Genomic DNA, 56,676 nt, shown 5'->3' on the forward strand with positions numbered 1-56,676 from the left:
ACACACAAAAACTCAAACTTGACACCGACCCTGTGGGAGCGGGCTTGCCCGCGATTGCAATCTGACATTCAACATTGATGTCGACTGACCCACCGCTATCGCGGGCAAGCCCGCTCCCACAGGGTTATATGTTTGCCTAAGAACCTTTGCCTTTTTCGTTGGCCGGGTCGTAGACCTTGGTCAGGTCACCCCCGAGGCGGAAGGTCTTGAACGGCTGCATCTCGTGTTTTTTCTCGAGCACATCCGGCGAGCAGGTGTAGAGCGTGCAGAACGGTTCGAGCCAGGCGAATTTCGAGTCGATCTTGAGGTCGGTCATGTCCTGTTCCTTGCCGTTCTTTTTCTCGAAGATGTCCGGGTCTTCAACGCCGGCCAGCACTTGGTCACCCAAGCGTTTCAGCGCGCCGTTGTTTTCCTGGCGCAAATCCACACCATTGACCTGCGCAAAACTGGCGATCATCGCCAGCGGCGGCAGGGCGTAGTTGTGATAGGCGAGGGCGCGTTGCTGGCGCTTGAGTTCGTTGGGCAGGAAACCCTGGGCGTCGATTTGATTGGCGGCGACCTTGAATTCCTTCACCGACCAGTCGAACAGGTCGCGGCGGTTGGTGGCGATGGACGTTGCCATCACCGACCAGGCGGACCAGTACGAGTGGTTGTTGGTTTTTTCCAGCGGCAGGTTGTCCCAATCGCTGACCACCTGATCCGCCATTTTGCTGAACCAGGCTTCAATCAACTGCGACTCTTGCTGATGGTTGGCCAACGGATGCGAGTCGGAGAACTTCAGGCGCAGGTACGAAGACGCCATGCTGCCCAATGCCCATTTGCGCATGGACTTGCCGGTGTGGTTGAAGTCCTTGGACATCAGCGCGTCGGCCTTGGCCCACGCGGTCAACCAGTTCAGGGTGCATTCGAGCTGTTCCGGACGACCGTCACGCATGAACTGCATCACGCGCTTGCTGGTGCCGCGCTCAATCTTGGTGATGTCGGCGGTGGTGTCGCGGAAAGCTTTTTCCGAGGCTTCGTTCAGGGTCGAACGGGCCTTGTCGGAGCCTTCGTACTTGCTGCGAAATTGCAGCGAGCCGGTGTACGGCGTCGGCATCGCGTCACAGCCATCTTTGCTGTCGCCGGTTTTGACTTTTTCAATCGGCGCGAAGTAGCCCTGGGGCGGACGCAGGGGCGCGGCGGCCTGCGTGGCGCCGGCGAACATCGCCAGGGTCAGCAGGGAGGGCGCCAATAATCTTTTCAAAGTTCGGGTTTGCATAATTGCCTCATTGCCCGGCCTGAGCAGTCTTCAGCCCAGCGCCTGGGAACACGTTGCGTTTGCAGATTTTCGCTTCGACTTTCTGTGGCGCGGCACCTGCTTCAGGGCCCTGGACTTCGACGGCCAGCAGATTCTGCGAGGCCCAGTCTTCGTCCGTGCGCAACTCAAAGGCGAAACGCCCGTCGGTATCGGAGGTTTCCGGTTTATCGATCTTGATGTCCTCGTGGCGACCGTTCATGTACCAGAGGGTGGCTTGCAGAGTTTTCACCGACGGATCGGCGAAGCGGATGTCAACCTGATGGCTGCTGTTTTGCAGGTTCAGGTTCTTGCTGTTGACCATCAATTCGTTCTTGCCCGGTTTCAACGTGGCACTGCCGCTCATCTGTGCATCCTTGCCTTCGCAACCGTTGTCCAGCAGCGCCATCATCTGGCGGTAGATGGTTTCCTGGTCGAGGCGATAGAGCGGCGAGAATTCCCAGATCAAAATTTTCGGCGGCTTGGTCTGGAACTCTTCGCTGCCCAGGTACTGCAGCATCGAACCTTCCAGGCCACCGCCAGGGAACGCCACGTTGAGGATGTCGGCGCCGATGGCCTCCTGGAGGAAACCGGCGAAGTTGTAGTTCTTGCCACTGTGGCTGGTGCCGACCAGGGTGATCTCGGGATTGCCGGAGTCACTGAACAGATCGCCATCGCCTGCTTCGCCCTTCGGCTCGGTGGTGAATTGATCCATGTACTGGATCGCGTAGCTGGTGCCACAGAGTTGACCGGCCATATTGTGTAACGTTCCGGTCTTGCCCATGCGACCCGACTTGTGGCTCTCGAATTCGCGTTTCGGAATGCCGGCAAATTCAGGCAGTTGCTTGATTTTATCGCCGACGATTTTCGCCGTACGCTGGGCGCCATAAGGTGTCCAGTGTTGGTCGCCGCGGAAATAGAAGTCGTGGGCGGGCAGGGTGTCGGGCAGCGATTCGTTGGTCAGCGGCGACAGGTCCGGCACCACGTAACCCATGGCGGCGAAACGGCCGAGCATGGTCTTGTAGTTCTTCAGCGCCTTGTCGAAATCGAACTTGGCCTTGTCTTCCGGATTCAGCTTGTTGCGGTTCACCAGGCCACGCGTGGGTTGGTAAACGACAACGAGTTCCACGCCTTTGCTCTTGAACGCATCGTGCAGTTCTTTCATGCGTTTGTAGCCGGCCGGGGTGGTGTCGAATTCGGTGCGCAAGTCTTCCTGCGTACGGAACAGCCAATCGCCCTGAGCCTGCACCAGCGTGGTGAAGTTTTGCTGATAACGCGTGGTGTAGTTCTTCGCGTCGTGGGCTTCGGGGCACAGGTTGCAGCACGGCTCGGCGTTGAATGCCGGTGCTTTGACTTCATCGGCACGGACGCCAGCGCTGGCTGCGAGAATGCCGGCGGTCAGGGCCGACAAGCTGAGTAATTTGATCAAGTGTGGGTGCATAAAATTATCCTCAGTCCCGCATTTCGGTCTGGCGTTCGACAGGGTCGATCAGCACGGCTTTCTGCTGGCGCACCAGCAGGTCGAGAATTTCATCCTGACGCTCGCCGAGAATCCCGTTGAAGCTGATGCCGCTGGATTTGGTCGGGGCGAGCATGGACACGCGATACAACTCGACGCTCAGCGGCGAGTCGATGGACAGCGGGCCGCTGCCGTTGCCGGCCAGTTCGCCGCCAACGATGATCAGCGACACCTGGGCGTCGAACGGGTCGAGCTTGATGTCCCGGTCGGTGTCGCTCAGGTCCTTGATGTGCCCGTAAACGCCGGTCAGGCCGTTGGCCATGGCCAGGTTTTCGTACAGGCGAATGTTCACGCTGTTACGAATACGAATGCCGTGACGCTTGTTGCTGATCACCTTGTTGCCCCACAACAGGTTGTCGGCACTCTCGTAGAGGGTGATGCCGTCGGTGTGGTTCTTGTAGATCTCGTTGTAGGCGATCAGGTTGTTCACGCTGTTACGGTCGATTACCAGGCCCGAGAGCTTGTTGTCGTAGCTGCGGTTGTTGAAGATGAAGCTGTCGTTGACCTCACGGGAAATAATGATCCCGTGCTTCTTCTTGGTCCCGTAGACGGTGTTGTCCGCGATGATCAGACCGTGGGAACGGTCATGCGGGTCGATGCCGTAGACGATGTTGTCTTTGTAGGTGTTGCCCTTGACCACGAAGTCGCGGGTTTCGTAGCAGTAGAAGCCGTACCACATGTCCGAGAACTCGGAGCCGACGATCCAGCCGCTCGGTTCAGGGCGCTTGAGTACCTTGGCCATGTTCGGCGTGTACTGGGAAATACTCACGCCGTAGGACTTACTGTTGGCGTAGCCGAAGCTGGCGATCTTGCTGTTGGCGATGTAGGTCTGGGTACCGCCCCAGGACAACATGAACGGCCGGAATTCCTTGGGCGACTTGAAGACCGCCGGGCCGTTTGCCTTCTCGCTCCAGCCAGTGATTTTGGTATCACGCACAAACAGCTGACCGTCGTTGACCAGGAATGAACCGGCCTCTTGGGACAGGCGCAATTCCTGGGTCTGCTTGTCGATTTCGAGAATGCCTTTCTCGCCGACCACAATCGGCAACTTCGCCAGGAACACGCCCGGGGACGTTTCGCTGAAGTACTGCTTGGGCAGCTTCTTCGCCAGATCCTTGAGGTTCATATAGCCGTCGTCGATGAAAATCGCCTGCGGGATGCCGTGCTGACGCACCACCCATTCGGCCATTTTGTTATCGCCGCCGATGAAGTCCTTCAGGGCGTTTTCCTGCATCATCCGGCGCACGCTGATCTTGCCGGCCTTGGTGCGCACGACTTTCGCGGCGATGGCTTCGGCGGTGTAGCCGGAGGTGTCCGGCAGTTTCGGTTTTTCCAGTGCCAGCGGCGCGGTCGGGGCGCTGCTGACGGTGTAGGTCTTGGCTTGTTGCAGTTCTTTCGCTGTGGTGACCGGCTTGACCGGTTCCACATTGGCGAAGGCGGCCGAGCTGACCAGCAGCATCGCGCCGGCCAGCAAGGTCAATGAGCCTCTCTTCGGACTGTTCATGTCAGGAACTCCCTTAGCGGTTCGCATCAGAAGCGCCAGATCACGTCGATAAACGCGCGGTGCATGTACGAGTCGACTTCTTTGCCATACGCATCGCCAGGCTTGAACACACCGCCACGCAAGCGCACGAGGGCCGACGGTTCGTCGATCGACTGGCTCAACGCGGCAGGCAACAGGCCCTGCTTGAAGTACTTGGTGACCACGAGGTCCATTTCCTGGCCGAGGTCTTTGTTGCCATCTTCCAGCGGCAGGGACGTGCTGGAGAGAATCGCGCCGGTTGGGTCGGTGTCGTTCTCGACGGCGTTGATGCCGTTGCTGCCGACCGGCTTGTTGCCGTCGACGCGCCAGAACTTGTGGTAGATCACGCTGGCGTCGTATTCGTCGTTGAGCATCCACGAACCGAACAACGTAGCGGTCTGCATGTTGTTCATTTCGCCACGGAACGCTTCGCCGAAACGATGAACCCGCGAGCGCGTACCGGTGTAGTTCGAGCGGTTGCTTTCCAGGCCGTTCTGTTCGTAATCGGCGCTGGCGCGGGCATAGGCTGCACCGACTTGCCATTGCGGATCGAGGCGCAGACGCACGCCGATATCGGTGGCCCAGCCGTTGAGGTCTTCACCGCGCTTGGCTTCGGTCGGGCGGGAGCCGTCGGCGTTGAGCTGATTCACCGTGTCGGTGTCGCCGCTCATGCCGGTGACGCTGCCCCAGTAATTGACGGTGTTGGTGTTGCGGTAGTTGTAGGCGTCGCTGTCAGCGGTGAGGCCGAGCCAGCTGATGTCGCCGTTCTGTTTCTTGTCCAGCGAGTCGCCGGCCACGCCCGGTTCCGGGTAGTCGAGCTTGCCGTCATCGTGGGTGTGATGACCGCGAATGCCAACCCAATTGCCCGGCGTCCACTGGTACGCCGCATCGGCGTAGAGGTGCAGGCGATCCTTGTCTTTCGGTGCCAGTTCCTTCAGGTCGGTGCGGTACTCGCTGAAGCGTTCGGCGACACCGACGTTGGCGCGCAACAGGGTGGTGTCGAAGGTCCAGTTCAGGGCTTCGATGTTGGTGTCGCGCCATTGGCCGTCGTCGTTGCGCAGGCGTTGGCGACCGAGCTTCAACTGCTCGCCCGGATACGGCGTGAGGCCGCTGTAGCCGACCCAGAACTCGCGCATCGCCAGGTAGTTCTTCTTGGTCTTGCGATCACCGTTGTCGGTGGTCTGGGTGCCGTCGTTGTCGGACTGCTGCAAGGTGTCGGTTTCGATGATGTCGGTGGACGTCACGGCCTGACCCATGGCGTAGGCGCTCCACGCGCCGCTTTCGCCATAGACCCATGGGCGCAAGTCGAGACCGACGCCGCTGACGTCGCCGCCACTGGCGGTGCCGAGGTCACGGTCGTCTTCGGACTGGCCGGTGACTTTCACGTCGAGACCGTAGTTCTGGGTTTCGGTCAGGGCTGCCAGGGTTGGGCACGACCACAAGAGAGCGAATGACAGGCCAATACCGGCCTTCACGAATGGATTCAACTTCATAGGGATTCCTCGCCGTCTTCTTCTTGCAGGGCATGCAGTTCCAGCGTGTTCTGGCTCAAGGCACCACGAACGGCCTGTTCTTGTTTCAACAGGCGTTGGGCCTCGGCGAGCTGGGCAGGCGGCAGTTGGGCTTCGAGTGTTTGCGCAAGCTCGGTGGCCTGCGGGGTGTTCTGGGCCTTGGCCAATTGGCTGAAGACATAAGCGTTAAGCGGGTCGGGCTTGGTGCCCTTGCCTTGGGAAAACAATTGGGCGATGGCGAAGTCGGCGCTGTTCTGGCCGTTGCGTGCAGCGGTCAGCAAATGATCCAGTGCCTTCTGCGAATAGACCTTGCCCAGGTAACCACGGCGATAGATCTGGCCGAGGTAGTAATCGGCAGCGACTTCCTTGCCGACGGCTTTCTGGAAATGTTCTTCGGCGACTTTCGCGTCGGCCGGCACCCATTTGCCTTCGTAGTACAGCTTGCCGAGCAACAGTTCAGCGCGCGGCTGGTCGGCGGCGCGGCCGTTGTCCAGGTACTTCATCATCGTGTCGACGTCGCCGAGTTCCGGGAAGTCGTAGAGCAATTGCGCCAGGCTGACCCAGGAAGCGGGGTAGCCGGGGGCGATGTCTTCGAGCAGCGATTGAGCGGTTTTCTCGTCAGTCTTGCCCAAGGATGCATCACCGAGCACACGAGCGACGCTGTCCACGCGCTGGGCGGAAACGGTGCCGCGGGAATGCGCCGCTTGCATCTGCTTGATCAGCTCGGCCTGCTGTTCCGGTTTGCCTTGTTTCTGGTAAACCGTGGCGAGCTCGACGTAGCAGATGTCGGTGGTGTTCAACGCGGCTTTGCAGATGGTGACGACTTCGTCCAGGTGCTGGTCGTAAGTGCCCTGGGTGCGATAGAGCAGCACCTGGGCCAGACCCGCTTCCGGTTTGCCTTCGGCGCGCCATTGGCTGATCTGCTGTTGCGCGTTGACGTTGGGGAAGCTGTGCGGGTATTGCAGGTACAGCATCGCCAGCGGAATCAGCGTATTGCCTTCGCCATTGGCCGAGGCTTTTTTCAACAGGCCTTCGGCTTCGTGCTGTTCGGCTTCGGTGGAACCGGGTTTGGCCACCAGCAAGCGACCCAGGCGAGCCTGAGCGCGCGGCGAAACGTCTGCCGCGGCGCGGTAAGTCGCCTCGGCCTGCTTGATTTGCGCCGGGTCGCGGCTGTCGACCTGGATATCGGCCAGGCCTACTTGAGCCTCGCTGTAGCCGAGGTCGGCCAATTGCTTGTAGTTCTGCTGCGCCAGCGTGGTGTCGCCGCGCTTGAGGGCTTCATTGGCCAGACGCTGGTCGGGCAGGCCGGCGCAACCGGCCAGGCTCACGGCCAGGGCCAAAGCACACACCGTACCCATGTGGGAGCCAGCCTGCTGGCGATTCAAGCGGCTCGGTACATCAGACAAACCGCGGCGATCCCATCGCGAGCAGGCTCGCTCCCACAGGGACTGCGGCGTATTCGAGATTTTTGTGATGGTCACGGGCATGTCCTCTGCTTAAAGACCGGAAGCCATGGCTTTATCGATCAGCCAGTTCAGGTTCGGGCCACGGTCGCTGTTCACTTCAACCGGGCGGCCAGCGAATTTGCTGTCCAGCGGTTCGTCAGGCTGGATCAGCACGCGGATGTCGGACGACAGGTCGGCGCTTTTCAGGCTGGTGCTGCTGACGATCTTGCCGGTGCGGGTTTTGTCTTCGCCGGCGATCTGGAAGCTGACGTTGGTGCCTGGACGTACATCGCCGAACTGGCGATAGGAGAAGCGCGCTTCGACGTTGGCTTCGCTGTTGCGCGGCACCAGTTGGAAGATCACGTCGCCCTTGCTGGCGTACTGACCGTTGGCGACCAGTTGCTGGGCCACGGTGCAATCGCACGGCGACGTCAGGGTGCCGGTCATTTGCTTGCCGAACAGTTCTTCAACCTTGGCCGGTTGCAGTTGGTTGTCGTCCAGATGGCCCTTGAGTACGTCGAGCATGCTGGTGCTGAACGTGGCGAGCGGAGCGCCTTTGGCGGCAATGCCGTCATCTTTGATAAGGCTCTGCACGGTGCCGTCGCGCGGCATGGTGATGTTCATCCCCGGCACGCTGACCAGACCGGCCTGCGCATGGCTGACGAAGTACATGCCGTACACCGATTTGAAGATGAAACCGAACGCCGCCAGGCCGACGATGAAGATCGCCAGGCTGAAGGTCACGGCACGCAGACGACCGAACGCGGTCATGCCGTGGCCGCCATCCTTGACCTTGCGCGCCTTGGTGAAGTTGTCGCGCTGCAGGGTCGCCAGCACTTCACCCATGCTGACGATGTCGCCGGCCAGGTGCGAGGTGATCAGGTGGCGCAGGGTCGAGATGTCTTGCGGTTCCAGGTTCTGGAACTGGCAGCCGGCACGACCGGTCTGGCGGTCGAAGGAGCGCACTTGCAGCTCCACGTCCATGGCCAGGCCGAGGTTATCGATGACGAACTGCAGGCGAGCCTTGTACACGTCGCCGATTTTCAGTGGCAGCTGACCGGCGTTGAAGGCCAGGCCGCCAGCAGAGAGGTCGATCACTCGAGCTTCCATCGGGGTCCGGTCGGGACCGAAGAAGCGCAGCTTGGCCGGAATTTTCACTCGGGCGTGTTGGCGCTGGGCTTCTGACTCATGCACTACGTTGGCGTTGACGGCGGTATTCATAGGGGCGATTTCCTGGTTAATTCAAAAAGGGGGCGGTCAGACCATCATCAGCAGCACGGCGACAAAAATGCTGCCGGCGGAGAAGGTCATGGTCCGAGACGACCAAGTGTTGAACCAACGTTGAAAGCTGGCGAGATCACGGGTCAGTTTGGTGTCCTGGCGAGTCCAGGACTGTTGGTCGAGGCGGAAGAACACGTAGATCTTCACCAGCGCGCCGACGATCTGGTTGTAATAGAGAATCGCCGGGTAAGCCGGGCCGATCCGGTGACCGGAGCAGGACAGCAGCAGGGTCAGGATCAGACGGGTGATGCCGATCCACAGCAGGTACACCAGGATGAACGCGGTGCCGTACTTGAAGGACGCGATGATCGCGACCGTCAGGCCCAGCAGCGAGGTCCACATCGACACGCGCTGATCGAACAGCACCACCGAGGTGAACAGGCCGAGGCGTTTGACACCCAGGCCCAGGGCGCGGGCGTTCTGGCGCAGGTTGTTGCCGTACCAGCGGAACATCAGTTTGCGGCTGGCCTTGATGAAGCTTTTTTCCGGCGGGTGTTCCACGGTGTGGATCGCCGCGTCCGGCACGTAGAACGTGTCGTAGCCCAGGCGCATCAGGCTGAACCAGCTCGACTTGTCGTCACCGGTGAGGAACTTGAAACGGCCCAGGCGCCAGTGTTGCAGCGAGTCGCTTTCCACGTCGGCGATGAAGTCCGGGTCGGTCACGACCGTTGCGCGGAACACCGACATCCGGCCGGTCATGGTCAGTACGCGTTTGGACAGGGCCATCGAGCACATGTTGATGTGGCGCTGGGCGAAGCGCAGTTTGTGCCACTCGCTCATGATGTAGCCGCCGCGCACTTCGCAGAACTCGTTGGTGGTCAGGCCGCCGACGTTGCTGAACAGCTGGAACCACGGCACGGTCTTGAGCACGACGCCTTCGGCGAGCACGGTGTCGCCATCGATCACCGCAACCACCGCACGGTCGTCCGGCAGGTGGCGGGAGATGGCGCGGAAACCGTAGGCCAGACCATCACGCTTGCCGGTGCCGGGAATGCGCACGAAGTCGAGCTTGACCCGATCCGGTGGATTCATCTTCGCCCAAAGACTTTTCACCAGCTTCTCATCGGACATTTCCACGATGGAGCAGACCATGGTGGTCGGCAGGCCGCAGTCGATCGCTTCGCGAATGACCGAGGCGTAGACCTGGGCAGTGGTCAGCGCGTCGATACGAAAACTGGTGACCATCAAAAACACATGGGACGGGTCTGCCGCTTTACCCAGCTTGCGCACTTTGCGCCGCAGGTGCGGGTAGACCACGTACAGAAACAGCATGCCGCGCAGGAAGTGCGTGGCACCCATCGAATAGCGCCAGATCCCGATGAAGCCGATCAGGAAGATGAAATCCTTCGACTCGGAATCGAACGTAGTCGCAGGCAACGCCATGGCGATGCCCATCAGAATACTTAAGTAAAACAGCCAACCGGCGGCCTGAAGTAGGCCGTGCTTTAGCCTGTGCATAATCTGCATCCGTCTCGATCTCGGGCGAGCCTGTGGGGTGGCCCGATGGGGTTAAGGCAGGCGAAAAAGCCGGGAGGGTTTGCAGGCTTGGGGAACACCGCAAACCCTCCCGAAGCCGCTTGTTACCAGCAGATGCCTTCAGTCCGGCCACTCACGCTGGTGGCTTGCGACATGAAGCCGACCAGGTCGATCACTTGCTTGCCGTGTGGAGCGTTCTGCGCCAGGGCGCGGAATTTCTCGTCACGGTTGCCAAGGATGATCACGTCGGAGTTGTTGATCACTTCGTCGAAGTCGGAATTGAGCAAGGACGAGACGTGAGGAATCTTCGACTCGATGTAATCCTTGTTCGCACCGTGAACGCGGGCGTATTCGACGTTGGCGTCGTAGATGCTCAGGTCGTAGCCTTTGCCGATCAGCATTTCTGCCAGATCAACCAGCGGGCTTTCGCGCAGGTCATCGGTGCCGGCCTTGAAGCTCAGGCCCAGCAGGGCGACTTTGCGTTTGTCGTGGCTGGAAACGATGTCGAAGGCGTTCTGCACCTGGGATTCGTTGCTGCGCATCAGCGAGTTCAGCAGCGGCGATTCCACGTCGAGGGCGCCGGCGCGGTAGGTCAGGGCCCGCACGTCTTTTGGCAGGCACGAGCCGCCAAACGCAAAGCCTGGGCGCATGTAGTACTGGGACAGGTTCAATGTCTTGTCCTGGCAGACCACTTCCATCACTTCACGACCATCGACGCCGCACGCCTTGGCGATGTTGCCGATCTCGTTGGCGAAGGTCACCTTGGTGGCGTGCCACACGTTGCAGGTGTACTTGATCATCTCGGCAACGGCGATGTCCTTGCGGATGATCGGCGCGTCGAGTTCTTCGTACAGCGATTGCAGAACGTCGCCGGAGGCCTTGTCGAACTCGCCGATGACGGTCATCGGTGGCAGGTCGTAGTCGGCGATCGCGGTGCTTTCACGCAGGAACTCAGGGTTTACGGCGACGCCGAAATCAACACCGGCTTTCTTGCCGGAGCAGTCTTCGAGAATCGGGATGACAACGTTTGCGACGGTGCCCGGCAAAACGGTGCTGCGGACCACGATGGTGTGGCGGGTGGTCTTGTCACGCAGGACAAAACCGATCTCGCGGCACACGGCTTCGATGTAGTTCAGTTCCAGGTCGCCGTTCTTCTTGCTCGGCGTACCGACGCAGATCATCGACAGGTCGGTGGCGCGAATCGCTTCCGCGAAATCGGTCGTACCGCGCAGGCGGCCGGTTTCGATACCCTTGGCCAGCAGTTCGCCCAGACCCGGTTCAACGATCGGCGATTTGCCGGCGTTGATCATATCGATCTTGTCTTTGGCGACATCGACGCCAACGACGTCATGGCCCCGTGCAGACAGGCAACCGGCACATACTGCACCGACGTAACCCAAACCAAATATGCTGATGCGCATCGCATTTACCTCTCGTTACTCAAAACTGTATTCACAGGCCATTACATGGCCGGAGTTAAGGGGGTTCAGCGGTCATAATGCACTCGGAAGTTTGGGCGACAGGCGCCGCAATGCCGTGTGCAGGCATACTAAGTTCCGAGTGTCTAAATAAGTGCACTCAAGGTGTGCGTAACTAGGCCTTATTGTTATGACTTGCCCTGTTATGCAGCCGAGTCCTCTGGTCGAGGTCCTTCGTGCAAAGGTCTTGCGCGCTCAATGCCAGGCCTTAAGCCCGTCAATCAAGCGGTTGGGTGCTCAGGCGAGCACGTTTATAGGGGCGCAGCCTTGGCCATGTAGGGGATAGTAGTGATGCGTATCTCCTTTCCTTCAGATGTTGCCCAAATCAGGGATTAGTTAGCCAAAGTTATTGTGACAACTTCGCTACGTGAATCTCTTATCTGCGTAAGTTATCTCGTACATGTTCAGAGATAATCGGTACCGGTTGTAGGAGCTACGCATTTGGACATAGTTCCGGTCCGCCCATCGCGAATTCTGAAATTTCTTGAAATATTGAAAAAGATGGCACTGCTTTCATATTGATAGCAACGGCTGTTTCACCCTTGATACATAGGGTTATCGTCGGATTAGATAGTCTTGTGCCACTACGGATAAAATTTTTTAGTGCCACTACTGAAAAAAATGTCGAAAGTCGAGTGAAACTAAAGTTAGGGTTTTGACTGGCTGGAAATTGGCGCCAGATAACTGGCGAAACAGGCGGGGGATTGTTGGACGATCGGACGTTGGCGCACGACCGGCTTCAAGGTCATGCGCCGACCGGGTGCATTACTCTGGTGCGTGATCGCGCAGAAACACCAGATTGTCCGGTTTAGACTGCTCGGCGCTGTACCGATAACCCTGAACGTCAAACTGCTTGAGCGCCGCAGGGTCGTTGATGCGTTCTTCGATGACGAAACGGCTCATCATGCCCCGGGCTTTCTTCGCGTAGAAGCTGATGATCTTGTACTGACCGTTTTTCAGGTCCTTGAAATCGGTATTAATGATGCGGGCATTCAGGGCGCTGCGCTTGACCGCCGAGAAGTACTCGTTGGACGCCAGGTTCAGCAGCACATCATCGCCTTGATCGGCCAGGGCCTCGTTCAACCATTCGCTGATGCGCGTGCCCCAGAAGGCATAGAGGTCCTTGCCACGGGCGTTGGGCAATTTGGTGCCCATTTCCAGGCGATACGGCTGCATCAGGTCCAGTGGGCGCAACAGGCCATACAGGCCGGACAACATGCGCAGGTGCTGTTGGGCGTAATCGAAATCGGCTTCGCTGAAGGTTTGTGCGTTGAGACCGGTATAAACGTCACCCTTGAACGCCAGCAACGCCTGTTTCGCGTTTTCAGGCGTGAACGCGGGTGTCCAGCTACCGAAACGTGCGGCGTTGAGCCCGCCGATCTTGTCCGAGACGTGCATCAACTCGCTGATCTGCGCCGGCGACAGGTCGCGCAATTGCAGGATCAGCTCCTGGGAATGGTCGAGGTATTGCGGCTGGGTGAAGCGCTGGGTCGCCGGCGGTGTTTCGTAATCGAGGGTCTTGGCGGGGGAAATCACCATCAGCATGAAGTCGTCTCCTTTAATCGTGGGGCGATTCTAGGGGGTTGTCCTTGCTGACTCCAGCTATCAAGGCCATAGGTGATGATCGGCGGTATTACACAAAAACCTGTGGGAGCGGGCTTGCCCGCGAAGGCGGTGTGTCAGTTGCCGATGATGCCGACTGATACACCGCCTTCGCGAGTAAGCTCGCTCCGACAGGAGGTCGTGGCTCACGCCGGATCAGCTATAGTGCCGCGCGGGTTTTGTTATGGAGACATCCCATTGCGTATCGTTTTTCTTTTTTCGGCCTGGCTGTTGAGTTTCGGTGCCATGGCGGCGCCGGGCGATGTGGCGACGCTTGATCGCAGCACCTGGCCGGAACAGCTCAGCAACCCGACGTTGTTCGACGTCGCGTCGCGGGCAGAGATTCTGATGTTCGCTCGCGTACTGCTGGCCAGCGAATCGCTGGATGACGCCAGCCTGGCCCAGCGCCTGGGTCTGCGCACGATCAATGCGGATTCGGTCAACCGCCTGCGCCAGCGCCTGTGGCAACGCCTGCTGACCAACTACAACTTCGCTCAACAGAGCTGCGATCAGGATGCCTCCTTCTGTTTCCTGGTCGAAGACATGGATACCCTGCGCCAGCAAGCCGCCAAGTTTCAGGTCAGCGAGGACAGCTACTACATCAAGTGGTCCGAACCGAGCCGATTGTTCCACGCGCAGTACCTCGACGAGCAGTTACGCAAGGCCGCTCTTTTTCCGCAAACCAGCAGCGAAGTCGATCGTTTTGGCGACTACGAGCGCAACGGCGAACAGATGCATGACCGGCTGTTTCTGTTGACCTTCGACAGCGCCGCCAATGCTGCGCCGGACAACACGGAGTGGGTCGCCGAGTACCTGCGCAAGGCCAATATGACGGGCACGTTTTTCGTCCTGGGCAAGGATGTTCAAGCGCGTCTGACCGAACGTTCAGGGCCCCCCCTGCAATCCACTTACTCGGCGCAGTGCATCGGCGTGCAAGGCTGGGAGTTCCGCTCCCACAGTCATTGGCAGGACTGGCAGGACTCGGTACGGCGCAGCGCCGAACTGGTGAAAAGCAAATTGCCGGAGAACTACGTGCCGCTGTTTCGTCCGCCCGATGGCCAGCGCCGTTCGGACGCGCAAGGCTTCTTCAGGTCCCAGGGCCTGCAAGTGGCGCTGTGGGATATCGACGCCCAGGACGGCGCCGGCAAGCTCAAGGCCAGCCAGAGCGCACAGCGCGTGTTGACCCTGATGCTGTTGTGGCGGCACGGGGTGATCAACTTCAACATCAAGCAGGATGGCGTGAAAACGGCGTTGCCCTGGCTTGTGACGCAAACGACGTCCAGCGGGATCGGTTGGGAAGATTGTCAGGACGCGTTTCGCTGAAAACGGGAAAGCCCGTAAACATTGGGGGAAAGGCGATTTTGAACGAGAATTCAGTGCAGGCGGACTTCCGACTTTAACGGCACATTGCCTGCACGCCAAGGGCTATTCGTCACTCTGAAAAATAAACTTCAAAAAAACGTCAAAGTGCTTTTTTCTGTCACACGTTTTGGAGTATTACGAAGACAGACCGCCGAAACCTGCAACACAGGTGGCGTCTCCCAAGACCCCAGTTTGTGTGCAGTTCACTTGAATCATCACAGGTGAATTCGGCAGTCACTTCGAGGCGCAGCACCGCCAAGGTATTGCGTCGAATGGCTCCCACAAAGGTGACCGAGTATGGATGATCACGGACGTAGTTCTTCCTCCAACCAGCCAATCCTTTATGTACTCGATACCAACGTATTGATTCACGATCCAAACGCCCTGCTGAACTTCGAAGAACACCATGTAGCGATCCCGATGACCGTGCTTGAAGAGCTGGACAAGCTCAAGAGCGGGCACCACAGCGTCGCTGCGGAATGCCGTCAGGCGATTCGCCTGATCGACAAGACGCTGGGCGAGGCCAGCCCTGAAGACGTCGAACTGGGTGTGCCGATCCAGCGTGGCAAAAGCGGGCCAAAAGGTTTGCTGTCAATTCTGATGAGCAAACGTGCCGAACCGAACATCATTCTTCCCGAGCACCTGAACGACAACATCATCATCAACCAGTTGATCGACCTGCACGCGCGCTCGCCAGAGCTGCCCGTGGTGCTGGTCACCAAAGACATCAACATGCGCCTCAAGGCCCGTGCCTGCGGGATCGCGGCCGAGGATTACAGCACCGACCAACTGGTTGACGACGTTTCACTGTTGCCCAACGGCTACCACAACATGGACGGCTCCTTCTGGGACCGCGTGAAGGACGTCGAAACCCGCCAGGATCATGGTCGCACCTGGCACCAGGTGAAGATGATCGACAACCTTCCGGCCGTGCATATCAACGAGTTCATCATCGACGAACAGGGTTTTGTCGGCTGGATCAAGGAAATCGACGAAGACAAGCTGCTGATTCTCGACCTGCATCAGGAACCCCTGCTGCACCAGGAAGCCTGGGGCCTGAAACCGCGTGACATCTATCAGAGCCTGGCGCTGTACGCCTTGCTTGATCCGGACATTCACCTGGTCAACCTGTCGGGTGCGGCCGGTTCCGGGAAAACCATCCTGGCATTGGCGGCGGCGATCGAGCAGACCATGGTCAGCAAGCGCTACCGCCGGATCATCGCGACGCGCAGCGTGCAGGGCCTGGACCAGGAGATCGGCTTCCTGCCCGGCACCGAAGCGGAAAAAATGGAGCCTTGGCTGGGCGCCATCACCGACAACCTCGAAGCCTTGCACATGGATGACGAAAACACCCATGGCAGCGTCGATTACATCCTCAGCAAAGTGCCGTTGCAGTTCAAATCCCTCAACTACATCCGGGGCCGCAGCTTCCAGCAGAGCCTGATTTTGATCGACGAATGCCAGAACCTCACGCCGCACCAGATGAAAACCATCATCACCCGTGCGGGCGCCGGTTCCAAAGTGGTGTGCCTGGGTAACCTGGCGCAGATCGACACCCCTTACCTGTCCGCGACCAGTTCCGGGCTGACGTACCTGACTGAACGCTTCAAGGATTTCCCGAACGGCGTCCACATCACCCTGCAAGGGGTGCCACGTTCGATTCTGGCCGAATACGCCGAATCGCATCTGTAACCCCGCATCAAAGAACCGGGCGGCCTCAAAGCCGCCCGGTTTTTTATGCCTGACACAAAACCCTGTGGGCGCGTGGCTTGCCCGCGATGGTATCCGCGCGGTTTGTCTGTAACACCGCAGAGCCTGCATCGCGGGCAAGCCACGCTCCCACAGGGTTCGATGTGATCGGATAATCAATCGTGCGCAAGATTGACCCACAGGTTTACAATCGGGGCTCTTGATCAGGAGTAACCCTGTGCTGACTCATCTCGATTCCCAAGGTCGCGCCAACATGGTCGACGTCACTGAAAAAGACGTGACGTTCCGTGAAGCCACGGCCCAAGCGCTGGTGCGCATGCTGCCCGAAACCCTGCAAATGATTGTCAGCGGCGGTCACCCCAAGGGGGATGTGTTTGCCGTGGCGCGCATCGCCGGCATTCAGGCGGCGAAGAAAACCAGCGATCTGATCCCTCTGTGCCATCCGTTGCTGCTCACCGGCGTCAAGGTCGAACTGAGCGCCGAAGGCGACGACAGCGTGCGTATCGTCGCGCGCTGCAAGTTGTCCGGGCAGACCGGTGTCGAGATGGAAGCGCTGACCGCAGCCAGTGTCGCGGCGCTGACGATTTATGACATGTGCAAGGCCGTGGACCGTGGCATGACCATCGAGAGCGTACGGTTGCTGGAGAAACTCGGCGGCAAGAGCGGCCACTTCCAGGCGGATCAGCCATGAACGTCACCGTGAAGTTTTTCGCTCGTTATAGAGAAGCACTGGGCGTCGATTCGGTGAAGGTTGAAGGTGACTTCGCCACCGTCGATGATGTTCGCTCACTGCTGGCCAAACGTGATGGCGCCGATGTGTTGAGCGAGCAGAACCTCATGTGCGCCCGCAACGAAGACCTCTGCCAACTCGACGAGCCGGTCAGTGATGGCGATGAAGTGGCGTTCTTTCCGACCGTGACCGGGGGCTGAACCATGGCGATTCGCGTGCAGTCCACGGCGTTCGATCCGGGGGCGGAAGTCAACGCCATGCACGCCGCCAATGTTGGCGTCGGCGCGGTGGTGAGTTTTGTCGGTTACGTGCGCGACTTCAATGACGGGCTCGACGTGGCCGGGATGTTCCTGGAGCACTATCCGGGCATGACCGAAAAGGCCCTCGGCAAGATCGCCATCGAGGCCGAGGAGCGCTGGCCGTTGCTCAAGCTGGAAGTGCTCCATCGGATCGGCGCCCTGGAACCGGGTGAGCCGATCGTCTTCGTCGGCGCCGCCAGCGCACACCGCCAGGCCGCGTTCGATGCCTGCGCCTTTGTCATGGACTACCTGAAAACCCGCGCACCGTTCTGGAAGAAAGAGAACACCAGTGACGGCGCCCGTTGGGTTGAAGGGCGTGACAGCGATCATGCGGCGGCGGATCGCTGGAAGCAGTGATCAAACGTTTTTGTCGGCTGCTCTGGCCCCATCGCGAGCAGGCTCGCTCCCACAGTTGATCTCCATGAACACAAAATTTGTGTACGACGACGATCCCCTGTGGGAGCGAGCCTGCTCGCGATGGGGTCATTAGCAACACCCAATACCTTCATTGCTCACCACCCGACTATCGGCCAGCACATTTTCCTTCCTCTAATTGACGCCTTATACATAAAAGTCCAGTATGGAATTATAAGTACAAAAAAGGCGTCCCCTGTTTCTGCTCTTTCTTCTGTCTTGCCAAACCAACAACAACCCGCGAGAGAACGAACATGAAGAAATTCCCCCTCATCACCGGTCTGGCCATGAGCCTGTTGGCGTGCAGCACTGTGTTCGCCGCCGAGAAAACCCTGCGCATCGGTATTGAAGCGGCGTACCCGCCGTTTGCGTCGAAAACCGACAAAGGCGAAATCGTCGGTTTCGACTACGACATCGGCAATGCCCTGTGCGCGCAGATGCAGGTCAAGTGCGTCTGGGTCGAAGGTGAGTTCGATGGCCTGATTCCTTCCCTGAAAGTGAAGAAAATCGACATGGCGCTGTCGTCCATGACCATCAACGAAGACCGCAAGAAGTCGGTGGACTTCACCCACAAGTACTATTTCACCTCCTCGCGACTGGTCATGAAGGAAGGCGCGGTGGTGGATGACCAGTACGCCAGCCTCAAAGGCAAAACCATCGGCGTACAGCGTGCGACCACCACCGATCGTTACGCCACCGAGGTGTTTGAACCCAAGGGCATTAACGTCAAGCGTTACGGCAACAACGAAGAGATCTACATGGACCTGGCGGCGGGTCGCCTCGACGCTATTTTTGCCGACACCATCCCGCTCAGCGATTTCCTGTCGATGCCGCGCGGCAAGGGTTACGCCTTTGTCGGGCCAGAGCTCAAGGACCCGAAGTATGTGGGCGAGGGCGCCGGGATTGCGGTGCGCAAGGGCAATACCGAGTTGGTCAGCCAACTGAACACGGCCATCGACGGCATTCGCGCCAGTGGCGAGTATCAGAAGATTTCGGACAAGTATTTCAAGTCTGATATCTACGGCGACTGATCAACTGCATCGCGAGCAGGCTGGCTCCCACAGGTGAATGCATTCCAAAATGAGCCAGCCTGTGAATGCATTCCAAAGTCAGAGTCCCTGTGAATGCATTCCAGAGTGGGAGTCAGCCTGCTGGCGATGCGGTCGTGTGACCATGAAAATCTCTGGAAATAGCCCGGATTTAATCCCTTCTTAACCACCTTATCGTTTATTTCCCGACATCTATTCCATGCGCCCCGGGCTCTCCAAGGTCCGGGCCAGCGTGTAGACTTCCGGTCAATCGATATCTAGAAGGGAAACGCAATGAGCGAGGAAACGATGCGGTTGGGCCGTGAGCGGCGCTATCTGGTGTTGCTGGGCATCATCTGTCTGGCGCTGATCGGCGGCGCGCTGTACATGCAGATCGTGCTGGGCGAGGCGCCGTGCCCACTGTGCATCCTGCAGCGCTATGCCTTGCTGCTGATCGCGATTTTCGCGTTCATCGGCGCGGCAATGCGCACCCGCCGCAGCATCACGGTGTTTGAAACCCTGGTGGTGATCTGCGCCCTGGCGGGCGTCGGCGTAGCCGGGCATCACGTCTATACCCAGTTCTATCCCGCGGTCAGCTGTGGCATCGACGTGTTGCAACCGATTGTCGACGGTCTGCCGCTGGCGAAGATCTTCCCGCTGGGGTTCCAGGTCGACGGTTTCTGCTCCACGCCGTATCCGCCGATCCTCGGTCTGTCGCTGGCGCAATGGGCGCTGATCGCCTTTGTCCTGGTGGTGGTGCTGGTGCCGTTGCTCACCTCGCGCAACCGCAAGGCACTGCGCTGAGGTCATTCGCCGCATCGCTGCATAACACCTGAAAACGCCCCGGCCCTCGTTGAGAGAGCCGGGGCGTTTTGCGTTTCAGGGTGTGGGTAAAAAAAGACCTTGATGCACGACAAGAACGGGTGCGGCGCATGTGCGACATGTTGTCACAGCGCGAGTGTCGCAAGGCGTTTCAACGAGTCGGATTGGCATGCGTAGACGCAATGAAATGGGTCTTCTAATTTCGCTGCTGGCTTTAATGCTCTCAACCTGGAACAGGCAGTTTTAACAGGCCCTGGCAAATTGCCAGAAGCCTTGTCGCATGGGGGTTGAGGCAGGATAGAGGGAAGAGGCAGAGGCTTGGATACTGTCTGAACTGCGCGTGGTAGCCCTACTTATTTTGGTGTTTTTGTTGAGAATGAATTTCGATAAGATGCCGCACTTTTGCGAAAACCGTTAATGATTGTTGCTGGAATGGATAAAAATTATTTCGGGATGAGACATGGTTTATGAATCGTTACATATCTACAATCGCCCGCACTGAATTCCCGGCACTGCTCACCCTGCTTCAGGTGCTTGAGCAGCAATAGGACGTCGAGAGGCCAGATGGCTTCATGCGACGCCTCTGGTGTCGGTGCCTTCCAACTATCCGCACCAAATGGAATTGGTCTGTAACAAGGCCTTTGACCACGAATTCGAATAAGAACTCACCGCTTGCCCAGGATTTGTCGAGCAGCGTCTGACGCGCGACGGGCAGCCCTTATTCAATCCAAGAAAATGCCAACCCTTGGCAGGGTGAAGTGTTGGCGATCAAAACCCAACTGCATTGCGCAAGCTGCTTTAGAGGTCGTGAGATGAGTAAAAACAGGTACCCCAGACTACTAGGCTTATTGCCGCTGATCGGCACTTTGCTGCTGTCAGGCTGCAACATGACCTTGCTCGATCCCAAGGGCCAGGTTGGCCTGGATGAGCGAAACCTGATCATCACCGCAACGCTGCTGATGCTGTTGGTCGTGGTTCCGGTCATCGTCATGACGTTCCTGTTCGCCTGGAAATACCGCGCGTCCAACACCGACGCCGTGTACACGCCGAAGTGGTCGCACTCCACCAAGATCGAGATCGCGGTGTGGGCTGTTCCCGTGCTGATCATCATTGCCCTGGGGTACGTCACCTACAAGTCGACCCACGCACTGGACCCTTACAAGCCGCTGGTCTCCGACGTCAAGCCGATCACCATTGAAGTGGTCGCGCTGGACTGGAAGTGGATGTTCATCTATCCGGAGCAAGGCATCGCCACCGTCAACAAGATCGTGTTCCCGGCACACACGCCGATCAACTTCAAGGTGACTTCGGACTCCGTGATGAACTCGTTCTTCATCCCGGCGCTGGGCGGCCAGATCTACGCGATGGCCGGCATGCAGACCAAACTGCACCTGATCGCCAACCAGAACGCTGAAATGGACGGTATCTCCGCCAACTACAGCGGTGCTGGTTTCACCGGTATGAAATTCAAGGCTATCGCCACTTCCCAGGAAGATTTCGACGCCTGGGTAAGTGAAGTCAAGAAGTCACCTAAACAGCTTGATCAAGCTGAATACGCAGCCCTTGCCAAACCGAGCCAGAACAACCCAGTCGAGCTCTACTCCTCGGTCACGCCGAACCAGTTCCAGATCATCGTTGACAAGTACGAAGGTATGAAGCCGGGCAAGCCGCTGAAGCACGAGAAGAAAGAGAAAGAAGTGGCCCACGTGGAAGGGATGGACATGAGTTCGCATTCAGCTGCCGGGGCAGAGGAGTAAACGATGTTTGGTAAATTAAGTTGGGAAGCGGTCCCGTTCCACGAACCGATCGTGATGATTACCATCGCCATGATCGCGCTCGGTGGTCTGGCGCTGTTCGCTGCAATCACTTATTTCAAGAAGTGGACTTACTTGTGGACCGAGTGGTTGACCTCGGTCGACCACAAGAAAATCGGCGTGATGTACATCATCGTTGCCATGGTCATGCTGCTGCGCGGTTTTGCCGACGCCATCATGATGCGTACCCAGTTGGCCATGGCCACCGAGGGTTCGCCTGGCTACCTTCCGCCTGAACACTATGACCAGATCTTCACCGCTCACGGTGTGATCATGATCATCTTCATGGCGATGCCATTCTTCACCGGCCTGATGAACCTTGCAGTGCCGCTGCAGATCGGCGCGCGTGACGTTGCCTACCCGTTCCTGAACTCCCTGAGCTTCTGGCTGCTGGTCTCCGGCGTCGTGCTGATCAACCTGTCCCTGGGCGTCGGCGAATTCGCCAAGACCGGCTGGGTTGCCTATCCGCCGCTGTCGGGCCTGCAATACAGCCCGGGCGTGGGGATGGATTACTACATCTGGGCGCTGCAGCTATCCGGGTTGGGTACGACGCTGACGGGGGTCAACTTCCTCGCCACCGTGCTGAAAATGCGTACCCCTGGCATGAAACTGATGGACATGCCGATCTTCACCTGGACCTGCACCTGGGCCAACGTCCTGATCGTGGCTTCGTTCCCGATCCTGACCGCTACCCTGGCACTGCTGACGCTTGACCGTTACATGGATTTCCACATTTTCACCAATGAACTTGGTGGCAATCCGATGATGTACGTCAACCTCTTCTGGGCCTGGGGTCACCCCGAGGTTTACATCCTGATTCTGCCGGCGTTCGGGATCTTCTCCGAAGTCATCTCGACCTTCACCGGCAAGCGTCTGTTCGGTCACCACTCGATGGTCTACGCCTCGGGCGCGATCTCGATCCTGGGCTTCATGGTCTGGCTGCACCACTTCTTCACCATGGGTTCGGGTGCCAGCGTCAACGCCTTCTTCGGTCTGGCGACGATGCTGATTTCGATCCCGACGGGGGTGAAGCTGTTCAACTGGCTGTTCACCATCTATCAGGGCCGTCTGCGTTTCACCAGCCAGGTTCTGTGGACCCTGGGTTTCATGGTGACCTTCGCCATCGGCGGTATGACCGGCGTACTGCTGGCCATCCCGGGTGCTGACTTCGTGCTGCACAACAGCCTGTTCGTGATCGCGCACTTCCATAACGTGATCATCGGCGGCGCGGTATTCGGTTACATCGCCGGCTTCGGTTTCTACTTCCCTAAAGCGTTCGGCTTCAAGCTGCACGAAGGTTGGGGCAAGGCAGCGTTCTGGTTCTGGATTACCGGCTTCTTCGTCGCGTTCATGCCGCTCTACGTACTGGGCTTCATGGGCATGACCCGTCGTCTGAACGCCACCACCAACCCTGAGTGGGTGCCGTACCTGTACGTCGCCATGTTCGGTGCGGTGATGATCGCCGTCGGCATCGCTTGCCAGTTGATTCAGCTGTACGTCAGCGTGCGTGACCGCAACAAGCCAGAAAACATGTGCGAACACGGCGACCCGTGGAATGCCCACACGCTGGAGTGGTCGACCTCGTCGCCACCACCGTTCTACAACTTCGCTGTGCTGCCAAAAGCAGAAACCATCGATCCGTTCACCGAAGCCAAGGAAAACGGTACCGCGTACCAGGCTCCGGCCAAGTACGAACCGATCCACATGCCAAACAACACCGCGACCGGTGTGGTCATGGGTGCTCTGTTGACCGTGTTCGGTTTCGCGATGATCTGGCACATCTGGTGGTTGGCTGCATTCGGCCTGATCGGCACCGTGGTGTACTTCGTGATCCACGCTGCACGTGATGATCAAGGCTATATGGTGCCGGTCGACGTGATCGAGCGCATCGAAGCCGAGCAGCACAAGCGTCTGGTAGCGGCCGGGAAAGTTCCAGCCACCGCCACCCGTGTTGAAACCTCGTTGGAACAGGCTTAAACCATGTCGAACTTAGTGACCAATGCTGGACACACCCATGTCGATGGACATGGGCACGATGACCATCACCACGACTCGGGCGAGATGACCGTATTCGGTTTCTGGCTCTACCTGATGACCGACTGCATCCTGTTTGCATCGATCTTCGCGGCGTACGCGGTACTGGTTAACAACGTAGCGGGTGGCCCGTCGGGCCACGACATCTTCGAGCTGCCGTACGTACTGGGCGAAACCGCTCTGCTGCTGTTCAGCTCGATCACCTACGGCTTCGCCATGCTGGCGTTGTTCAAGGGCAAGAAGAACCAGGTTTTGGGCTGGCTGGCCATGACCTTCCTGTTCGGCGCCGGCTTCATCGGCATGGAAATCAACGAGTTCCACGTGTTGATTTCCGAGGGCTTCGGTCCTAGCCGCAGCGGCTTCCTGTCCGGGTTCTTCACCCTGGTCGGTACCCACGGTCTGCACGTGACCAGCGGTCTGATCTGGATGGCGATCATGATGTATCAGGTGCAGAAAAACGGCCTGACGGCGACCAACAAGACCCGTCTGAGCTGCCTGAGCCTGTTCTGGCACTTCCTGGACGTGGTGTGGATCTGCGTATTCACCGTTGTTTATCTGATGGGGACTATGTAAATGGCTAACGCTCATTCCCACGATAGCCACGACGCCGGCCACGGCAGCGTCAAGTCTTACGCTATCGGTTTCATCCTGTCGGTGATCCTGACCGTCATTCCTTTCGGCCTGGTGATGTACCCGTCGCTGCCGAAATCGCTCACCCTGTGGATCGTCCTGGCGTTTGCAGTGATCCAGGTGCTGGTGCACCTGGTGTACTTCCTGCACCTGGACCGTTCCGCCGCGCAGCGTAACAACGTGATTGCATTTGTGTTCGCCGCGATCGTGATTGTCCTGCTGGTTGGCCTGTCGCTGTGGATCATGTTCAGCATCCACACCAACATGATGGCGAAGTGAGGTAAGTCCGGATGTCCTTGAAGCACTTTATCCAAATCACCAAACCGGGGATCATTTTCGGTAACGTGCTTTCAGTGGCAGGCGGATTTTTCCTGGCCTCGAAAGGGCATGTCGATCTGGCCATTTTCCTGGCCGCCATGATCGGCACGTCCCTGGTGGTGGCTTCCGGTTGCGTGTTCAACAACTGCATCGACCGCGACATCGACATCAAGATGGAACGCACCAAGAACCGGGTGCTGGTCCAGGGCTTGATCTCCCTGAAACTGGCCCTGATCTTCGCGACCGTCCTGGGTGTTGCCGGCGTTGCGTTGTTGTACAAGGTGGCCAACCCGTTGGCCGCGCTGTTCGCAGTGATCGGTTTCGTCATCTACGTCGGTTTCTACAGCCTGTACCTCAAGCGCAAGTCGGTTCACGGCACGCTGGTGGGCAGTCTGTCGGGCGCGATGCCGCCGGTGATTGGCTACGTGGCTGTGACCAACAGCTTCGACATGGCTGCACTGACATTGCTGGTGATGTTCAGCTTGTGGCAGATGCCGCATTCCTACGCCATCGCGATCTTCCGCTTCAACGATTACCTGGCCGCCTCGATTCCGGTGCTGCCGGTGAAGCGCGGGATTCAAGTGGCGAAGAAGCACATTCTGATCTACATCCTGGCCTTCCTCGTGGCGACCTTGATGCTGACCTTCAGCGGCTACGCCGGCATGAGCTACCTCGCCGTCGCCGCAGCCATGGGCATGTACTGGTTGTACATGGCCTGGACCGGCTACAAGGCAGTGGATGACACGGTCTGGGCACGCAAGCTGTTTGTGTTCTCGATCTTCACCATTACCGCGTTGAGCGTGATGATGTCCCTGGACTTCAAAGTGCCGACCGAGCTGCTGCTGACGTACGCGCCTTAAGCGTCGGATGCTGTAAAGAAAAACCCCGCCTTCGTGAGAAGTGCGGGGTTTTTTATTGCGTGTGCTCGGGTGGACTGTGTCGCCCCATTCGCGAGCAAGCTTGTTCCTGCAATTAAACCTGCGTAGCCGCAATTTTTGTGTCCGCCGCCAAACCCTTGTGGGAGCGAGCCTGCTCGCGATGGCGGTACATCAGGCGACATCAATGCTCGATGTGTCGGCCTCTTCGCGAGCAGGCTCGCTCCCACAGGGACGGTGGTGGTCAGTTACTGGCTTGGTGTGTCCAGCAACCGCAAGAACCGCTCCCGCACCTGCACGTTATCGCTGTGCGCCACGTTGAAACGCAGGAAGTGACTGGCATCCGGCGCTTTGCTGAGCAGGGTGCCGGGCGCCAGCACCAGGTCAATATCCAGCCCCTTCCTCGCCAGCGTTTCGGCATGATGCCCTTCGGGCAATCGCGTCCAGAGAAACAACCCTTCATGGGGCAGCGATGAAACCGAGCAACCGGCTTCCACCAACCAACGGCTCACCCGACTGCTCGACTCGTAAAGCCGATCCACCGTGCGCCGGGTGTGTTTGGCGTAGCTGCCGTCACTGAGCATCGTGCAGATAATCTGCTCCGCCAGTTCCGACGTCATGCCACCGCAGGCCATTTTCAGGGTGACCATCCGTGCCGCCAGTTGCGGCGAAAGCACCGCATAGCTGACCCGACTGTTGGCCGTCAGGGTCTTGGAGAAGCCAGAAACGTAACTGACGTTGTCCAGCCCGCCCGCTGCCAGGCGCGGTGTCGTTCGTTGCTGCATATCGCAATACAAATCGTCTTCGACGATGTGAAAACCATATCGGTGGCTCAACTCCAGCAAGCGATAGACCTGCGCCGGGGAGAACGAGTGCCCGGTCGGGTTGTGCAGGGTGTTGTTGGTCATGTAGAGCACGGGCCGATGGACAATCAGCAATTGCTCGAAGGCGTCCAGGTCCATGCCCTCAGCGGCACGGGGAATGGTGATGACCCGGGCGCCATGCAAGGCCAGGTTGGTGTGCATGGTGAAGTAGCAGGGGTCGTCGAGCAGCACCGTGTCGCCGGGTTTGACCAGCAGGCGCATCAGCATGTCGATGGCCTGCACGGTGTTGGCGGTGGTGATGATCTGGTCCACCGGCACTTCGATGCCCAAGGTCGCCAGTTTGACCCGCAACGCTTCGCGCAGCGGCAAATAACCGGCGGCGACGCCGTACTCGCCCATGCGCAGGGAGGTGGCGCGCAGGGTGCCGCGCACGGCTTTCAACAATTCTTCTGCCGGCAGCCACGAGGACGGCAGGAAACCGGCACCTGGGCGTAGCGCGCCGTTGTCCTGCAGTACCGCGCGGCGGACCACGCTCAGTGTGTCTTGAGGTTGCAGGTCGGGGCCGGCATCGGTCTTGAGCGTGGTGCTGGAACGGTGCACGTAATGCCCCGAACCCTGGCGTGAAACCACCAGACCCTTGGCGCGCAAGCGGTCCAGCGCATCCACCACCGTGGACTTGCCCACGTTCATCAACTCGGAAAGTTCGCGAATCGGCGGCAGCCGCGAGCCGTGAGGCAGCCCGCCCTGGCTGATCACCACCGACAATTGATCGACAATCTGCTGGACCAGCGGCACTCCCGGCTGGAACTCGATGGCGGCGATCACTGCTCGCTGAACCTGCATTTTACTGGTCTCTCCGGCAGTAAAGTTCGTTTGATTCTATACGAACTTGCTCTGATGAAAACAAGCGACTCTCTCTACCATCACCTTACAGACTTTCCTGATTGTTCGCGCTGAACGCCTGAATAATCGCTGGTTCCAGAGGTGTTGCATGAGTGTTCAAACAACGGTCGCCGTCGCTAAACCGGTGATTAACATTCGCCTGTTCACGATTCGAATCATCACTGCCGTGTCGCTGTTCGCGGTGCTGGGCAAGGCCAACGTCTGGCTCGACACTGCCACCAACAGCATCCTCGCCCTCGGGTATCGCGCGTTATTGCTGTTACTGCCGCTGACGCTATTGGTGCTGGGCCGTCGCTCCCTGAGCGTCACACTGATGTGTGCCGCCCTTGGGCTGGTATTACTCGCGGTCACCAGCAATCAGGGCATGGTGATGTTCGCCGCCGCGTTGTTCGCCTACGGCATTGCCATTGCCGGTTATCTGATCAAGAGCGAAGCCGCCCAGACCAAAGAGGGCGCGGCCTACAACCGCGTCGCCATGAACATGGGCAGTCTGGTGGCGGGGCTGATCCTGCTCTCGCCGCTGCTGACCCCGACGATGTTTTTTCTCGGCGCCGCCAGTTTTGTCCTGCTGTGCCTGCCCATCGCCATGGGCGCGACCTTCACCACGCAATCGACGGTCGCCCAACCGACCACCCACGACGGCAGCGGCTGGCGCAACAAACTACCGTGGGTGATCGCCGGGATCATCATGGGCATCAAGCTGTTCGGCGTGTTCTCGATCCTGCCCCAGGCAATCCTGCTCAAAACCGGTGAACTGCCGGCCTGGTATGGCCTGATGCTGATCCTCAACAGCGCCGTGGTGGTCTTCGCCCAGGTGCCGGTGATGAAACTGATCGAACGTACCGGGCGCTTCAAGGTGGTGGCCGTCATCGGGATCATCATCGGTGGTTTCGCGGTGCTCTCGTCACCGGCGGCGTTCCACGTCGAAACCCTCGCCGGCGCGTTGATCTGGGTGGCGCTGCTGTCCATCGCCGAGTGCGCGTTCAGCTACCTCGATTACTTCTCCGTCAAACAAAACAACATGTTCGTCAAGGAAGTGTCCCTGGGCGTCGGTGCCGGGCTGACGGTGCTGATCATGCGGGTGATGCCGCCGTCCTATAGCGCTCTGGTACTGGCTGCCATCGGCGCGGGCGGCATCCTCGCCTGGTACTGGTTCAACCGCAGAGCCAACGCGTCACTGCACGACTGAGTCACCGCGTTTGCGTTTTTTACTCCACAGGTCGGAGGTTTCATGAGCACCACGTCATGCGTAGTAGTGGTCGGGTACAACGGCAACCGGGTTCACGATATCCAGAAGCTGCGCGACCTCTGCAAAAAACTCTACGACGCCCGGTTGATCCTGCTGGTCGAGAATATTCAGCCTGATGACGACCAGGTGGCCGATCACGTCTGCAGCACGTCCCTGGCGCCGGAAGACGTCACCGACTCCCTGGAACTGGTGGCGGGGTGCTTGAATGCCGATCACTGGAAGCTGATCGGCGTGCTGCCGTTTTCCGACCGTGGCGTACTGCTCGGCGCGGCGCTGGCGAGCCATTACGGTTTGCCCGGCATCACCCCGGCCGAGGCGCGTGCGGGGTTGGATAAACAAATCTTTCGCAAGCTGGAAGCGGCGGCCGAGCGTTCGCCGGAAGATTATCGTGCGGTGTTTTCCGTGCGCATCGACAGTCTCGCGGAGCTGCGTCAACGGGTCGTTGAGCTGGGCGGTAAAGCCTTCATCAAACCCGCCTGCGAAGGCGCGAGCAGAGGTTGTCGGGTCATCCATCATCCGTCCGAATGCGATGAGGCGTGGCAGGCACTCAAGCCGTATCGCGAGGGCGGCATCGTCCTTGAAGAGTTGATCCAGAACGCCCGGGAATACAGCTGGGATTTCGTCGCGGGCAGCACGTGGGTCACTGAGAAAACCACCACCGAAGGCGCCTATCGCGCGGAAATCCAGCAAGTGGTGCCGGCACCGCTGGCGGCAGACGTGCAGGCCCGGCTGGCGGCCGCCGGACGACACATGTCCGGGTTGGTCTCGCTGGATAACGGCGCGTACCACAACGAGGTGTTCCTGCGCGCCGACGGCCTGACGTCGGCGGTGGAAACCAACATGCGCCCCGGCGGCATGCATATCTGGGACCTGGCCAGGCTGGCGTTCGTCGATTTCGATCCGTGGGAGCGCTGGGTCAGATGGGCGGTAGAAGGCAAGACCGACCATCACGATCCCGTTGCACGGGGCTATTGCGGCATCCGTCTACTTCGGGCGTCGGCCGGCGGACTGCTGCGCTACGTGCCGGACATCGAGTCCCTGGCCCGGGACCTGAACATCGATCTGGTGGAAGGGGTTTACGCCAAACGCCTCAGTGATTCGGTCACCGCGCTGGTGAAGGACAACACCTCGTTTATCGGCCACATCGTCTTGTTCAGCGAAGACTACGGACGGCTCAGCGACAACCTGCTGCGCCTGGCGGACGCCATCGAGTCACGTGTCGAAGTCACCTGTCTGGCAGCGCCGGCGAGAGCCATGGGTTGAGTCTCGCGGATCTGCGCTTTGGTATTTTTGAGTTGAGAGGATTGTTTCAATGATCGAGCAAAAAATGACCTGTGATGAACGCTTTATAGCCCTGGCGAAAGAGCTCGACTATGACATCTACGGCGAGAACACCGCGGGCGGTCATTACGTGCCGCTGATTCGGCATCACGATGAGCTCTATCTCAGCGGTCTGGTGCCACGCATGACGGGCAAAATCCAGTACCCCGGCAGAGTGGGGCTGGAGCTCAGCCTGAGCGATGCGCAAGCGGCCGCCAGTATCAGTGCAATGCGCGGGCTGGCCCTGATCGTCGATGCCATCGGCTCGCTGGACAAAATAAAGTCGCTGATACGTATCACGGTCTACGTGAAGTCCACGGCGGACTTTGTTGACCTCAGCGAAGTTGCCAACGGTGCGTCGGATGTCTTCAGTCATGTACTGGGCGATGCGGGCAAACATACTCGAACCACGGTCGGCGTTTATCAGTTACCGAAAAATGCCGCCGTGGAAGTTGACATGATTGTGGCACTTCGGCCTTCGGTGTTGTGAGTGTTAGTGTGCCGACTTTACAGCGATCAATTGTTCGCCTAGTGTCTGGTCACTTAACTCGCTAATCAGTCGGTGTTTGCGGATGAATAACATTCAAGGTGGGTTTTTTTCATATAATGACTTTCGTCAGAGTTTAACCCGCCCGCCGGTGAATGCACGGGTGTGGAAGGGCGATGAACTGACCGATATGCGTCAGAGCCTTGCGGCCAGCGAGGTGGACATTGTGGCCCTGGCTCACCATGACAGCAGCGAAGGTTGCAAACTGACGCCAGGGATGGCGGTGTCGATGCAATGGTTGAAACCCGGCACGGAGCTGAACGGTCATGCTCATTCATGGTGGCACCTGTTCATCATTCAGTCCGGCAGCGGCACCTTGACCCTGGGCGATGCCGATGCAGTGAACATCAGCCCCGGCGACGTGTTGCTGGTGCCGGCCTGGACCCGGCACGGCTTCGTCAACACCAGCGCCACTGAGCCGCTGGCTATGTTGAACATGAGCAACATGCCCCAGATGGCGCTGCTCTCCAATGCTGCAGACGCCACGGTCTGACACGCTCAATCAGCCCCATCACTGTCCCAGGGAGTCCGCATTCGCCGACTCCCTTTTTCATTTCTGACACCTCCTGGCCATGGCTCTTTTGAGTTTCTGTATCCGTAGAAACAGATAATTTCTGTATCTGTTCAGCACCTGAGCAACTAACTACGATCGATTCCAATGCAACGGATTATTGTGGTTAGTGCAAGGGAGCGTTCTATGGATAGTACGAAGCTGAAACTCTATGTCGGCGCAGATTTTGTCAGCGCTTTTGCAATGTCGGCATTTGTGGCGTTGAAAGAGAAGCAACTTTCATTTGAACTTGTCACGGTGGACTTGAAGGCTCGCGATAACTACCTGGCGAATTATCGTGATGTATCGCTGACCTGCAAGATTCCCACTCTGGTTCATGATGGTTTTGCGCTGTCGGAATCTTCGGCCATTGCCGAATACCTGGAAGACATAGCGCCGGGGCATAAAAAGCTGTTCCCGCTCGACATCAAACAGCGCGCTCGCGCCCGTCAACTCCAGGCATGGCTGCGCAGTGATTTGTTGGTGATTCGCAAAGAGCGTCCGGCAGACCTCATCTACTTCGGCAAGAAAGACAACCCGTTGTCCGACGAGGCCTTGGCTGCGGTCGCAAGGCTGTTCTTCGTGGCGGATCGGTTGCTGGAGGAGGGCGCCGATCACCTGTTCGGTGACTGGAGCATTGCCGACACCGACCTGGCAATCATGCTCAACCGACTGCTCGCCAATGGCGATCGCGTGCCTCAGCGGCTCGCGGCCTATGTGCGTCGGCAGTGGGATCGCGACAGCGTTCGGGCATGGATGGACATAGAGCGCGCAGCGCCGGTCATCCAGTAACTCACGCCAGGCAATCACCAGGAGCGCTGCCATGCAGGGACCGTCGGAGCAGGAAAGATTCAAACCCTACAACTCACGCACCATTCGCGACACACCGTACTGGCAGAAACTGACGCCAGCGTTGCAGGAAGCCATGACGGTGGTGGCGCGGGTCATGCCGTTTCGCACCAATGAATACGTGCTGGGCACGCTGATCGACTGGGACAACATCCCGGACGATCCGATTTTTCGCATGACGTTTCCGCACAAGGACATGCTGCTGCCGGATGAGTATGCGTCGCTCAAGCAATTGATCGAACGGGACGACGCCGTCGCCATCAAGCGGCGGATCGAGGCGATCTGGTTGCGCATGAACCCGCATCCGGCCGGGCAGCTGACGCACAACGGCGCGACCCTCGACGGAAAAGTCCTGCCGGGCATTCAGCACAAGTACCGCGAGACTGTGCTGTTTTTCCCCGGCGCCGGTCAGACGTGTCACGCCTACTGTACGTTCTGCTTCCGCTGGGCGCAGTTCATCGGCGAGGAAGAACTCAAGTTCAACGCGCGAGAGTCCCAGGAGCTGGTGAATTACCTGCGGGTGCACACTGAAGTGACGGATGTGCTGATCACCGGTGGCGATCCGATGATCATGAACACCCGGTCGCTGGCCGGTTACATCGAGCCGCTGCTGGCGCTGCCGCACCTCAAAAGCATCCGCATCGGCACCAAGTCCGTGGCGTACTGGCCGCAGCGGTTTGTCAGCGACAAGGACGCGCCGGAACTGCTGGATCTGTTTAAACGCATTGTCGCGGCCGGGAAAAATCTGTCGGTCATGGGGCACTACAACCACCCGGTCGAGATTCGTCAGGACATTGCCCGGCAGGCCATCGAGCGCATTCGGTCCACCGGAGCGACGTTGCGCATGCAGGCGCCGGTGATCCGCCACATCAACGAAAACCCTGGGGATTGGGCCGAACTGTGGACCGAGGGGGTGCGGCTGGGCGCGGTGCCTTATTACATGTTTGTCGAGCGCGATACCGGCCCCAGCCACTACTTTGCAATGCCGTTGGCGCGGGCCTTCGAGATCTTCCAGGCGGCTTACCGCACGGTCTCCGGGCTGGCGCGCACCGTGCGCGGGCCGTCCATGAGCACCTTCTACGGCAAGGTGCTGATTAACGGCATCGAGACCGTGGCCGGGGAAAAAGTCTTCGTGTTGCAGTTTCTCCAGGCCCGGGACCCGCAATGGGTGTTGCGCACGTTCTATGCGCGCTTTGATCCGAACGCGACCTGGTTCGATGAGTTGCGGCCAGCGTTTGGCGAGCGCTCGTTCTTCTTTCAGCCAGAGCCTGTTGCGGCGCCCGAATTAATACCGGTCCTGCTCGAAACGGCGTAGGACGATTCATCAGGAGATAGGGATATGAGCGGTATTCCGTTTGATCAGCGAGAAGGTTTTATCTGGCTCGACGGCGAGTTTGTCGAGTGGTCCCAGGCGCGACTGCACGTGCTGAGTCACGGCCTGCATTACGCGAGCACGGTGTATGAAGGGGAACGTGTCTACAACGGCAAGATCTTCAAACTGCGCGAACACAGCGAGCGGCTGTATCGCTCGGCGCAATTGATGGATTTTGCGATTCCCTATGAGCTGGCCGAACTGGAAGCGGCCAGTCATGAACTGCTGCAACGCAACAACGTGGTCGACGGTTATCTGCGGCCGGTGGCGTGGCGTGGCAGTGAAATGATTTCCACCTCGGCCCGTTTCAACCGCATTCACGTGGCGATCGCCTGCTGGCAATGGCCGAGTTACTTCGACCCGGCAGGGCACATGGGCGGCATTCGCATGAAGACCGCCGAGTGGCGTCGGCCACCGCCCAGCAGCAGCCCGTTCGAGGCCAAGGCGTCCGGGCATTACCAGATCGCCACCCTGAGCAAGCACGATGCGGAAAACAACGGTTATCACGACGCGCTGATGCTCGACTGGCGCGGCCACGTTGCCGAAGCCACGAGTGCCAACGTGTTCTTCGTCAAGGACCGGACGCTGCACACGCCGCTGCCCGACTGCTTCCTCAATGGCATCACCCGCCAGACCGTTATCGAATTGGCCGGGGCGCTGGATTACCAGGTGGTCGAACGCACGATTCTGCCTACGGAGCTTGGCGACTTCGACGAGTGTTTTCTGACGGGTACCGCCGCCGAAATCACCCCGGTGCAAAGCATCGACCAGCAGCGCTACCGCCCAGGCAACGCCTGCCGCGAATTCATTGCCGCTTACACCTCAACCGTTAACGCCTGATCAACCGCCAGGAACCTCACCATGTCAGATCAAGGGATTGTTGCGTCTACACCTTACGTTTCGCTGGGCCACCGCCATGAAGAATTGTCGTCCCGTGGCTGGACGGTGCTGACCCCTGCCGAATTTGCCTACGATGTCGTCGGCACGCTGCGTGAGTTCGGTCAGATCATTCCGCAGTTCAACGGGCAGACGGCGTTCGCCATTACCCGCAAGCCGGGGTATGAAGCGTTGCCGTATTCCCAGAGCATGAACGGCATCGGCCCGCACACCGAAGCGCCGGTCTATGGGCCGCCGCCGCGCTATCTGGCGCTGCATTGTCATCATCAGGCCACGTGCGGTGGCGGGCATACCGGGCTGGTCGACGGGATTGAATTTCTGGGGTTTCTCGAGCGCACCGAACCCGAGTTGCGGGAATGGATCGACGACACCCCCGTGGAATTCGTAGCCACCGCCAAACCGGGTGAAGCGGCACAAACGCGAGTCAGGGAATACATCCTGACGCCTACAGAGGACGGGGACATTTTCCGCTTCAGCTACAACCAGTTTCACTACGGCGATGTGAACCCTTCCGAGGAGGATCTGCAGCAATCGAAGGTCACGAACAGCTCGTCGTCACTGGCGAGGTTCGCGATGCTGGGCGAGGAATACTTCATCCGGAACAACACGCCGGTGCTGATTCCCGACGGCTGCATGCTGATTTGGGACAACTGGCGAATGATTCACGCCCGCAGTCGATACACTGACCCGGCGCGAAACCTGACCCGCTACTGGCTGGCCTGATTCATCCGTCGCCCACTATTCCATCGGCGTACCCCTCGACGGGTACGCGTCTTACAGGTATCGCGTCATGCAAACAGCAATCGAGATCGCCAAAGTCGATCATCAACTGGTCGTGCGGCTTAATCAGGCCTGGACCAAAAGGGCCACCGTGTGCGCGCCGGACAAGGCCTCGGTCAGCGAAGCGTTCGACCCGACGCGCCCGGATTACCCGGAGTGCATGGTGCCGTTTTTCCATCACCCGAAATTCCAGGCCCTGAGCGATGAGCTCAAAAGCACCGTGGTGACCTGGGGCTGGATCGGCTACAACCTGCGCACGGTGACGGCCGAAGAGCATGTGGTGAACCCGGCGCTGAGCGTTATCGCCAATCAGTATCTGGGCAAGAACGACTGGCATTTTCGCGAGGCGATGCAGCAGACGTTGATCGACGAGCACTACCACACGCTCATGCACCTGCGGGCCATCGAACGGACCAAAGAGGAGCGAGCGCTCGATCAGGATCTGGACCTGCCGCCGTCGGTGACCTATCTGCGTCTTGCCGCGCTGCGTGAAGCATTGCCCGAACAGTGGCAGCGCGATCTGGCGGCGATTACGTTCGCGGTGGTGGCCGAGATCAGCGTCAATGCGTACCTGGATCTGCTGGCCGACGATCAAACCATTCAACCGCAAAACCGCCGCGTGGCAGAGCTGCATAACCGCGACGAATACGCCCACAGCAAGATTCTCGCGGAGGTGGCGAAGGTCATGTACGCGAACATGCAGCCGACTCAACGGGCATTTTTCGCACAAACGCTGTCGGTGGCGCTGAGTGCTTTTGTCGCTCAGGACTACTCGATGTGGGAGGCGATTCTGACGCAACTCGGCGTCGAGGATGCGGCACTGATCATTGCCGACACCCGGGAGAGCAACAAGAACGCCACGATCATGCGCGACTACAGCGGTTTGCATCGTCTGGCGCAGGATCTGGGGATTAGCGACGAGATCGATTTCGACTTCCGTCCGACCCTGAAAACCACTGCAGTGGCCTGATCCGGAGGTGAATATGTTCGTTCCTGTGTACGAAGTGTTCGCCATCCGTGTCGGCGCCAATGCCCAACGCACCGCACGCGAGAACTTTCTTTACGACGCTTGCTGTGGTGACCCCAATGCGTCGATGCCGCTGGATTACTACTTCTGGGTCATACGCAATGAGCAGCAGGTGATCGTGGTCGACACCTGTTTTCAACCGGCAACAGCGGATCGGCGCAACCGTCAGATGTATCGCCTGCCGGAAGATTCCCTACGGCAACTGGACATCGATCCGGCGCAGGTTGAAAACCTGATCCTCACCCATCTTCACTGGGATCACGCCGGCAACCTGGGGCTGTTTCCGAAAGCCACGGTGCATTTGCAGGAAGCGGAGCTGCGTTTCTGTACCGGCCCGAAAATGGCCCATCGCACGGTGAACAAAACCTACGAGGTCGAAGATGTGATGTCGGCGCTGCCACCGTTGTTCGAGGGGCGCTTGCGTTTGCATACCGGCACAGTCGAGGTGGTTCCCGGCGTGACCCTGCACCCGGTGGGTGGCCACACGCCGGGTAGCCAGGTCGTGCGGGTGAATACCGGGCGCGGGTGGATTGTCCTGGCGTCGGACGCGGCGCATTTGTGGGCGAACATTCGTCAGCGCAGTCCGTTTCCGATCATTGATGATCTGGCACAGACGCTGGAGGCGTTTATCGAAATCGACCGTTTGGCGGACAGCGAAGACCACGTCATTCCCGGCCATGATCCGTTGATCGCTGAGCGTTTCCCGCATTGGAACGATGATCCGCACATCATCTGCCTGCACGCCAATCCTGTGTAGGAGCGGCCGGGCGGCGTGCCGTTTGCTGGCGATAGCGGCGGATCAGTCGACATCGATGTCGCCTGACATTCCGCCATCGCCAGCAAGCTGGCTCCAGGTCATGTTTCAGCTTTGGTTTTTGAGTAGTCGGCCCAAAGTTGCCAACGCTTCATCGATTTTCGGTGAATACGGCGCCCCACAACCAATACGCACGAAGTGATTGAAACGCTGGGCATTGGAGAAGATATCCCCAGGCAAAATCTGGATGCCCGCCTTCAACGCTGCATGAAAAAACGCCATGGACGCCTGTTCAGGTGGCAGCTCCACCCACAACAACGTACCGCCCTGTGGATGGGTTATGCGGGTACCCGGTGGAAAGTAGCGAGTGATTGCCGCACTCATCTGCTGGCGCTGTTGCGTCAGCGTTTTCCTCAAGCGGCGCAGGTAACGTTCGTAGGACGGTGTCTTCATGAACGCACTGACCGCCAGTTGCGACAACGTTTCACAACCTCGGGACTGCGTGTGTTTGAGCATTTCCACGCGGTCGTGCCACTGCCCGGCGCTGATCCAGCCCAGCCGTACACCCGGTGCCAGGGTTTTGTTCAGCGATGCGCAGTAGATGACGTTGTCGGTGCGGTCCCAGTGTTTGAGCGTGGATAACGGCAGCTCGGTGTCCACCAGGTCGCCATAGGTGTCGTCTTCGATCAGCACGGTGCTGTGCTCGGCACACAATTGCACCAGCCGCGCCTTGTTGGCGTCGGGCATGATGCTGCCCAGTGGATTCTGCAGGTTGGGAATGACGATCAGCGCCCGAATCCGTTCGGGGCCTTGCAACAACTGTTCGAGCGCGAACAGGTTGATGCCCGAGTGCGCCGTTGCCGGGACTTCCAGCACGCGCAAGTTCAAGCTTTCAAGAATTTGCAGCAGGCCGTAAAAGGTCGGCGACTCCACGGCCACGGTGTCGCCGGGGTGGGTGACCGCACGCAAGGCGAGGTTGATCGCTTCGGTCGCGCCGTGGGTGATTACCATTTTCTCGGCGCTCAGATTGGCCTTCGTCGTCAGCGCTCGTCGGGCAAGGATGTTGCGCAGCTCGATGTTGCCGCTGGTCGAGCCTTGCATACCAAGCAAATGCTGGTCCTGACGCAGCGCTTTGATCATGTGATCCTGCAGGGTCTTCAACGGATAGAGTTGTGGCGCACAGTAGGCGCTGGCGAAATTGACCTTGATCGTCGCGCGTTGGCTGGCCTTGAGCACCGATGACACCTGCTCGTGAATGCCGAGGTAGACCCCGGTATCAAGGGGCGCAGGGGTTGTGGTCACAACCGGTTTGGGCAAGGTGTCCGGCTGGCGAATGTAGTTGCCGGAGCGCGGACGAGCTTCCAGGACGCCATAGTCCTCAAGCTCCCGGCACACCTGCACGGCAGTCGACAGGCTGACGGCGTGTTTTTCCATCATCAACCGAATGGAAGGGAAGCGTTCCCCGGTTTTCAAGGTGCCGCTGCGGATTGCGTCGAGGTAGTGGTTGGCTAACTGACGATACAAGGGGGTCGGGTGCATGATGACCTCAGCAATCGCACCACTGAGGTCTTGGCTGGAAAGTGAGTTGACGTTCCCCGCAGGCGGACCCGTGGTGCTCAAGGGTTAAGGGAAGTTTTTTTCTGGCGTCGATACACAGAGAGTAATCGCGCTTTTGCCGGAATCGCGGGCAATAAAAAGCCCCGCTCTAGGGCGGGGCTTTTAGGTCAGTAGCGCCCGTGGCGCTTCTGATGAGGCGAGTTATTGCGCGGCGATGCTGTAACCCTCGAACGCGGTCTGCTGCTGAAGCGCGGTGATGATGTTTTTGCGGTTAACGGCGTGTTCGGTTCCGCTACTGTCCAGGAACGATTCGCTTTCCAGTTCCGCTTCATCGCCTTCGCCGACAAAGGTAAAGCCGAGGAACTCCAGCGCTTCACGGTCAACGTTCAGTCGCGAACGCGGAGTGCGCAGCGGCAGCGTGACGCTGATGCCGTCCTTGCTGATGGTGAACACTTCGACATCTTTCTTGGCGCGGGCCGTTTTGCTCTTGCCGCTGCTTGGGTTGCTGATGGCCTGATGCGTCTGGTTCAGCACTTTCAGCGCCAGACCGTAGACAATCTCTTGAAACGCCGGATCGTCCTTGAAGCTGGAAAGGATGCGGCTGATCGAAAATTTGCTGCTCAGGTCTTCGAGGGCCGCGATGTCGGCTGCCTCGGCATCCTTGAGTTGCTTCAGTTCGCCCATCAGTTCATAGGCTTTGTCGTCGTCGAAGCTGTCGTGGGCCTGGCGAATCGCGGCGCGCAGCTCGCGGATCTGGTCGCTTTCGCGAGTGGACTGGAAAGCGTCCAGCACCATCTCGGCGATCGTCTTGGCCTGGGGCACGTGCTGTGAAAGATTGATGGAGTTTTCGTATTCCGCTTTGGACGACAAGGTGACTACGGATTCAGCGGTATTGGAATCGGACATTGAAATTTCACTACTTCTTTTAACTTGGGTTGAGGCGAGAAAGCACTGGGCCTTTTCAGGCCGCCTAATCTATTGGACCGAGGCGGCGTTGTCACGGATTCCTGGCGGGAGCGGTCTTCAGGGATCGGAACATCTGATAAAACCTGATCGAACGTCCGCAGAACAAACCGCTCGCAAAGCCTGATGCACAGGCTTTGAGCAACACCATCGGCAGCGTGGCCGAGTGTTGCGGATCAACCTCGGCCTGATAGCCAAAGTAATAGCTGACAGCGAAAAACAGCAGGTAGAGCACCAGGGTTTTTTGGGTGCCTGGCACGATCAGCCCGGTTTGCGCTTGATCCAGCTCGACACCCTTGCGGGAAAAAATCAGCAGAGCGACGAAACTGCCCGTGATCACTGCCGCCAGCCAGCAACTGATTGAGAGGGAGAGGTCGGGCGTCAGATTCAGCGAATACAGCGACCAGCCCAACAAAATCGGCGGTGTGATCAGCAGTGAAGCTTTGCTTTCGTGGCTCGGGGAAAGCGCTTTGATGCCGTAGTAACAGAGCAGCAAAAATACTGCGTAAACCCATAGTGGGGTGTTTTCCAGGATGTTGAGCATCGAACAGCGTCCTTGCCGAAAAGTGAAGTCGGGGTCATAGCGGTTGCGGTAACTATTACCCCGGCGAATTCAGATTCATCGATCGCACCGCCCATTGCTCTGCGGTTTGCTGATCAGCCGGCAGCGTGAAGCGGAACGTCGCACCGCGCCCGGGCACGTCGACCAGCTGGATATCGCGACCGTGCAGTTGCAGGATCCGATGCACGATTCGCAGCCCGAGCCCGCCATCGCGCCGCGCGCCGCCGATGTTGAACGGGCGCAGGAACAACCCTTCGCGCAGTTCGGGTGCGATGCCGGGGCCGGTGTCGCTGACGGTGACTTCGATAAACGGTCCTTGTGGGCGCAGGCTCAGTTCGATGTTTCCACCTTGAGGGGTATGACGCAGGGCGTTGTCGAACAGGTTGGTGAGGACCCGTTCGATCAATCCCAGGTCTGCGCAAGCGGCCGCCACGTTGGGCCCGAAGCTGGCCTTCAGTTCAACCTGGCGCGCCTCGGCGGTCAGTTCGAATTTCTGGAAGATGTCCTGCACCAGGTCGGTCAGGGAAAAGCGTTCCAGCACAGGCTGTACAAACCCATGTTCCAGGCGCACCAGCTCCAGCAGCGATTGCGCCAGGCCACCAACCTTGCGGCTTTGATCCAGGGCGATGCCGAGGTAGCGGCGGCGGTCGGCGGGGGACAACGTAGCGTCCTTGAGCGACAGGGTTTCCAGATAACCGTGCAGCGAGGCTAACGGTGTGCGCAAGTCGTGGGAAATGTTCGCCACCAGTTCGCGGCGTTCCTGATCCTGCCGGGTCAGCGAACGCCATTGTTCGCTGAGGCGCGCCTGCATCTGTCGGAAGGTGGCGTCGAGAATGGCAATTTCATCATGACTGGCGGTCTTTTCCATCGGTGCTGATTCCGGTGGTGTGGCCGGGACGCCATCAATGTCGAACTGGCTGACGGTTTCGGTCAGTCGGCGCAAAGGTCGGGTAATCAGGGCAAATGCGGTGAGGCCGGCAATCAGGCACAGCAGTGCGACCAACCCGATCGATAGCAACGCGGTATTGAGCGCTGCACTGGTGGCGCCGCGTTCAGCCAGGCGATCGTGGTCCTCACCGAGCAGCACCACATAGAGATAACCGGCGGGTTTTCCGTCAACGTTAAGCGGCGCGGCGCTGAACACCTTGCGCGCATCGACGCTGCGCGGGTCGTCGCCGAGAATCGGCAGGGCATCGCCATTGAGCAGACGCTGGATCGGCGCGAGGTCGATCCGCTGCCGATGAATCCGGCCCTCGGGCGCGGCGCTGCCGACAATCTTGCCCTCGGTGTCGAGCAGATACACTTCGACACTCGGATTGACCTGCATCAGCTTGCTGAACAGGTCACGCACGGCATTGGGCATCAGGCCCTGGGTGTCCATCAGCACGGTGTCACGGGCAATGTGCTGGGCCAGATCCCGCGACAACCCTTGCACCACTTCCTGTTCGTGCATCTTGTTGGAACGCACCTGCATCCAGGCCGAGGTGCCGCAGCACACCAGCAACAGCACGGCAAAAACCAGCGACAGCCGTTGCGTCAGGGTCAGCCTCATGGCTGTTCCTCCCGGGCCGCGAATTTGTAGCCACGGCCCCACACCGTGAGGATACGCACCGGCTGTGCCGGATCGCTCTCGATCTTGGCCCGCAAACGGTTGATGTGGGTATTGACCGTGTGCTCGTAGCCTTCATGGCTGTAACCCCACACCGCATTGAGCAGGTCCATGCGCGAGAACACCTTGCCGGGCTGACGGGCGAAGAAATACAACAGGTCGAACTCCCGTGGCGTGAGGTCGAGTCGGCGACCGTCAAGGGAGACATCGCGGGTGATCGGATCAATGGCGAGCCCGTCCGTGATCAGGCTGCCGGCGTCCATTTTCAGGTTGCGGGCCATGGCGTCGACCCGCCGCAACAGCGCTTTGACCCGGGCGACCAGTTCGAGCATGGAAAAGGGTTTGGCCAGGTAATCGTCGGCGCCGAGTTCCAGGCCCAGTATCCGGTGTACTTCACTGGAGCGTGCGCTGGTGATGATGATCGGTGTGTAGCGGGCCATGGCGCGGGCGCGGCGGCAGATCTCCAGGCCATCGACGCCCGGCAGCATCAGGTCGAGGATCAGTGCATCCCAGCTTCCTTGCTGCAGCATGCGCATGCCTTCATCGCCATCGGCGCAGTGCACCACCTCGAACTGCTCATCACGTAGATGCAGGCAGATAAGGTCGGCGATATGCAGGTCGTCCTCGACCACGAGGACGCGTTTGGTCGGTTCCATCAAGCTCAATCCTTCGGCGCAATGAGCGCATTGTGCGGGTTTTCCGGGGCCAGAGTTATCACGAATTGTTTAACTTCCCGTGAGGATTTGGCGATCAACCCAAGCCTAGGCTGTGTTCCATGAAAGGCACTTTGGATTTTGGAGACGACCATGTTTTCACGGCGACAATTTCTTGTAGCGAGCGGCGGGCTGGGGGTTGCAGCCCTGGCGATCGGTGTATTGCCAAAATTTGCTGCCAGCTCTGCACTGGTCAGTGAAGCCAGCGCGGCGGAGGTTTTCGAGGTGACGCACACTGACAGTGAATGGCGTGCCCTGCTCAGTGACGAGCAGTACGAAATCCTGCGCGAAGAGGGCACTGAACGGGCTTACAGCAGTGCGCTGAACAATGAGCATCGTGATGGGACATTTGCCTGTGCCGGTTGCGATCTGCCGCTGTTCTCCTCTGCCACCAAGTTTGACAGCCGCACCGGTTGGCCGAGTTTCTGGGCACCGCTGGACAAGGCGGTGGCGACCCGTCAGGACCGATCTTTCGGCGTGCTGCGCGAAGAGGTTCACTGCCGACGGTGTGGCGGTCATCTCGGCCACGTCTTCGACGATGGGCCCAAACCTACGGGTCTGCGCTACTGCATGAACGGTCTGTCGATGACCTTCAAACCGCAGGCGGCTTGATTACTTTTTCTCTCATTTCCTGCAGGTCGATGCCATGTGGCTTCTGGTTCTCGCTTACCTCGGTGGTGTGCTGACGATCGTCAGCCCGTGCATTCTGCCGGTGTTGCCGTTTGTCTTCGCTCGCACCGGGCAGCCGTTCATGAAGAGCGGCTTGCCGCTGCTGGCGGGCATGGCGCTGACCTTCGCCCTGGTCGCCTCATTGGCGGCGGTGGGCGGTGGTTGGGTGGTGCAACTCAATCAGTACGGTCGCTGGCTCGCGCTGATGTTTGTCGCCCTGTTCGGGCTCACGCTGTTGCTGCCGCAGTTGGCCGAACGCCTGACGCGCCCGTTGGTGGCGGCTGGCAGTCGGTTGTCGGAAGCGGCGGGCGCCGATGCCCGGCCGCGCCCTGGCGCTTCGTTTCTGATCGGTGTTGCCACCGGCCTGCTCTGGGCGCCGTGTGCCGGGCCAATTCTGGGTCTGTTATTAACCGGCGCCGCACTGCAAGGGGCAAGCATCGCAACCACCTTGTTGCTGCTGGCCTACGCTGCCGGTGCCGCCACTTCCCTTGCAGTGGCGTTGCTGCTGGGCGGCAAGGTTTTCGCCGCAATGAAGCGTTCCATTGGTGCTGGCGAGTGGGTCCGTCGAGGTTTGGGCGGGGCCATGCTGGCCGGCGTAGCGGCGATTGCTTTGGGGCTTGATACCGGGATTCTGGCGCGGTTTTCCACGGCATCTACCGGTGGTATCGAGCAGGCACTGGTGAGTCGTTTGGCCGGTAAGACTCCGAACGGCAGCGGGGCAATGATGGCGAAGGTTCCGGCAGCTGACGGTGCGATGAGCGTGGCTGACAAAGCAGCGGACACACTGCCAGTCGAAGGCAACCTTCCGCCGCTGGACGGCGCCGTGCAATGGCTTAACTCGCCACCACTCGATGCCCAGGCGTTGAAGGGCAAGGTAGTGCTGGTGGATTTCTGGACTTATTCCTGCATCAACTGCTTGCGCACCCTGCCGTATCTAAAGGCCTGGGCTGAAAAATACCGTGATCAGGGGTTGGTGGTGATCGGCGTCCATGCGCCCGAATTTGCTTTCGAGCGGAACGTTGGCAACGTCTCCAAAGCCATGAAAGACCTGGGTATCAACTACCCGGTGGCCATCGATAATGAATTCAGGATCTGGCGGGCTTTCAACAACGAGTATTGGCCGGCCCACTATTTTGCCGACGCTCAAGGGCGCATTCGTTATCACCACTTTGGCGAAGGCGCGTACGCCGAATCGGAACGGGTCATTCAGCAACTGCTGCGTGAGGCGGGCGCGGCGAAGGTGGCGGACGGGCTGATCAATGCCAGCGCCGAAGGTGTACAGCTCGCGCCGGACATGAACGAAGTGCAGTCACCGGAAACCTACGTCGGCTACCAGCGTGCCGAGCATTTTGTCGCCGAAACCCGTCTGACGCCCGACAAGGTGACGACCTACAACCCTGTGTCGCAACTGGCGCTCAACGACTGGAGCCTGGAGGGGCAGTGGAATGTCGGTCCGGAGCGGGCCACCTCAAGCGCGCCCGCCGGTCGCATTGTCTACCGCTTCCACGCGCGTGATTTGCATCTGGTACTGGGCCCCGGCGCAGACGGCAAACCGGTGCGCTTCAAAGTGCTTATTGATGGAAAAGCCCCTGGCGAAGCCCACGGTACGGACGTGGCCCCCGATGGCAGTGGCAACGTTACCGAACAACGTTTGTATCAATTGGTTCGTCAGTCCGGCGCTGTCACGGATCGGACCTTCAGCATCGAATTTCTCGATCCGGGTGTCTCGGCGTATGCCTTTACGTTCGGTTGACCGCCACTTCACTGATTCAGGAGTCAGTCTCATGAAAGCCCTGCTCACCTTGCGCCGCACACTGTTGGGGTTGGCCGCCGCTGGCGTCATCGGCCAATGCTCGGCGTTCTCTTTCGGTTCCGCCGAAGACGCGGTCATCATTCCCGCACCGACCCTCGACGAAATCACCCAGGCCCGCAGCGAAACCGCCGTGTTCGCCGGCGGTTGCTTCTGGGGCGTCCAAGGTGTGTTCCAGCATGTCAAAGGCGTGAAGAAAGCGGTGTCCGGTTATGCGGGCGGGGCGGCCAACACCGCTCAATACGAGCGGGTCAGCGACGGCAATACGGGGCACGCGGAATCGGTTGAAGTGACCTTCGACCCCACTCAGGTCAGCTATGGCACCTTGCTGCAGATCTACTTCTCGGTGGCTCACAACCCGACCGAGCTCAATCGTCAGGGACCCGACCGCGGCACTCAGTATCGTTCGGCGATTTTTCCGGAAAACAGCGAGCAGCAACGTGTCGCTCAGGCCTACATTGCCCAACTCGACGCCGCGAAATCGTTCGACAAACCGATCGTCACCACACTGGAAACCTACAACGGTTTCTACCCGGCGGAAGAAGAACATCAGGACTTCCTGACCGAGCATCCGACTTACCCGTACATCGTAATCAACGATCTGCCGAAAGTGGCGCAGTTGAAAAAGTTGTATCCGGAGCGGTATCAGGAGAAACCGGTGTTGGTGAAGGCGGGGATGTGAGGGGCGAGAAAAACGCTCAGCCCGAAATCACATTCTTGCCCGCCACTTTCGACCGATACAACGCTTGATCAGCCCTGGCCAGCAGTCCGGTCTGTTGTTCTTCGTCGAAGCGCTGAGCCACTCCGAAACTGAGGGTCAATTGAAAGTCTCCCACGGGCGGCAAGTCTGCGAGGCTATGGCGAATCGTTTCGACAAGGGTTCTGGCGTCGGCCAGCGGGGTGTTTGGCAGGACCATGATGAACTCATCACCGCCCCAGCGCGCCAGCAAATCGCCCTCCCGGACGCAGCGCTTCACACTCTCGACCACCTGCACCAACGCGGCATCCCCCAGGGCATGACCGTAGTGATCGTTGATGTTCTTGAAGTCGTCGATGTCCATGGCAATCAGCGACAGCGGTTGTCGGAAACGCTGGGCACGATCGCATTCAAGGGGAAGGGCTTTGCTCAGGCGATGGCGATTGGCGATCGACGTCAGTGCGTCGGTTTCCGCCAGTTTGCGGTTTTCTTCGAGTTGAATCTGCAGTTGTTGGTTGACCCGGGATAACTCTCGAGTGCGTTCTTCGACGATGGCTTCGAGGGACTGATTCCTTCGTTCAAGCGCTTCGAACAGACGCTTTTTGTCTTCGATGCTGCGGTGCGCACCGACCATGCGCGCCACCGAACCGTCGGCGTTGCGGGCGAGTACATAACCGCGGTCTTCGATCCAGGTATAGCTGCCATCCTGCTTGCGGCAGCGATACTCGGCCTGATAGCCGGGAGCCCGTTGACTCAGGTAGTCGTCAAACACGGCCATGACCCGTGGGTAATCCTCGGGATGTATCACCGATTCCCAAGTGAATACGGTGTTGTCGAGGGAGTGAGGCGGATAGCCGAGCATTTCGTACCAGCCGGGGTTGCGGTAAACGAACCCGGTATTGGCGTTCCAGTCCCAGATGCCATCACTGACCAGTTCCAGAATGGTGTGCAGCATGTCTTCGTTTAAATCCGACAGATTCAACTTCAACGCTTCAATATCCGAGGCCCCATCCATCACCGCTCTCCCTGACTAAAGTGACCCGCCAGTCGAGGAGATTAGTCGAAGGCGCGTTCAGACGGCTAGTGCTTGCCCCACATCCGGATGGCGAAGTCGACGAAACTGCGTAATTTCGGCAAACGGTAGCGATCCTGGGCGTACATCAAGGTCATCGGCCGGCTCGGCGGTAAATAATCCTGCATCAATGCCACCAGTTTTCCGTCCTCGAGGTCTTGCTCCACCAATGCATCGGGCAATAGCACGATGCCCATTCCGGTGCGTGCCGCCTGATGCAAACCTGCGGAGCTGTTGATCAGCATCGGCCCACTGACTGCCACCGCGACCTCGCCTTCAGGCCCGGCCAAGCGCCATTCCTTTTCCACCGAGTGCCAGTCGTCTCCAGCCGGGTAGGCAAAGGACAGGCAGTCGTGGTGTCGCAGATCGTCAGGTTTTTCCGGGTTGCCCCGACGTATCAGGTATTCCGGTGATGCGCACATCGTCAGGGTGTACGCAACAAGTGGGCGGGCAATCAGGTTGGTCTGCTCCATGTTGCCCAAGCGAAACGCCACGTCGAAACCGTTTTCGAGCAGGTCCGGGCGCCGGTTGGTGAGGACTACATCCAGTTTGACTCGCGGACACAGCAGGGCGAATTCGCTCAGTGCCGGTGCCAGTTTTTCGGTGCCGAATGTCAGGGGCGCGGTGATGCGCAACGTGCCACTCGGTTCGTCGAGGGCTTGCTCGGCCAGGCGTTCGGAGTCGGCCACCAATCCCAGTACTTCGAGGCAGCGTTGATAGTACGCGGCACCAAATTCGGTCAGCCGCTGGCGCCGCGTCGTACGGTTGAGCAAGCGCACACCCAAGCGTTGCTCCAGTGCCCGCAGGTGATTGCCCACCATGGTGGTGGACATTTCGCACTGAAAAGCGGCCGCGGTCATGCTGCCGGTTTCCACCACTCTTACGTAAACGGTCATTGCCTGGAACAAATCCATTATCAAGCCCGGCTTTAAAATGATTGAAGTGTTGCAGCGTTTATCCAGCTCAGATGGCTAACCATACTGCAAAAACACCGACTATTGATGGAGCTTGATGTCATGACCGCCGCCTGCCTGATGAGCACTTACCAACCTCTGGCGCTGAGTTTCAGCAAAGGCCTGGGCACGCGACTGTGGGATCAGGCCGGTCGTGAATACCTGGACGCGGTAGCGGGCGTGGCGGTGACCAATGTCGGTCACTCCCACCCCAAAATCGTCTCCGCCATCAGCGAACAGGCCGGCCTGCTGCTGCACACCTCCAACCTGTACAGCATCGATTGGCAGCAGCGGCTGGCGCAGAAACTGACGCGGTTGGCGGGTATGGAGCGGGCCTTTTTCAACAACTCCGGTGCCGAAGCCAACGAAACCGCGTTGAAACTGGCACGCCTGCATGGCTGGCACAAAGGCATCGAACGGCCCTTGGTGGTCGTCATGGAAAACGCCTTCCATGGCCGGACGCTCGGCACGCTGTCCGCCAGCGATGGCCCGGCTGTACGCCTGGGTTTCAACGAACTGCCGGGGGATTTCGTCAAAGTGCCATTCGGCGACATCAAGGCGTTGGACACGGTACAGCAGGCCCACGGCGCAAGAATCGTGGCCATCCTGATGGAGCCGATTCAGGGGGAAAGCGGTGTGCAATTGGCTCCGCCGGGTTACCTCAAAGCCGTGCGTGACCTGTGTAACCGGCGCGGGTGGCTGATGATGCTCGACGAAATCCAGACCGGCATCGGCCGCACCGGCCAGTGGTTTGCGTTCCAGCACGAAGGCATTGTTCCGGATGTCATGACCCTGGCCAAAGGCCTCGGCAATGGTGTCCCTATCGGCGCTTGCCTGGCCCGGGGCAAAGCCGCCGACCTCTTCACCCCCGGCAGCCACGGCAGCACCTTCGGCGGCAATCCACTGGCCTGCCGTGTGGGTTGCACCGTGCTCGACATCATCGAAGAACAGAGCTTGCGGGAAAACGCCAAAGTGCAGGGCGAACGCTTGCTCGACAGATTGCGCATAGAGCTGGCCGATGACCCGAACATACTGGCCATCCGTGGCCAGGGCCTGATGATCGGCATCGAACTCAAGCAACCGATTCGCGACCTGACCCTGATCGCCGCCCGGGATCACGGCTTGCTGATCAACGTCACACGGGGCAAGACCATTCGCCTGCTGCCGCCGCTGACGATTGATGAGCGCGAGGTGGAGATGATTGTCAGAGGGGTTTGTCGGGCTCTGGGTGCGTCCAGAGTTTTTACTCAGTAATGATATCGACACATCACAACGCGTATCTCATCGTCCTCAACTGCGTATACCAGCCGATGCTCGCCGGTTATTCGACGAGACCAGAAACCGCTCAAGTTGTGTTTGAGCGGTTCTGGCTTTCCGAGTCCGTCGAACGGCTCACGCTGAATAGATTTGATGAGGAGATTGATTCGTTTGAGCCCGGCCTTATCGTTTTGCTGGAACCACAAATAGTCTTCCCAACCTTCAGGAGTGAACTCAATATTCATTCTTCGATGAGTTGCCTGGTTTTGGTTTTCCCTGCACGCAGGTTGCCGATGGATTTGATCAGTCGTTCAGCATTGGCAGGGGAGCGGAGCAGGTAAGCAGTTTCTTCGAGGGCGTTGTATTCCGCCAGAGACATCATCACCACGGGTTCGCCTTTCTGGCGAGTGACCAACAATGGAGCGCGGTCATCATTGACCCGATCCATCGTTTCCGCGAGGTGCGCTCGTGCGGTGGTGTAGTTGATGGTTTGCATGTTGTAGTCCTCGCTCAATGCAAAGAACGTACAGAAATGAGTACAGGATGACAAGGCGATACCTACGAATGGTCGTTACGCGGACGATGCATCTTCGATGACCCAGCGCTCTTCATCTGCCGCGATCCGCGCCATGCCCAATGCCTCGGCGCGGGGACGGGCGATGCTGTGTTCGTCGGATAGCCAGTGAAGCGTGTCCAGATCAACCCAGGGTATTTGCAGTCGCCCGGCCAATCGCTCGGCCAGCCAGCTCTTGCCGGAACCGGAATTGCCGATGATCAGGGTTCGGGTGAGATCCATAAATCACCACGATCTACTGTAGGAGCCAGCGTGCTCGCGATGCCGACTACTCGGTCTCTCGCCTTCAATCCTCAACCTCAGGCGCCACCATCCGCGTCTTCGGCGACCCATCCGAGTTGTGCTGATATATCGCCTGCGGCTGTCCTTTCTCATTAAAGAACACCTGCCCGATCCCCGCCGAATTCCACAACCGTTCACCCGCCTCGGCATGCTCCGGAACGTGCGGCACGATGCGCATCCGTCGGCGCTTGGTCAGCCAGTTCAGCGGCGAGCGCGGGGAATAGAGCCAGCGATTGAGCCGGTCGAACCATTCAAGCAGCGCCGGTGGAAATTCGTTCTTGATGCCGCTGCTGGTGATCTGCCAGATCCTCGGGCCGGCCTTGCGGTGTCGGATCAGCACTTCATAGACGAAGGAATAATGCACATCGCCTGACAGCACCACGTAGTTACCCGGCGTACGCGAGTGTCGGAAAATGTTCAGGATCACCTGCGCTGCGCCGCGATGGGCCATCCAGTTTTCGGCGTCCACCAACAGGGGATAACCGAACCAGCTGAACACCCGTTGCACGGTTTCGATCAGCTTCACGCCGAACACCGGTGCCGGCGAAACGATGATCGCCGACGGATGATCCAGCAATTCCTGTTGCAGTTCACTCAGGGCTTCCCAATCCAGAAGACCCGAGGGCTGCTTGAGCGTCATCTCGCTGCGCCAGCGCCGGGTGCGGGTGTCGAGCACCACCATCGCCGGAGTGGTCGGCAACACGTAATGCCAGTGCTGAAACTTCAACAGCTCATCGATCAAGGCATCCTGCACCGGGCTGTCGAGATAGCCATCGTCCCCGGTCGCGCTGAAACCGTCCGTCTTCTCCAGCAACGTGCCGAATGCATCCGGGTTGTTGCCCCAGCCTTGGCACAACATGTAAGCGATCAGCGCATTGCCGATGATGCGCTTGGAGAACGGATGGCCGTAGGCCGTTTCCTCCCATTGCGCGGAAAGATTCCAGTCATCGGTAATATCGTGGTCGTCGAAAATCATCAGGCACGGCAGATGCGCGAAGGCGCGGGCGACGCCGCCAAGACCGGCCTTGAAGCCATCGATGCGCGTCTGTTCAAGCACATAACGCTCGCGTCGTTCGGGAATCAGTTTCGGCGGTTTTGGCGCGATCAGCGTCCAGGGTGTCGGGGACCACACCAGCAGGTACATGGCCATGACTTCCGCGAACGTCACCAGATGATTGTCGGCGCTGCTGCTGGTGAAAATCGGCTTACGCGCACCGCCGAAAAATCGCTCGCGCAGAGTTTCGTTACTCTGCAGCGCCGGTAACAAATCCGCACGATGGTAATAACTGGCCGCATGCTCATAGAGCTTGGCGCTGTCGCTGACCACCGCACCTTCGAGGTGTTCGCCGAACAACCCCAGCCGTGCGATCAAGGCATGAATGGCCCGCAACATCGGCCCGGCGACATCGTCGGCGTACACCTGATCGCCACTCATCATCAACAGCGCCGGGCGCTCAGTCGCTTCATGTTCCGAGGCCAGCAAGCGATCGACACAGAGCAAACCATCGGCCGCTGGGTGATGGGGTTTGCGACAGGAACCGTGCAGCAGTTGATCGATCCGCGAGCGCAAAACGAAATTCGGCGATCCTGCCTCACCGTACAACAAATGCGGTGCCCACTCGGCGATGCCCGTCATCGCATCATCAATCAGCAGGTCGTACTCGATCAGCGTGTCGCAGGGCAGGGCGGTGTCCAGCGGCACATCGATCAAATGGATGAAAGCATGAGTACCGACCGGGATGATCGTGCATTGCCCGGCATCAAGGCGAATGTCCCCAACACCTTGCAGACGCAACGTCAGCGACAACGCCCGGCTTCCTACCAGCCACAGCACCAGCCGCGCAGGCTCCAGCCGCCGCAGCAGGGGGCCGACCAGGACCGGTGGCAGTGAGGTGCAATCGTCAGGCAAAGGCAGTGATTCGGACATCCGGGTTCAAGACTCTTGGCGCACAGGTCGGCGATGATAACGCAGGTCGCTGCCGATGCCTGCGGTGCAATGCGTGGCGAGGGTGATGGAAGAGGTGATCAACCGCTGAATTCGCCAGGCAGGCTACAGTGAACGTGTCACGCCGCTTGCGGTGTGCACAGGTATGGATTCGAGGAGCATCAACATGAACAGACTTATCCTGCCGGTACTGACGCTTATGATCGCCGCGCAATCCCCGGCGTACGCGATCAACGACAAGTACCACAAGCAACTTGAGCAGTCCGGTTGCACCCAAATGAGCGAACTTCAGGGCTGCGATATCCACAAGAGCAAAGCGGAAAACGCCAAGGCCGGATTTACCAACCCAGCGGCGGACAACACAAGCACCCAGACGCCTTATGCCGGGCAATGGGTCGCGAAGAGCGATGCCGGCGCGACCGTTGCCACGATTCGTATCGATGCCAAGGAACAGGTCTGGGTGAACGGTAAGCGGGTCAACGCGAAACGCACCGATGGCGCGCTGCAATTCAAGCAGGGAAAGATCACCTTCACGATTCAAGGTGATCGACGGCTGACGGGGGAGGATTACTGGATGGACAGTGATGCCGGGACCCGAGGGCCGATCGAGATTGAGTAGCCCGCCTGTGAATACAAATACCGACTCCTCTACACAAACCCTGTGGGAGCGAGCCTGCTCGCGATGAGGGCAGTACATTCAGCATGAGTGCTGACTGAACTGACGCTATCGCCGGCAACCCGGTCTCGCTCCCACAGGTTTTTCAGCCAAACTTAAGTTCGTGCGAACCTAAGCCTCCCAACCCGCCCCACTGACCGCCTCTTGCGCCAACGGATGCAAATCCGCCCCGTGATGTTCCGTCTGCCAGGCCAGCAATTCCTTGCGCATGCCTGGCGTCCAGTACATCTGCAGGTGATTACGCACACCGAGCACGGCCACTTTCTGATCCGGTTCGGTGGCGAAGTATTGGGCGATCTGGTTGACCATCTTGATCAGATTTTCAGTGCTCATTGGCGCACCTCCGCTTTAGCGCCACGGGCCTGACGGCGCTCCTTGAGCAAGCGGTCCTGTTCGTCGCTGAAGGCCTGATAGCGTTTTTGCCACTCGGACGGGTGGTAGACGCGGCTGACCTCCACGGCGGTGACCTTGTACTCCGGACAGTTGGTGGCCCAGTCGGAGTTGTCGGTGGTGATCACGTTGGCTCCCGATTCAGGGAAGTGGAAGGTGGTGTACACCACGCCCGGGGCGACCCGCTCGGTGACCCGCGCCCGCAGCACGGTCTGGCCGGCGCGGCTGCCGATGCCGACCCAGTCGCCTTCGTTGATGCCACGGCTCTCGGCGTCGGTCGGGTGGATTTCCAGACGGTCTTCGTCGTGCCAGGCAACGTTCTCGGTACGCCGGGTTTGCGCCCCGACGTTGTACTGACTGAGGATGCGCCCGGTGGTCAGCAGCAGCGGATAGCGGTTGTTGACCTTCTCCTCGGTGGGCACGTAGCCGGTGAGCATGAAGCGTCCCTTGCCACGCACGAATTGCTCGATGTGCATGGTCGGCGTGCCGTCCGGTGCCGCAGCGTTGCATGGCCATTGCAGGCTGCCGTGGCGGTCCAGTTCGGCGTAGCTGACGTTGGTGAAGGTCGGCGTCAGGCTGGCGATTTCATCCATGATTTCCGATGGGTGTTTGTAGTTCATCGGGTAGCCCAAGGCGTTGGCCAGGGCCACGGTGCCTTCCCAGTCGGCCTTGCCGCCCAGAGGGTCCATGACTTTGCGTACCCGCGAAATGCGTCGCTCGGCGTTGGTGAAAGTGCCGTCCTTCTCCAGGAACGAAGCGCCCGGCAGGAACACGTGGGCGAACCTGGCGGTTTCGTTGAGGAAGATGTCCTGCACCACCACACATTCCATGGCCGACAGGGCCGCAGTGACATGCTGGGTATTCGGATCGCTCTGGGCGATGTCCTCGCCTTGGCAATACAAGCCCTTGAAACTGCCGGCCAGCGCCGACTCGAACATATTCGGAATGCGCAGGCCCGGATCGGGTTGCAAGGTGACGTTCCACGCCTGCTCAAATTGGGTCCGCACCACCTCGTTGGAAATGTGCCGGTAACCGGGCAACTCGTGGGGGAAGGAGCCCATGTCGCAGGAGCCCTGCACGTTGTTCTGTCCCCGCAACGGGTTCACGCCCACGCCTTCGCGGCCGATGTTGCCGGTGGCCATGGCCAGGTTGGCGATGCCCATGACCGCGGTGCTGCCCTGGCTGTGCTCGGTGATACCGAGGCCGTAATAGATCGCTGCGTTGCCGCCGTTGGCGTACAGACGGGCCGCCGCACGGATATCGGCAGCGGGCACGCCGCAGATCGGGCTAAGCACTTCCGGCGCGTTTTCGGCGCGGCTGACGAACTCGCTCCAGCGGGCGAAATCGCTGCCCTCGCAACGGGCGTCGATAAAGGCCTGGTCTTGCAGGCCTTCGGTGATGATCACATGGGCCAAGGCGTTGAGCATGGCGACGTTGGTGCCCGGCCGCAGGGCCAGGTGCAGCTCGGCACGGGCATGCACCGAGTCCACCAGATCAATACGGCGAGGGTCGATGACGATCAGCCGCGCACCTTCACGCAGGCGGCGTTTGAGTTGGGAAGCAAACACCGGGTGGGCGTCACTCGGGTTGGCGCCCATCACCAGAATCACGTCGGCCTGCATCACCGAGTCGAAACTCTGGGTGCCGGCGGACTCGCCCAAGGTTTGTTTCAAGCCATAGCCGGTCGGCGAATGGCAGACCCGCGCACAGGTGTCGACGTTGTTGTTGCCAAACGCGGCGCGCACCAGTTTCTGCACCAGATAGGTTTCTTCGTTGGTGCAGCGGCTGGAGGTGATGCCGCCAATGGAGTCGCGGCCATATTTCTGCTGTAACCGACGGAATTCGCTGGCGGCATAAGTCACCGCTTCATCCCAGCTGACTTCCTGCCAAGGGTCGTTGATGTGGCTGCGAATCATCGGTTTGGTGATGCGATCCGGGTGGGTGGCGTAGCCCCACGCGAAGCGTCCTTTGACGCACGAGTGGCCATGGTTGGCCTGACCGTTTTTGTCCGGAACCATGCGCACCAGCGTGTCGCCTTTCATCTCGGCGCGGAACGAGCAGCCCACGCCGCAATAGGCGCAGGTGGTGATCACGCTGCGTTCCGGCTGACCCAGTTCGACCACGCTTTTTTCCATCAGCGTCGCGGTCGGGCAGGCCTGCACACAGGCGCCGCAGGACACGCATTCCGAATCGAGGAAGTTATCCCCACCGGCGGCAGCCACGCGGGACTCAAAGCCACGTCCGGTAATGGTCAGGGCAAAGGTGCCTTGGGTTTCTTCGCAGGCGCGCACGCAGCGGTTGCAGACGATGCACTTGCTCGGGTCGTAATCGAAGTAGGGGTTGGACGTGTCTTTCTTGTCGTCCAGATGGTTCTCGCCTTCATAGCCGTAACGCACCTCGCGCAGGCCGACCTGACCGGCCACGGTTTGTAGCTCGCAATTGCCGTTGGCCGAGCAGGTCAGGCAGTCCAGCGGGTGATCGGAGATGTACAGCTCCATGACGTTGCGCCGCAGCGTCGCGAGCTTCGGCGTCTGCGTGTGCACGGTCATGCCTTCAGTGACTGGCGTGGTGCAGGACGCCGGGTAGCCGCGCATGCCGTCGATCTCCACCAGGCACATGCGGCAGGAGCCGAACGCTTCCAGGCTGTCGGTGGCGCACAGTTTCGGAATCGTGGTGCCCAGCAGCGCGGCGGCGCGCATCACCGAAGTGCCTTCGGGCACGCTGATGCTGCGGCCGTCGATGTTCAGGGTGACTTGCACGTCGCTGTCGCGGTGCGGGGTGCCCAGGTCGATATCGGTTTTCGGGTCGAAAAGAGTAATCATTGATCGGCCTCCGAGGGCTGCAGACCGAAGTCGGCGGGGAAGTACTTGAGGGCGCTGGCCACCGGGAATGGGGCCATGCCGCCCAAGGCGCACAACGAACCGTATTGCATCGTGTCGCACAGGTCCTTGAGGATGATCGCCTGTTCATCGCGACCACTTTGGTCGGGTGCGGCCAGCAGACGGTCGATCACCTCGACGCCGCGCGTCGAGCCGATGCGGCACGGCGTGCATTTGCCGCAGGATTCCTCGGCGCAGAACTGCAGGGCGAAGCGCGCCATGTGGGCCATGTCCAGCGTGTCGTCCGCCACCACCACGCCACCGTGACCGAGCATCGCGCCGATGCCGGCGAATGCTTCGTAGTCCAGCGGCGTGTCGAATTGCGACGGTGGCACCCAGGCGCCCAGCGGGCCACCGACCTGAGCGGCTTTCAGCGGCCGGCCACTGGCGGTGCCGCCGCCGTAGACTTCCACCAGTTCGCGCAGGGTCAGGCCAAAGGCGCGTTCCACCAGGCCGCCGTGACGAATATTGCCCGCCAACTGGAAGGGCATGGTGCCCAGGGAACGGCCCATGCCGTAATCGCGATAGAACTGCGCACCTTTGGCCAGAATCAGCGGCACCGAGGCCAGCGTCAGCACGTTGTGCACCAACGTCGGCAGGCCAAACAGCCCCTTCAACGCAGGGATCGGTGGCTTGGCGCGGACGATCCCGCGCTTGCCTTCAAGAGAATCCAGCAGCGCGGTTTCCTCACCGCAGATGTACGCGCCGGCACCGACCCGCACTTCCATGTCGAAGGCTTGGCCGCTGCCGCCGACATTGGCGCCGAGGTAACCGGCGGATCGGGCAAGGTTCAGCGCCTGACGCAAAGTGGCCACGGCATCCGGGTATTCCGAGCGCACATAGATGTAGCCATAAGTGGCACCGACGGTAATGCCGGCAATCGCCATGCCTTCGATCAGCAGGAAGGGGTCGCCTTCCATCAGCATGCGGTCGGCGAAGGTGCCGGAGTCGCCTTCGTCGGCGTTGCACACAATGTATTTCTGCTCAGCCTGGGTGGCGCGCACCGTGCGCCATTTGATCCCGGCGGGGAAGGCTGCGCCGCCACGGCCACGCAGGCCCGAATCGAACACTTCCGTCGCGGTTTGCTCACCGCCAACGCTCACCGCCCTCGTTAAACCCTCGAAACCGCCATGGGCGCGGTAATCGTCCAGCGACAGCGGCCGGGTGATGCCGGCGCGGGCGAACAGCAGGCGTTGTTGAGATTTGAGATAAGGCAGCTCTTCCACCAGACCCAGGGCCAGTGGGTGAGCGGATGGATCGCCTTTTAAGGCATCGAGCACCGACGGCACATCGGCAGCGGTCAACGGACCGAAACCGATCCGACCTTGCGGACTGTCCACTTCCAGCAGCGGTTCCAGCCAATACAGGCCGCGAGAACTGGTGCGCTGCAACTCCAGCGGCCGATTGCGTTCCTTGGCCGCAGTGATCAGGGCCACCGCCACCTCATCGGCACCCACGGCACGGGCCAGCGAATCGGTGGGCAGATAAAGAGTCGGCATCATGCGTCCTCCCGGCAAGCGTCGAGCAAGGCATCCAGACGCTCAGCACTGAGCCGCGCATGCACCCGGCCATCAAGCTCCAGAGCGGGCGAACAGGCGCAGGCACCGAGGCAATACACCGGGCGCAAACTGATGCTGCCGTCGGCGCTGCTGCCGTGGTCATCCAGTTGCAGACGTTCGCGCAACTGCGCGGCCAGCTCTTCGGCGCCACGGCTTTTGCAGGACTCGGCCCGGCACAGCCGCAGGATATGCTTGGCCGGTGGCGAGGTACGGAAGTCATGGTAAAAACTGATCACCCCGCGAATCTCGGCCTGACTCTGATTGAGGGCGTGGGCAATCTCGGGGACGGCCACA

The 56,676-nt window shown here is 59.5% G+C and carries 51 protein-coding genes and 1 pseudogene (1 of these 52 only partly in view); 27 read left to right on the top strand and 25 right to left on the bottom strand.

Annotated features, from left to right (window positions below; translation table 11 throughout):
- Positions 1-136: 136 nt before the first annotated feature.
- The 9 genes from Q7W83_RS04710 to yaaA form a co-directional block, all read right to left on the bottom strand.
- Positions 137-1,258 carry a mannuronate-specific alginate lyase gene (locus Q7W83_RS04710; RefSeq protein ID WP_150631896.1) on the bottom strand — a complete coding sequence of 374 codons (1,122 nt, stop codon included), beginning with the start codon at positions 1,256-1,258 and terminating at the stop codon, positions 137-139.
- 7 nt (positions 1,259-1,265) lie between these two features.
- Positions 1,266-2,714 (bottom strand): alginate O-acetyltransferase, encoded by a 1,449-nt coding sequence (locus Q7W83_RS04715; protein WP_150631897.1) that lies wholly within the window; start codon positions 2,712-2,714, stop codon positions 1,266-1,268.
- 10 nt (positions 2,715-2,724) lie between these two features.
- Complete coding sequence (gene algG, locus Q7W83_RS04720) at positions 2,725-4,296, bottom strand: mannuronan 5-epimerase AlgG (RefSeq protein WP_150639250.1); 1,572 nt, start codon at positions 4,294-4,296, stop codon at positions 2,725-2,727.
- Between the two features lie 26 nt (positions 4,297-4,322).
- Positions 4,323-5,807 carry an alginate export family protein gene (locus tag Q7W83_RS04725; RefSeq protein WP_150631899.1) on the bottom strand — a complete coding sequence of 495 codons (1,485 nt, stop codon included), beginning with the start codon at positions 5,805-5,807 and terminating at the stop codon, positions 4,323-4,325.
- Positions 5,804-7,183, bottom strand: a complete 1,380-nt coding sequence (gene algK / locus Q7W83_RS04730) for an alginate biosynthesis TPR repeat lipoprotein AlgK (RefSeq protein ID WP_150631958.1) — start codon at positions 7,181-7,183, stop codon at positions 5,804-5,806. Before algK ends, Q7W83_RS04725 begins: the two co-directional genes overlap by 4 nt.
- A gap of 138 nt (positions 7,184-7,321) precedes the next feature.
- Entirely contained in the window at positions 7,322-8,491 is a 1,170-nt protein-coding gene (locus Q7W83_RS04735) for an alginate biosynthesis protein Alg44 (protein ID WP_150631900.1), read from the bottom strand.
- 36 nt (positions 8,492-8,527) lie between these two features.
- Entirely contained in the window at positions 8,528-10,009 is a 1,482-nt protein-coding gene (gene alg8, locus Q7W83_RS04740) for a mannuronan synthase (protein ID WP_407014456.1), read from the bottom strand.
- A gap of 122 nt (positions 10,010-10,131) precedes the next feature.
- Positions 10,132-11,448, bottom strand: a complete 1,317-nt coding sequence (locus tag Q7W83_RS04745; RefSeq protein ID WP_150639249.1) for a nucleotide sugar dehydrogenase — start codon at positions 11,446-11,448, stop codon at positions 10,132-10,134.
- An 822-nt stretch (positions 11,449-12,270) separates the two neighbouring features.
- Complete coding sequence (yaaA, locus tag Q7W83_RS04750) at positions 12,271-13,050, bottom strand: peroxide stress protein YaaA (protein WP_473655728.1); 780 nt, start codon at positions 13,048-13,050, stop codon at positions 12,271-12,273.
- A gap of 255 nt (positions 13,051-13,305) precedes the next feature.
- Between yaaA and Q7W83_RS04755 the strand changes: the two genes are divergently transcribed.
- The 12 genes from Q7W83_RS04755 (at position 13,306) to cyoE (ending at position 25,128) form a co-directional block, all read left to right on the top strand.
- Positions 13,306-14,430, top strand: a complete 1,125-nt coding sequence (locus tag Q7W83_RS04755; RefSeq protein ID WP_150631904.1) for a polysaccharide deacetylase family protein — start codon at positions 13,306-13,308, stop codon at positions 14,428-14,430.
- Between the two features lie 336 nt (positions 14,431-14,766).
- Positions 14,767-16,161: a PhoH family protein gene (locus tag Q7W83_RS04760; protein ID WP_150631905.1), complete on the top strand. Its 1,395-nt coding sequence runs from the start codon at positions 14,767-14,769 to the stop codon at positions 16,159-16,161.
- A 235-nt stretch (positions 16,162-16,396) separates the two neighbouring features.
- Complete coding sequence (gene moaC, locus Q7W83_RS04765; protein WP_150639246.1) at positions 16,397-16,870, top strand: cyclic pyranopterin monophosphate synthase MoaC; 474 nt, start codon at positions 16,397-16,399, stop codon at positions 16,868-16,870.
- A complete protein-coding gene (moaD, locus tag Q7W83_RS04770) occupies positions 16,867-17,109 on the top strand; it encodes a molybdopterin converting factor subunit 1 (protein ID WP_150631907.1) in 243 nt (80 codons plus the stop codon). The genes moaC and moaD overlap by 4 nt, the downstream gene beginning before the upstream one ends.
- A 3-nt stretch (positions 17,110-17,112) precedes the next feature.
- Positions 17,113-17,565 carry a molybdopterin synthase catalytic subunit MoaE gene (gene moaE, locus Q7W83_RS04775; RefSeq protein ID WP_150639245.1) on the top strand — a complete coding sequence of 151 codons (453 nt, stop codon included), beginning with the start codon at positions 17,113-17,115 and terminating at the stop codon, positions 17,563-17,565.
- Positions 17,566-17,876: 311 nt separating this feature from the next.
- Positions 17,877-18,653, top strand: coding sequence for an ABC transporter substrate-binding protein (locus Q7W83_RS04780; protein ID WP_473655729.1), 777 nt, complete (start codon positions 17,877-17,879; stop codon positions 18,651-18,653).
- A gap of 291 nt (positions 18,654-18,944) precedes the next feature.
- Positions 18,945-19,454 carry a disulfide bond formation protein B gene (locus tag Q7W83_RS04785; protein ID WP_032828589.1) on the top strand — a complete coding sequence of 170 codons (510 nt, stop codon included), beginning with the start codon at positions 18,945-18,947 and terminating at the stop codon, positions 19,452-19,454.
- An 830-nt stretch (positions 19,455-20,284) separates the two neighbouring features.
- Positions 20,285-21,229, top strand: a complete 945-nt coding sequence (cyoA, locus tag Q7W83_RS04790; RefSeq protein ID WP_150631910.1) for a ubiquinol oxidase subunit II — start codon at positions 20,285-20,287, stop codon at positions 21,227-21,229.
- A gap of 3 nt (positions 21,230-21,232) precedes the next feature.
- Positions 21,233-23,263 carry a cytochrome o ubiquinol oxidase subunit I gene (gene cyoB / locus Q7W83_RS04795; RefSeq protein WP_458377898.1) on the top strand — a complete coding sequence of 677 codons (2,031 nt, stop codon included), beginning with the start codon at positions 21,233-21,235 and terminating at the stop codon, positions 23,261-23,263.
- 3 nt (positions 23,264-23,266) lie between these two features.
- A complete protein-coding gene (locus Q7W83_RS04800) occupies positions 23,267-23,893 on the top strand; it encodes a cytochrome o ubiquinol oxidase subunit III (RefSeq protein WP_008044529.1) in 627 nt (208 codons plus the stop codon).
- Entirely contained in the window at positions 23,894-24,229 is a 336-nt protein-coding gene (cyoD, locus tag Q7W83_RS04805) for a cytochrome o ubiquinol oxidase subunit IV (RefSeq protein ID WP_084320724.1), read from the top strand.
- Positions 24,230-24,240: 11 nt separating this feature from the next.
- Complete coding sequence (gene cyoE, locus Q7W83_RS04810) at positions 24,241-25,128, top strand: heme o synthase (RefSeq protein ID WP_150631912.1); 888 nt, start codon at positions 24,241-24,243, stop codon at positions 25,126-25,128.
- 263 nt (positions 25,129-25,391) lie between these two features.
- Here the strand turns inward: cyoE and Q7W83_RS04815 are convergent, their stop codons facing one another.
- Positions 25,392-26,810 (bottom strand): aminotransferase-like domain-containing protein, encoded by a 1,419-nt coding sequence (locus Q7W83_RS04815; protein ID WP_473655730.1) that lies wholly within the window; start codon positions 26,808-26,810, stop codon positions 25,392-25,394.
- 148 nt (positions 26,811-26,958) lie between these two features.
- Here Q7W83_RS04815 and Q7W83_RS04820 point away from each other — a divergent pair, with 148 nt between their 5' ends.
- From Q7W83_RS04820 to Q7W83_RS04865, 10 genes are all read left to right on the top strand, one after another.
- Positions 26,959-28,059, top strand: coding sequence for a hypothetical protein (locus tag Q7W83_RS04820; protein WP_150631915.1), 1,101 nt, complete (start codon positions 26,959-26,961; stop codon positions 28,057-28,059).
- 42 nt (positions 28,060-28,101) lie between these two features.
- The gene (locus Q7W83_RS04825) at positions 28,102-29,382 is read left to right on the top strand and encodes an ATP-grasp domain-containing protein (RefSeq protein ID WP_150631916.1); all 1,281 of its coding nucleotides are present in this window, start codon (positions 28,102-28,104) and stop codon (positions 29,380-29,382) included.
- Positions 29,383-29,431: 49 nt separating this feature from the next.
- The gene (locus Q7W83_RS04830) at positions 29,432-29,929 is read left to right on the top strand and encodes a RidA family protein (RefSeq protein ID WP_191623688.1); all 498 of its coding nucleotides are present in this window, start codon (positions 29,432-29,434) and stop codon (positions 29,927-29,929) included.
- An 82-nt stretch (positions 29,930-30,011) separates the two neighbouring features.
- Positions 30,012-30,479, top strand: coding sequence for a cupin domain-containing protein (locus Q7W83_RS04835; RefSeq protein ID WP_473655731.1), 468 nt, complete (start codon positions 30,012-30,014; stop codon positions 30,477-30,479).
- Positions 30,480-30,683: 204 nt separating this feature from the next.
- Complete coding sequence (gene yfcF / locus Q7W83_RS04840; protein ID WP_150654441.1) at positions 30,684-31,328, top strand: glutathione transferase; 645 nt, start codon at positions 30,684-30,686, stop codon at positions 31,326-31,328.
- 31 nt (positions 31,329-31,359) lie between these two features.
- Positions 31,360-32,700, top strand: coding sequence for a KamA family radical SAM protein (locus tag Q7W83_RS04845; protein ID WP_150631919.1), 1,341 nt, complete (start codon positions 31,360-31,362; stop codon positions 32,698-32,700).
- Positions 32,701-32,724: 24 nt separating this feature from the next.
- Positions 32,725-33,597, top strand: a complete 873-nt coding sequence (locus tag Q7W83_RS04850) for a branched-chain amino acid aminotransferase (protein WP_473655732.1) — start codon at positions 32,725-32,727, stop codon at positions 33,595-33,597.
- 21 nt (positions 33,598-33,618) lie between these two features.
- Positions 33,619-34,377 carry a TauD/TfdA family dioxygenase gene (locus tag Q7W83_RS04855; RefSeq protein WP_458377895.1) on the top strand — a complete coding sequence of 253 codons (759 nt, stop codon included), beginning with the start codon at positions 33,619-33,621 and terminating at the stop codon, positions 34,375-34,377.
- Between the two features lie 67 nt (positions 34,378-34,444).
- Complete coding sequence (locus Q7W83_RS04860; RefSeq protein WP_150631922.1) at positions 34,445-35,404, top strand: diiron oxygenase; 960 nt, start codon at positions 34,445-34,447, stop codon at positions 35,402-35,404.
- Positions 35,405-35,417: 13 nt separating this feature from the next.
- On the top strand, positions 35,418-36,218 hold the full coding sequence (locus Q7W83_RS04865; RefSeq protein ID WP_473655733.1) for an N-acyl homoserine lactonase family protein: 801 nt from the start codon (positions 35,418-35,420) through the stop codon (positions 36,216-36,218).
- Between the two features lie 105 nt (positions 36,219-36,323).
- Here the strand turns inward: Q7W83_RS04865 and Q7W83_RS04870 are convergent, their stop codons facing one another.
- The 5 genes from Q7W83_RS04870 to Q7W83_RS04890 form a co-directional block, all read right to left on the bottom strand.
- Positions 36,324-37,754 (bottom strand): aminotransferase-like domain-containing protein, encoded by a 1,431-nt coding sequence (locus Q7W83_RS04870; protein ID WP_150639240.1) that lies wholly within the window; start codon positions 37,752-37,754, stop codon positions 36,324-36,326.
- A 219-nt stretch (positions 37,755-37,973) separates the two neighbouring features.
- A complete protein-coding gene (locus Q7W83_RS04875; protein WP_150631925.1) occupies positions 37,974-38,678 on the bottom strand; it encodes a hypothetical protein in 705 nt (234 codons plus the stop codon).
- A 91-nt stretch (positions 38,679-38,769) separates the two neighbouring features.
- Positions 38,770-39,279, bottom strand: a complete 510-nt coding sequence (locus Q7W83_RS04880) for a hypothetical protein (protein WP_473655734.1) — start codon at positions 39,277-39,279, stop codon at positions 38,770-38,772.
- Positions 39,280-39,334: 55 nt separating this feature from the next.
- Positions 39,335-40,849: a sensor histidine kinase gene (locus Q7W83_RS04885; protein ID WP_473655735.1), complete on the bottom strand. Its 1,515-nt coding sequence runs from the start codon at positions 40,847-40,849 to the stop codon at positions 39,335-39,337.
- Complete coding sequence (locus Q7W83_RS04890) at positions 40,846-41,562, bottom strand: response regulator transcription factor (RefSeq protein ID WP_150639238.1); 717 nt, start codon at positions 41,560-41,562, stop codon at positions 40,846-40,848. The genes Q7W83_RS04885 and Q7W83_RS04890 overlap by 4 nt, the downstream gene beginning before the upstream one ends.
- A 150-nt stretch (positions 41,563-41,712) precedes the next feature.
- Here Q7W83_RS04890 and msrB point away from each other — a divergent pair, with 150 nt between their 5' ends.
- From msrB to msrA, 3 genes are read left to right on the top strand one after another with little or no spacing between them, the layout of a single operon-like run.
- Positions 41,713-42,231 (top strand): peptide-methionine (R)-S-oxide reductase MsrB, encoded by a 519-nt coding sequence (msrB, locus tag Q7W83_RS04895; RefSeq protein WP_150631929.1) that lies wholly within the window; start codon positions 41,713-41,715, stop codon positions 42,229-42,231.
- A gap of 34 nt (positions 42,232-42,265) precedes the next feature.
- Complete coding sequence (locus Q7W83_RS04900) at positions 42,266-44,041, top strand: cytochrome c biogenesis protein DipZ (RefSeq protein ID WP_473655736.1); 1,776 nt, start codon at positions 42,266-42,268, stop codon at positions 44,039-44,041.
- Positions 44,042-44,072: 31 nt separating this feature from the next.
- Complete coding sequence (msrA, locus tag Q7W83_RS04905) at positions 44,073-44,780, top strand: peptide-methionine (S)-S-oxide reductase MsrA (protein WP_150639237.1); 708 nt, start codon at positions 44,073-44,075, stop codon at positions 44,778-44,780.
- Between the two features lie 16 nt (positions 44,781-44,796).
- Here msrA and Q7W83_RS04910 read toward each other — a convergent pair whose 3' ends face one another.
- The gene (locus Q7W83_RS04910) at positions 44,797-45,810 is read right to left on the bottom strand and encodes a sensor domain-containing diguanylate cyclase (RefSeq protein WP_150631932.1); all 1,014 of its coding nucleotides are present in this window, start codon (positions 45,808-45,810) and stop codon (positions 44,797-44,799) included.
- 65 nt (positions 45,811-45,875) lie between these two features.
- Complete coding sequence (locus Q7W83_RS04915; protein ID WP_150631933.1) at positions 45,876-46,781, bottom strand: LysR family transcriptional regulator; 906 nt, start codon at positions 46,779-46,781, stop codon at positions 45,876-45,878.
- 102 nt (positions 46,782-46,883) lie between these two features.
- On the opposite strand from Q7W83_RS04915, the gene Q7W83_RS04920 reads away from it, so the two are divergent.
- Entirely contained in the window at positions 46,884-48,074 is a 1,191-nt protein-coding gene (locus tag Q7W83_RS04920; protein ID WP_150639235.1) for an aspartate aminotransferase family protein, read from the top strand.
- Here the strand turns inward: Q7W83_RS04920 and Q7W83_RS04925 are convergent.
- The 4 genes and pseudogenes from Q7W83_RS04925 to Q7W83_RS04940 form a co-directional block, all read right to left on the bottom strand.
- Positions 48,068-48,322: a Txe/YoeB family addiction module toxin gene (locus Q7W83_RS04925; RefSeq protein ID WP_150631935.1), complete on the bottom strand. Its 255-nt coding sequence runs from the start codon at positions 48,320-48,322 to the stop codon at positions 48,068-48,070. The two genes, Q7W83_RS04920 and Q7W83_RS04925, sit on opposite strands and share 7 nt — an antisense overlap.
- The gene (locus tag Q7W83_RS04930; RefSeq protein WP_150631936.1) at positions 48,319-48,573 is read right to left on the bottom strand and encodes a type II toxin-antitoxin system prevent-host-death family antitoxin; all 255 of its coding nucleotides are present in this window, start codon (positions 48,571-48,573) and stop codon (positions 48,319-48,321) included. Before Q7W83_RS04930 ends, Q7W83_RS04925 begins: the two co-directional genes overlap by 4 nt.
- 93 nt (positions 48,574-48,666) lie before the next feature.
- Positions 48,667-48,873, bottom strand: a pseudogene (locus tag Q7W83_RS04935) (P-loop NTPase family protein); the annotation flags it as partial.
- Positions 48,874-48,937: 64 nt separating this feature from the next.
- Positions 48,938-50,860, bottom strand: coding sequence for an alkaline phosphatase D family protein (locus Q7W83_RS04940; protein WP_473655737.1), 1,923 nt, complete (start codon positions 50,858-50,860; stop codon positions 48,938-48,940).
- Positions 50,861-51,044: 184 nt separating this feature from the next.
- On the opposite strand from Q7W83_RS04940, the gene Q7W83_RS04945 reads away from it, so the two are divergent.
- Positions 51,045-51,497, top strand: coding sequence for a hypothetical protein (locus Q7W83_RS04945; protein ID WP_473655738.1), 453 nt, complete (start codon positions 51,045-51,047; stop codon positions 51,495-51,497).
- A 168-nt stretch (positions 51,498-51,665) separates the two neighbouring features.
- Here Q7W83_RS04945 and Q7W83_RS04950 read toward each other — a convergent pair whose 3' ends face one another.
- The 4 genes in view from Q7W83_RS04950 to Q7W83_RS04965 are tightly spaced (each overlapping or abutting the next) and all read right to left on the bottom strand, a layout consistent with a single transcriptional unit that may run on beyond the window.
- A complete protein-coding gene (locus Q7W83_RS04950) occupies positions 51,666-51,887 on the bottom strand; it encodes a formate dehydrogenase subunit delta (RefSeq protein WP_150631939.1) in 222 nt (73 codons plus the stop codon).
- The gene (gene fdhF / locus Q7W83_RS04955) at positions 51,884-54,766 is read right to left on the bottom strand and encodes a formate dehydrogenase subunit alpha (RefSeq protein WP_473655739.1); all 2,883 of its coding nucleotides are present in this window, start codon (positions 54,764-54,766) and stop codon (positions 51,884-51,886) included. The genes Q7W83_RS04950 and fdhF overlap by 4 nt, the downstream gene beginning before the upstream one ends.
- Positions 54,763-56,325, bottom strand: a complete 1,563-nt coding sequence (locus tag Q7W83_RS04960) for a formate dehydrogenase beta subunit (protein ID WP_191630149.1) — start codon at positions 56,323-56,325, stop codon at positions 54,763-54,765. Before Q7W83_RS04960 ends, fdhF begins: the two co-directional genes overlap by 4 nt.
- Positions 56,322-56,676, bottom strand: partial view of a formate dehydrogenase subunit gamma gene (locus tag Q7W83_RS04965; RefSeq protein WP_473655740.1) — the 3' portion only. It continues 122 nt past the right edge of the window; only the last 355 of its 477 coding nucleotides appear in the window; its start codon lies beyond the right edge, outside the window — the gene reads right to left on this strand; the stop codon is at positions 56,322-56,324. The genes Q7W83_RS04960 and Q7W83_RS04965 overlap by 4 nt, the downstream gene beginning before the upstream one ends.

This window comes from Pseudomonas sp. 300, assembly GCF_055803035.1.

What these genes read in the sequence shown, in the direction of transcription:
- Q7W83_RS04710 (WP_150631896.1), bottom strand. Translation starts at nt 1,258, where the DNA reads ATGCAAACCCGAACTTTGAAAAGATTATTGGCGCCCTCCCTGCTGACC.
- Q7W83_RS04715 (WP_150631897.1), bottom strand. Translation starts at nt 2,714, where the DNA reads ATGCACCCACACTTGATCAAATTACTCAGCTTGTCGGCCCTGACCGCC.
- algG (WP_150639250.1), bottom strand. Translation starts at nt 4,296, where the DNA reads ATGAACAGTCCGAAGAGAGGCTCATTGACCTTGCTGGCCGGCGCGATG.
- Q7W83_RS04725 (WP_150631899.1), bottom strand. Translation starts at nt 5,807, where the DNA reads ATGAAGTTGAATCCATTCGTGAAGGCCGGTATTGGCCTGTCATTCGCT.
- algK (WP_150631958.1), bottom strand. Translation starts at nt 7,183, where the DNA reads ATGGGTACGGTGTGTGCTTTGGCCCTGGCCGTGAGCCTGGCCGGTTGC.
- Q7W83_RS04735 (WP_150631900.1), bottom strand. Translation starts at nt 8,491, where the DNA reads ATGAATACCGCCGTCAACGCCAACGTAGTGCATGAGTCAGAAGCCCAG.
- alg8 (WP_407014456.1), bottom strand. Translation starts at nt 10,009, where the DNA reads ATGCACAGGCTAAAGCACGGCCTACTTCAGGCCGCCGGTTGGCTGTTT.
- Q7W83_RS04745 (WP_150639249.1), bottom strand. Translation starts at nt 11,448, where the DNA reads ATGCGCATCAGCATATTTGGTTTGGGTTACGTCGGTGCAGTATGTGCC.
- yaaA (WP_473655728.1), bottom strand. Translation starts at nt 13,050, where the DNA reads ATGCTGATGGTGATTTCCCCCGCCAAGACCCTCGATTACGAAACACCG.
- Q7W83_RS04760 (WP_150631905.1), top strand. Translation starts at nt 14,767, where the DNA reads ATGGATGATCACGGACGTAGTTCTTCCTCCAACCAGCCAATCCTTTAT.
- moaD (WP_150631907.1), top strand. Translation starts at nt 16,867, where the DNA reads ATGAACGTCACCGTGAAGTTTTTCGCTCGTTATAGAGAAGCACTGGGC.
- moaE (WP_150639245.1), top strand. Translation starts at nt 17,113, where the DNA reads ATGGCGATTCGCGTGCAGTCCACGGCGTTCGATCCGGGGGCGGAAGTC.
- Q7W83_RS04780 (WP_473655729.1), top strand. Translation starts at nt 17,877, where the DNA reads ATGAAGAAATTCCCCCTCATCACCGGTCTGGCCATGAGCCTGTTGGCG.
- Q7W83_RS04785 (WP_032828589.1), top strand. Translation starts at nt 18,945, where the DNA reads ATGAGCGAGGAAACGATGCGGTTGGGCCGTGAGCGGCGCTATCTGGTG.
- cyoA (WP_150631910.1), top strand. Translation starts at nt 20,285, where the DNA reads ATGAGTAAAAACAGGTACCCCAGACTACTAGGCTTATTGCCGCTGATC.
- cyoB (WP_458377898.1), top strand. Translation starts at nt 21,233, where the DNA reads ATGTTTGGTAAATTAAGTTGGGAAGCGGTCCCGTTCCACGAACCGATC.
- Q7W83_RS04800 (WP_008044529.1), top strand. Translation starts at nt 23,267, where the DNA reads ATGTCGAACTTAGTGACCAATGCTGGACACACCCATGTCGATGGACAT.
- cyoD (WP_084320724.1), top strand. Translation starts at nt 23,894, where the DNA reads ATGGCTAACGCTCATTCCCACGATAGCCACGACGCCGGCCACGGCAGC.
- cyoE (WP_150631912.1), top strand. Translation starts at nt 24,241, where the DNA reads ATGTCCTTGAAGCACTTTATCCAAATCACCAAACCGGGGATCATTTTC.
- Q7W83_RS04815 (WP_473655730.1), bottom strand. Translation starts at nt 26,810, where the DNA reads ATGCAGGTTCAGCGAGCAGTGATCGCCGCCATCGAGTTCCAGCCGGGA.
- Q7W83_RS04820 (WP_150631915.1), top strand. Translation starts at nt 26,959, where the DNA reads ATGAGTGTTCAAACAACGGTCGCCGTCGCTAAACCGGTGATTAACATT.
- Q7W83_RS04825 (WP_150631916.1), top strand. Translation starts at nt 28,102, where the DNA reads ATGAGCACCACGTCATGCGTAGTAGTGGTCGGGTACAACGGCAACCGG.
- Q7W83_RS04830 (WP_191623688.1), top strand. Translation starts at nt 29,432, where the DNA reads ATGATCGAGCAAAAAATGACCTGTGATGAACGCTTTATAGCCCTGGCG.
- Q7W83_RS04835 (WP_473655731.1), top strand. Translation starts at nt 30,012, where the DNA reads ATGAATAACATTCAAGGTGGGTTTTTTTCATATAATGACTTTCGTCAG.
- yfcF (WP_150654441.1), top strand. Translation starts at nt 30,684, where the DNA reads ATGGATAGTACGAAGCTGAAACTCTATGTCGGCGCAGATTTTGTCAGC.
- Q7W83_RS04845 (WP_150631919.1), top strand. Translation starts at nt 31,360, where the DNA reads ATGCAGGGACCGTCGGAGCAGGAAAGATTCAAACCCTACAACTCACGC.
- Q7W83_RS04850 (WP_473655732.1), top strand. Translation starts at nt 32,725, where the DNA reads ATGAGCGGTATTCCGTTTGATCAGCGAGAAGGTTTTATCTGGCTCGAC.
- Q7W83_RS04855 (WP_458377895.1), top strand. Translation starts at nt 33,619, where the DNA reads ATGTCAGATCAAGGGATTGTTGCGTCTACACCTTACGTTTCGCTGGGC.
- Q7W83_RS04860 (WP_150631922.1), top strand. Translation starts at nt 34,445, where the DNA reads ATGCAAACAGCAATCGAGATCGCCAAAGTCGATCATCAACTGGTCGTG.
- Q7W83_RS04865 (WP_473655733.1), top strand. Translation starts at nt 35,418, where the DNA reads ATGTTCGTTCCTGTGTACGAAGTGTTCGCCATCCGTGTCGGCGCCAAT.
- Q7W83_RS04870 (WP_150639240.1), bottom strand. Translation starts at nt 37,754, where the DNA reads ATGCACCCGACCCCCTTGTATCGTCAGTTAGCCAACCACTACCTCGAC.
- Q7W83_RS04875 (WP_150631925.1), bottom strand. Translation starts at nt 38,678, where the DNA reads ATGTCCGATTCCAATACCGCTGAATCCGTAGTCACCTTGTCGTCCAAA.
- Q7W83_RS04880 (WP_473655734.1), bottom strand. Translation starts at nt 39,279, where the DNA reads ATGCTCAACATCCTGGAAAACACCCCACTATGGGTTTACGCAGTATTT.
- Q7W83_RS04885 (WP_473655735.1), bottom strand. Translation starts at nt 40,849, where the DNA reads ATGAGGCTGACCCTGACGCAACGGCTGTCGCTGGTTTTTGCCGTGCTG.
- Q7W83_RS04890 (WP_150639238.1), bottom strand. Translation starts at nt 41,562, where the DNA reads ATGGAACCGACCAAACGCGTCCTCGTGGTCGAGGACGACCTGCATATC.
- msrB (WP_150631929.1), top strand. Translation starts at nt 41,713, where the DNA reads ATGTTTTCACGGCGACAATTTCTTGTAGCGAGCGGCGGGCTGGGGGTT.
- Q7W83_RS04900 (WP_473655736.1), top strand. Translation starts at nt 42,266, where the DNA reads ATGTGGCTTCTGGTTCTCGCTTACCTCGGTGGTGTGCTGACGATCGTC.
- msrA (WP_150639237.1), top strand. Translation starts at nt 44,073, where the DNA reads ATGAAAGCCCTGCTCACCTTGCGCCGCACACTGTTGGGGTTGGCCGCC.
- Q7W83_RS04910 (WP_150631932.1), bottom strand. Translation starts at nt 45,810, where the DNA reads ATGGATGGGGCCTCGGATATTGAAGCGTTGAAGTTGAATCTGTCGGAT.
- Q7W83_RS04915 (WP_150631933.1), bottom strand. Translation starts at nt 46,781, where the DNA reads ATGGATTTGTTCCAGGCAATGACCGTTTACGTAAGAGTGGTGGAAACC.
- Q7W83_RS04920 (WP_150639235.1), top strand. Translation starts at nt 46,884, where the DNA reads ATGACCGCCGCCTGCCTGATGAGCACTTACCAACCTCTGGCGCTGAGT.
- Q7W83_RS04925 (WP_150631935.1), bottom strand. Translation starts at nt 48,322, where the DNA reads ATGAATATTGAGTTCACTCCTGAAGGTTGGGAAGACTATTTGTGGTTC.
- Q7W83_RS04930 (WP_150631936.1), bottom strand. Translation starts at nt 48,573, where the DNA reads ATGCAAACCATCAACTACACCACCGCACGAGCGCACCTCGCGGAAACG.
- Q7W83_RS04940 (WP_473655737.1), bottom strand. Translation starts at nt 50,860, where the DNA reads ATGTCCGAATCACTGCCTTTGCCTGACGATTGCACCTCACTGCCACCG.
- Q7W83_RS04945 (WP_473655738.1), top strand. Translation starts at nt 51,045, where the DNA reads ATGAACAGACTTATCCTGCCGGTACTGACGCTTATGATCGCCGCGCAA.
- Q7W83_RS04950 (WP_150631939.1), bottom strand. Translation starts at nt 51,887, where the DNA reads ATGAGCACTGAAAATCTGATCAAGATGGTCAACCAGATCGCCCAATAC.
- fdhF (WP_473655739.1), bottom strand. Translation starts at nt 54,766, where the DNA reads ATGATTACTCTTTTCGACCCGAAAACCGATATCGACCTGGGCACCCCG.
- Q7W83_RS04960 (WP_191630149.1), bottom strand. Translation starts at nt 56,325, where the DNA reads ATGATGCCGACTCTTTATCTGCCCACCGATTCGCTGGCCCGTGCCGTG.